A 57,671-nucleotide genomic window follows, 5' to 3' on the forward strand; every position below is an offset into this window, starting at 1 on the left:
TATCGCGCCAGATCTCGCCGCGCCAGGACAGCAGGCCGTTCGGCTTGCCTTCGGTAAAGGGCGAGGCGGCAAACAGCGCCATGGCGATGGCTTGCAGCCTGGTGGAAACCCGCATCTTGGTGCGCATGTCGACTTCTGATGAAAAGTCGAGATTGACCTGGATCGTCGAGCTTCGATACATCATGTCCAGACCCTTCGAGCCGACCTTCGGCATGTAGCGGGTCATGATGTCGTAGCGGGATTTCGGCATGCGCGGCGTCTGCTCCAGGGTCCAGAGTGGGCTGCCGCCCATGCCCAGAAAGCGGATCCCCATCGGCTCGGCGACTTCCCGCAGGATTTCGAGATGCTGGAGGGTTTCGCCCGCCGTTTCATGCAGGGTCTCCAGGGCCGCACCTGATAGTTCGAACTGGCCGCCCGGCTCGATGGAAATTGCGCCCTGGCCACTGCCACCGGCCAGGCCAATGATGTTTCCGCCATCGATGATCGGTTCCCAGCCAAGCCGGGCCTGCATGCCGTTCAGCAGCGCCGAAATGCTGGCTTCGCCGAAATAGGGAACGGGAGAGAGATCGGCGGTGAAAAAACCGAATTTTTCATGCTCCGTGCCGATGCGAAATGTTTCTTTCGGCTTGCACCCCTCGGCCATATAGGCCGCCATGTCCTCAATCGAGGTCAGGGGAGTGTCATCGGTTGTATCGCGAGCCATGAAGCCGACCTTGTTCTGCTACAGGTTTTATTTTCGCATCGGGCCGAAAACCGGTTTCCACTTTTCGGTCCGATGCGTTACCGAGGGTTGATAGGGCTGAACCCGGCGGCTGCGCAAGCGAATTTTGCGATTTGAACGTTCAACAATATTGAACGAGATATGCCGGGTTGTTTCAAGTTCATTTCCAATCGCCGATGCTGGCCTGAACCACGGCCAGAGCCGCAACGGCTGCGGTATCGGCGCGCAGAATGCGCGGCCCCAGCGGAATGGCCGTGACAAAGCCGAGACTGCGCAAAAGACTGCGTTCCTCATCGGAAAATCCACCTTCCGGCCCGACCAGCAATGCCAGTTGCCGTTCCTCGATTGCCGCCAGCGCTGGCATCGGATTGTCGGTGGCGCTGTCCTCGTCACAGAAAATGATCCGATGGGTGGCAGGCCAGGTTTCCAGCAGGTCCTTGAGCTTGACCAGCGGTGCAACCTTTGGAACGGAAAGGATGCCGCATTGCTCGGCTGCCTCGATCACATTGGCCTGCAAGCGCTCAATGCTGCCGATCCTGCCCTGAACATGCTGGGTCATCACTGGCTGGAGGGCACCGGCGCCCATTTCCACCGCCTTCTGGACGAGATAGTCCATCCGCCCGACTTTCAGCGGCGCAAACAGAAATGTCAGGTCGCTCGGGCGGGGCTGAGGGCGGGTTTGGCTCTGCGGGATCAGCGCGATCCGTTTGCGGGTGGGAAAGGCAAGGCTGGCCTTCCATTCGCCATCGCGGCCATTGAAGACAAGCACTTCGGCACCTTCGGTGAGGCGCAGGACATTGGCGAGATAGTTATACTGTTCCGGTGTCGTCGCCACTGGATTTGCCGCTTCCAGCCCGGCGTCGACATAGAGTCTCTGCATCTTGTAATTTGCTCGCATGCCTTATGACCGTCTCACATTATCGAAAGAGCGCGAACATAACCCGGTAAATCAGCGCTGCAAGCCCTGCGGAGACCGGAAGCGTTACCAACCAGGCGCCCATGATGGTGAGGATGTGAGAGCGGCGGACCAGGCGACGCCGGTTCACCTCATCAGCATTGGACGGTTTGGGGGCTTTACGCTGCCATTCCGCCGACTTCATCAGCATGTACTCCAGCCGCCGTTTTGAATGGCGATTATACCATTCCCGGAAAAAGCCGAGGCCAAACACCGCACCGATGGCAATATGGGTGGAGCTGACCGGCAGCCCCAGTTTGGAAGCGGTGATGACAGTGATGGCGGATGAAAGCGAGACGCAATAGGCTCGCATCGGGTTGAGTTTGGTGATCTTGGTGCCGACAAGGCGGATCAGCCTTGGGCCAAACAGCAGAAGTCCGGTTGAAATGCCGAGCGCGCCTATCGTGACCACCCAAAGCGGTGCGGTCATTCGCGTGTGCAGATCATTCGACATGACGGTATGAACAATCGCCGCCAGCGGGCCGATGGCGTTGGAAACGTCGTTGGCGCCATGCGCGAAGGACAGCAAAGCGGCGGCACCGATCAGCGGCATCCGAAACAGTTTGCGCAAGGATTGATTGCGATTTTCCAGCCCTACGGCCTGCTGGCTCACGATAGGCCGGGCCACAAGCCAGGCAATGGTGCCGATCACCAGGCCGAACAGAACGGCTCGATCCGAGATGATCGTAAAGCCCATGCCAGTGGTTTTCAGGCTGAGATAGCAACTGAAGCAACCCGCCATCAATCCAATCAGAATCGGCACCCAACGGCGCGCCTGGGCAATCTTGTCGGGGCGGTAAACGATGAGGTCGTAGATCAGAAACAGGATGGCGGCCGCGATCAATCCGCCCAACACCGGTGAAATCACCCAGCCGAGCGTGATGGTGGCGATGGTCTGCCAATTGACAGCGGCCGTTCCCATGGCTGATGCGGCAGCCCCCATCACACTGCCGACGATGGAATGGGTCGTCGAGACCGGGGCATTGGCCCAGGTGGCGAGATTGATCCAGAGGGCTGCCGCCAACAGAGCAGCCATCATGATCCAGATAAAGGTTTGCGGATTGCCAACCAGAGATGGTGCCAGGATGCCAGAGGAAATCGTATCGGTGACTTCGCTTCCGGCAATCATCGCCCCGGCAATTTCGAAAAACGCCGCCATCACCAGCGCGCCGGTCATCGTCATGGCCCGGGCACCCACCGCAGCCCCGACATTGTTGGTCACGTCATTGGCGCCGATATTCAGCGCCATGTAGCCAGCAAGCGCTGCTGCGGCGATGATGATGGCGGAGCCCGTCCGGTCTGCTGCAAAGCCGAGCGCGAAAACCGCCGCAAAGATCAAAAAGATCAATGCCATGCCGTAAGGAGCCGCACCACGCGCCACGTGCTGGGCAGCGCGTTCGAGCAGGGTCAGCCGGTCGAGATCCTTGTCCAGCATTGGTCGGGCGTATTTTGGAATCTTGCTCATGCTTGGCTTGCGGGTTCTATCGTAGGAGTGGGCCACATGGGTAAAAACCGATGTCGCGCCCATGGGAGGGGGCCTTGGGAGAGGCCCGTGAGGAGGAAGGACTGATATGCGGCGCACTCTGGTTCGTTTGGCCGCACGGTGCTGTAGCGCATAATTGCCTGGGTCGGAATTGATTTAAAATGGATCAGAGAAAAAGTCGAACCCGGATTTCCTGATGGCGTATTCAATATCAGGCACTCGCCAGCAGCTCTCTCTTCTCTATCGACAATAGCGCGAAATGCTTATGGGACCCGATACAAAGAAAATAGCCTGTCATCATGACCGTAAGACGTCATTTTATCGGCAAATCAGCCCGCATTTGCGGCATTGCGCTGGCGCGACAGGGAAAGAAGATGAAAAAGCCGTTTTAATTGTGGCTCCTGCACCCGGCTAGCCGCAACGTCGCAGCTCACCCATTCCAATATGCGGGTGCCTTTTTCTGGATAATCGTCAACAAACTCGCGCACTTCCAGCAGGTAAACCTTCACCTCACACGGGATTTTCAGCCCGTCCGGCATGCCTTTCATGTAAAAATAAGAACCGAGACTGGTTTTGGCGATCTTTCCCTTGACGCCTGCTTCCTCGTAAGCCTCACGCTGGGCCACGAGATGCGACTTTTTCGAGCCCATTGGCCAGCCTTTAGGAATGACCCAGCGCCCGGTATCGCGGCTGGTAATCAACAAAACTTCCAGAAGACCCGTTTTGGTTTCGCGGTAGCAAAGCGCGGCAAATTGCTGCTTCGGCGGGCGCCGAAACATCAATTCCAAATCCGACACGATGCGTTTTAAAATAGCCAATGCGTAAATCCGTATTTTTGATTATCTTAATATAATTGATTCCCGCAAAGGTTGGTAGCGGTTTCGTTGAGCGAGAAAAACATTCGGCAGGTAAACCGAGTCTTCCATAATAGAACTCATGAATGCCTTCATGCAATTGTCATGAGGAACTGTCTGTCATGCGTCCATCGCATTGCGGCGTTCTTATTGTGGCACGTTCGAGCCGAGTGAACCCTTGTCCACCTGTCGAAAACCAAAGCGATTCGGTGATTACGCGTCAGTGTCGCGAATGATGACGATTCGCATGGCCGCGAAATTTTGTCTTTGACCGTCTTGTTTGTTGCGTGATGTCGGCCTTTTCTTCGATTACACCGAAAATAATTCCTAAATATGACCTTATTTGCCTTTTCGCCATGAGGCGCTTCTTTTGCGGTTCATCCTGGGTCCTTATGGTGCGCGCGTTTTGAGAGAGAAGACGATGGCAAAGAAAGCTGCTGCGAAATTCGATCGTGCCGGACTGGCTTCGCTTGGCGCGGAAAAATTGGCGGAGATCCTGCTGGATGAGGCCAGCGCCAATAAAGCCTTGAAACTGCGCCTGCAAGCAGCTCTTGCGGGGACAGCGGGGTCCACCAAAGTGCTGGCCCGGATCGACAAGCGTCTGGATCAGATTGAGCGCTCTGCTTCCGGCATTACCGCCAACCGTGCGCGCGAATTGTCGACCGAGCTGGGGGGTATGATGCGGACCATCGGCGGCGAGCTTGGCGATGATCCGGTTGCCGCAGCCGAGCGGATGGTGCGGATGATGTCAGTGATGCTGGGGATGACGCATCGCCTCTACGACCGCAGCGCCAAGCTGGAAAAACTGTCGGAAGACATTATTGCTGCTGCGGTTTCGATGATTGCGGCTTTGCCGGAAGCGGGGCAGACCATGTTGGTCCCGGCCCTGGAAAAGGTGCGGGCCGCTGACAAGCACCGCGAGCTGGGCGATGTCTTTTCACAAATGATGGCAGTGCTTGGCACAGCCGCCGCCGATACCTGGAAGCAATTGCTGGAAGCCGCGCTCAAGAACCACCGTGCGCCACAACACATCCTGCAACTTCTCCAGGATCTTGCCGTGAAGCGGCAGGATTTCGATGAGGTGATCCGGTTGGAAGAGGCGAAGCCGGAACTCTATCAGGATAGCCTTGTCCTGGCGCATCTGCTGTTTGACGCCCAGCGTTTCGAGCAGGCACTCGAGTGGGTGCGCAGAAAGCCAAAGGGCATGCGTGTCATCCGTATCGGCGGGATGACGGCAGCGGCTGGCCCGGACTATGGTGTGCAGGAGCGCAAGCTGCTGGAGGCCGATATTCTCGAACGCCTCAAACGGCGAGGGGATGCCCAGGCTTTACGCTGGCAGGAGTTCTGCGAGACATTCGAGCCAGACGTGCTGCGAACCTATATTGCCAAGCTGGACGATTTCGCCGAATTCGAGGAGATGGACAAGGCGCTGGATCTGGTGATGACCAGCAAGGATGCCTATAAATCCCTGTGGTTTCTGATCGGCTGGCCAAAGCTTGATCTCGCCGCGCGCCTGGTGATTGACCATGCCCAGGACTGGGACGGTCGCCAATATGAACTGCTGTCCACAGCAGCGGAGAAGCTCTCTGAGGAACAGCCGGAAGCGGCAACAGTGCTCTACCGGGTGCTGGCCAGTGACATTCTCAAGCGCAGTGCGTCACAAGCCTATCACCATGCCGCATCCTACATTACAGCGCTGGCCGATCTGGCACCGCGAATGTCGGCCACCAACGGCCAACACGATCATGTCAGGTTCATGCAGAGCCTGAGACTAAAGCACGCCAAGAAATATTCGTTCTGGATGCTGCTGCCCGAAGACCTTCGTTGACAAGGTTTTGAAAGGGCGGCTGGCAGTGGTGTGGGTTTCAGGGAAGCAAACGGCGGATGGAGAGGATGGCCATCTCCGCACGGTTTTCATTTGAGGAATTGGCCGACGCAGATAAGGTGCTGCATCTGAGCGGCGCTTCGGGAGGACTGGATGGCCGATACCATTGAATTTCTAAAGCCCGATGCTGGCATTCTTGATCGGCGTGACCGGATCGTGGCCGAACTGTCGGAACTCCTGCCCAAGGAGCGGCTGATCCATCGGCCAAGAGAGCTGGTGCCTTTCGAGACCGATGGGTTTCTGGCCTATCGCCGCCAGCCGCTCTGTGTCGCTCTGCCTGAAACGACGGCGCAGGTGGCGGCCGTGATGCAATATTGCCATCGCCATAAGCTGCCAGTCGTGCCGCGCGGCGCGGGAACCTCGCTTTCTGGCGGCGCGATCCCCCAGGAGGATGCGGTGGTGATCGGCCTGTCGGCCATGACCCGAATTCTCGACATTGATTTCATGAACCGCACCGCCACCGTGCAGGCTGGTGTGACCAATCTGGCGATCTCGGAAGCAGTTGGGCCGCAGGGGTTTTTCTACGCGCCCGATCCTAGTTCGCAGCTGGCCTGTACGATTGGCGGCAATATCGGCATGAATTCCGGTGGTGCGCACTGTCTGAAATATGGCGTGACCACCAACAATCTTCTCGGCGTAAAGATGGTGCTGGTCGATGGCACGGTGATTGAACTGGGCGGCAAGGCACTCGATAGCAGCGGTTACGATCTGCTTGGCCTGATCTGTGGTTCGGAGGGGCAACTGGGCATTGTCACTGAGGCGACCGTGCGGCTGTTGGCCAAGCCGGAAGGTGCACGTCCGGTCCTGTTCGGCTTCGATAGCGCCGAGGCCGCCGGTACCTGCGTTGCCGATATCATTGGGGCTGGCATCGTGCCGGTGGCGATGGAATTCATGGACAAGCCCGCCATCGAAATTTGCGAGGCCTTCGCCCATGCCGGTTATCCCATGGATGTCGAGGCACTGCTGATTATCGAGGTCGAGGGATCGGACGCCGAGATGGAGGCGACGCTGGCCGATATCTGCGAAATCGCCCGCCGCCATGGGGTGAAAACCATCCGCGAAAGCCAATCGGCAACGGAAGCAGCCCTGATCTGGAAAGGTCGCAAATCCGCCTTCGGGGCGACGGGCCGGATTGCCGATTATATCTGTATGGATGGCACGGTGCCGCTCAGCCAATTGGCCTATGTTTTGAAAAAGACCTCGGAGATCATTGACCGTTACGGCCTGCGGGTTGCCAATGTCTTTCATGCCGGTGACGGCAATATGCATCCTCTGATCCTCTACAATATCAACGATCCCGAAGATGCCGCCAAGGCGGAGGCGGCAGGCAATGAAATCCTCAAGCTTTGCGTCGATGCCGGTGGCTGCCTGACCGGCGAGCATGGTGTCGGCATCGAAAAGCGCGACCTGATGCGCCATCAGTTTTCCAAGGCTGATCTTGACCAGCAAATGGCGGTCCGAGCGGCTTTCGATCCCGATTGGCTGCTCAACCCCAGCAAGGTCTTTCCACTGGAGGGCCGGGCGTGAGCGCGTTTTTGGCACCGCAAACGGAAGATGAGGCTGCGGCAATCATCGCCGAGAGCGCTACGACGGGCAGGGCGCTTGCCATCAAGGGTGGCGGTACGCGCGCAGGCTTCGGCAATCGCCTTGAGACCGATGCGATACTGTCATCCAGCGGGCTTTTCGGGATTGTTGCCTATAATCCGGCAGAAATGGTGCTGACGGCGAAAGCCGGGACGCCGATGGCTGAGATCGAGGCGGCGGTGACTGAGAAAGGCCAGTCGCTGGCCTTTGAACCGCCGGATCATCGCGGTTTGATGGGGACGACAGGGGAGCCGACGATTGGCGGCGCCTTCAGCGTCAATGCTTCCGGTCCTCGGCGCTTTGTGGCAGGCGCGGCGCGCGATCACCTGCTGGGTGTTCGCTTCGTCAATGGCAAAGGCGAGGCGATCAAAGCAGGCGGGCGGGTGATGAAGAATGTCACCGGGCTCGATCTGGCGAAGCTTCTGGCCGGTTCACACGGCACGCTTGGGTTTCTGACGGAAGTCACCTTCAAGGTTCTGCCGCGTCCGCGCCTGACACAAACCGTTGTGGTGTCAGGTCTTGACGACGCGGCTGCCGCCCATGCCATGGCCGTCGCGCTTGCCATGCCGGTCGAGGTGACAGGCGCTGCCCATCTCCCGGAACTTGTTCGACCCCGCCTGATCGGCGGAAATCTACCGGATGGGCCAGCCACGGTATTGCGGCTGGAAGGCCTGCCTGCCTCGGTGCGCGAGCGGACGGAAAAGCTTTTAGCGGTGATGGAACGGCTTGGACCCGTCACGCTGCTGGATGAGCCGCAAAGTCTTGTTGTTTGGCGGGAAATCCGCGATGTACGCCCCTTCGCGGCCATGTTGGACAAGCCTGTCTGGAAAGTATCCGTCGCACCGACCGCAGGCCATCACCTGGTCGCTGGCCTACGCCTGCATGCGGCTATCGATGCCTTTTACGACTGGCAGGGCGGTCTGGTCTGGATGCAGATGGAGGCGGATACCGATGCAGACCTTGTGCGTGCCGGCATCAAAGCCCTGGGCGGCGGCCATGCGACTTTGATACGCGCCAGCGATACACAAAGGGTGTCGGTTGCTGCTTTTGAGCCGGAAGAGGCAGCCGTTGCATTGTTGTCGCAGCGGTTGCGGGGAAAATTCGACCCGTCGGGGATATTTGATCCGGGATTCACGGGCGCAAGGTTGGCCAGTTAGCGAGCAGGAAGCGGTAGATAATGCAGACGAATTTCACGCTGGCCCAACTTGCCGATCCAAAAACCGCTGAAGCCGAGAGAATCCTGCGCCGTTGCGTGCATTGCGGCTTCTGCACCGCGACCTGTCCCACCTATGTCACGCTTGGCAATGAGTTGGACAGTCCGCGCGGGCGCATCTATCTGATCAAGGATATGCTGGAAAACGGGCGGGCGGCGGATGAGGAAATCGTCACGCATATCGACCGATGTCTGTCCTGTCTGGCCTGTACGACGACCTGTCCCTCCGGTGTCGATTATATGCATCTGGTCGACCATGCGCGCAACCATATCGAAAATACCTATAAGAGGCCGCTTGCCGACCGGTTGATCCGTAAGCTGCTGGCGGCGGTGCTGCCTTATCCGGGGCGCATGCGGGTGGCGCTGGCCTTTGCCCGGCTCGGACGCCCCTTTGCGCCACTGATGGAGCGTGTTGCCGCCTTGAAGCCTATGGCGGCGATGTTGCGACTGGCGCCTCAGGATGTGCCTTATCCATCGCCTGTGTCGCGTCCGGGTTTGCATTCGGCGCGGGGCAATCGCAAAGGCCGGGTGGCGCTTCTGACCGGCTGTGCCCAATCGGTGCTTGATCCCGGTATCAATGACGCGACCGTTGCGCTCCTGACCCGGCTGGGTATCGAGGTCGTCGTTCCCAAGGGGGAGGGCTGCTGCGGGGCGCTGGTGCATCACATGGGGCGTGAGACGGATGCGCTTGCCGCGGCCCGGCGTAATATTGATGCCTGGATGGCTGAGATCGGCTCGGGTGAGACAAGCGGCCTGGATGCCATCGTTATCACCACATCCGGTTGCGGCACGACCATCAAGGATTACGGCCATATGCTGCGCCATGACCCGGTCTATAGCGCCAAGGCCGCACGGGTTTCTGCGTTGGCCAAGGACGTGAGCGAGTACCTCGCCAGTCTGGATCTGCCGCAGCAGGCGGATAAGGGCGTGACCGTTGCCTATCATTCCGCCTGTTCGCTGCAACACGGCCAGAAGATAACGGCCCTGCCGAAATTACTGTTGAAAACGGCAGGGTTTACGGTGCGTGATCCGGCGGAAGGGCATTTATGCTGCGGCTCGGCTGGAACCTATAATATTCTCCAGCCGGACATTTCGCAGCAATTGAAAGCCCGCAAGCTGCGCAACATCCAGGCGGTCAATCCGGATGTCGTCGCTGCTGGTAATATTGGTTGTATGACCCAGATCGGTTCGGGAACCGACATCCCTGTCGTCCACACTGTCGAATTGCTCAACTGGGCGTTTGGCGGAGAAAAACCCCAGAAATTAAAGGATTTATAATCGCAGTATGCAAGGATCGGTTTTTTAGCAACCCTGTTGCTGGGTCCTGTCTGGAGGGCGGGCGATGATAAACCGATTTGTATTGATCCTGAATGAAGCCGTGGTGATTTTGGCGTGCCTGACACCAGGGGCAGAGGCCATGGATCGTTATTATTGCGCGGTGGATGATGGCCAACTGAAATTGTCGATAGAGGCCGCTTTCAAGGAAGAGCCAGGCTGGCCGCTGGGAAATCTTCGTGGTGTCATGGTGTTCAAGCCGGGGCAGGGCGTGTCGGGCGAGGATAGGACAGTGACCGGCGCGGTTCGGCTTGCCATGGCTGACATGGTGCAATCCAGACGTGACGATCGGAGCTTTCAGCTTCGCACCTCCTCCACCTCAGGCGATGGTGGGGAAATGATGAGTGTCGACATAGTGTTGAAGGCCAGCATGCAGGGAGAGGATATCAACCGTTTTGCCGGCAGCTATGCCGTGACCGTGCGCCCGCAAGGCAACACCCATCCCGCTGCCGCAGTGGAGCGGGATGGTGCGTTGAATTGCAAACGTTTCTGATCAGGTCAGCTCGATCAAGATGAGCCTCACACTGGGCGCGGCGGAATATTCAGACCCTTTTGGCTGGCGGGACGGGCTTCACCGCGAGCGGCCCAATCCATGACGGCGGGATAATTGGAGAGACCAATCACCTCGGCGGCTTCATAACCAGCGGTAATGCACCGCACCCACGGCCAGGTGGCGATATCGGCAATGCTGTACTCGTCACCGGCAAGCCAGGGACGATGCGCAAGCTCTGCTTCGAGTACGGACAGCAAGCGACGGGTTTCGTCGCGGTAACGCTCCGTCGGGTAGGAATTGTTGGCGACCTTATCGGCGGCATATTTGTGGAAATGGCCGAACTGGCCAAACATCGGCCCGACGCCGCCCATCTGGAAGAACAGCCATTGCAGGACGCTGTAGCGGCTGGGGCCGTCCTTCGGCAAAAGCCGTCCGGTCTTTTCGGCCAGATAGACCAGAATTGCACCCGATTCGAACACGCCAAGCGGTTTTCCATCAGGTCCATGCGGGTCGAGGATAGCCGGGATGCGGCCATTCGGATTGAGCGAGACGAATTCTGGCGACTTCTGCGAATTGTCGGAAAACGTCACCAGATGCGCCTCATAGGGCAGATCCAGCTCTTCCAGCGCAATCGATACCTTGACGCCATTTGGCGTCGGCAGCGAATAGAGCTGAATGATCTCTGGATTTTGGGCAGGCCAGCGCTGGGTGATCGGGAAGGAAGAAAGGTCAGTCATGACAATATCCTAATGAATGCCAGGGTGTCGAAGATGGTGTTTGTTCTCAAATTGTGAACGATACGTCAATTATTGTCCACCTATCTGAAACAGTAGAGATGTGGGAAAACGGCTTCACAGTTTTCTAACCAATTTGCGTCCCGCAGTCATCACACTGGAGCCTCCCATGTCAAATACCAATAACGCGATCCTTCTGCTCGCCAGAATTCTTCTCTCCTTCATCTTCATTCTGTCTGGCTTTGGCAAACTGACCGATCCGGCTTCCACGGCCGGCATGATCACGGGCGCTGGACTGCCTGCTGCGACGGCTCTGGCCTATCTGGCTGGTGCGTTTGAGTTGATCACCGGTCTTTCAGTTCTCGTTGGCTTTCAGACGAAGATCGTCGGCTGGGCCTTGGCGTTGTTTTGCATCTTCACCGGCGCTGTCTTCCATAGCGGCACGGTTGCCGTTCCCGGCTGGCCGGATGCAGCACTCGGCTGGATCAACACGCTGAACGGCATCATGATGATGAAGAACTTCACCCTTGCTGGCGCTTATATCCTGCTGGCAACGGTTGGAGCAGGCGCCTACTCGCTCGACGCCCGTCGCGGTGGTAAGCTGGCTCTTGCCTGATATGCAGGTGGCTATTCAATATAGCCGATAAAAGTTTCCTGTATCGAGCGGCTCTTTAAAGCCGGGATAAATACAAAGGCCCGCCGGAGCGATCCGACGGGCTTTTTGCTTTGAACGGCATGCTGTTATGGATCACGGTCATCGGCTGGTAATTTGTCAGGGAAAGGAACCCCTGTTTTCCCTGACAAACTCTAAACAGCCTTAGCCACCGTGAGGGCCGGAGCAAACCTTAGTGAACGGATTGCAGACCCCTGCGTTTGCTAGGGTGAGTGTTTCACCAGTGCCCAAGAACAACGATACAATAAGAAGTGCTTTCATATGGTATTTCATCATTACCCCCAGATATGATAAAATGAACAATCACGGAAAAATTAGAAAAGTTATTGCATGTTAAATACATGGAAATAACGCTCATTTATATTTTGTTGTAAAATATAAATTCATTTATCATCATTTTTCCGTGTACATCATTTAGGTTTTTATTTTTGCGGGAGTCAATTATTTATTATGATTGAAATATCATTATTTGATATTTTTTCCATAAATACATACTGAAAATGTCGTAAAATAGATATTTTAAATCAATTTAGTCGTCAATTTGCGCCATAAAATAATTTCATATAAAAACGATGATGCGATATTTCAAAATTAAATAATTATCAAAAATTATATTCTTTATTTTTTATATATTCAGGTTGAATAAACATGTATTTAATTATATTTAGTGAAATATAAATTTTTCCGAAAAAAAGCCCAGCGTCTATTCAGACCCTGAGCTTTTACGTCATTATTGAATTTGGGAAATGTTGGAAGCAGTCGACTACATTATGTTTGCTCTGATAATTCAGAGTGCGCTTCTGACAGCGTCGATGATTTTGCCAATCTGAGCATTGCCTTCATGCTCGGGCTTGCGGGCGCGAACCAGGCACGCTTGTGAGCGCAGGATGATGCCATCACTCAACACTTTCAGGTGGTTTGCCCGCAGGGTTGAGCCGGTGGAGGTGATGTCAACGATTATGTCGGCCTGGCCAGCGGCGGGTGCGCCTTCGGTGGCACCCAGGCTTTCGACGATCCGGTAAAGCTGGATACCATGCTGGCGGGAGAAGAACTGCTGGGTCAGGCGCCAGTATTTCGTGGCTATCGCCAATCTTCGGCCATGGCGGGCGCGAAATTCCTGCGCCACATCCCCCAGATCAGCCATGCTGTCCACGTCCAGCCAGATGTCAGGCACGGCGACCACCACATCGGCGTGGCCAAAACCAAGCCGTGCGGCGATTTCGACGCGCTTGTCGGCATCCGCCAGCTCTTCACGGATCAAATCTTCACCGGTGACGCCGAAATCGACGGTGCCATTGCCGATTTCGCGGGAAATTTCCGAGGCGGAAAGATAGGCAATCTCGATATCCTCGCCTTCGACCCGGCCGCGATAGGAGCGGTCATTGCCGACAGCGGTAATGGTCAGCCCTGCACGGGCAAAAATCGCCGAGGCGTCTTCCTTCATCCGGCCCTTGGAGGGCAATCCGATGGTAATGGTCATCAGCGCGCCCTCGCCAGTTCGATGCGGTCCAGCCACAGCGAGAAGCCGACGGCGGGAATGGTGTGTTTCGCACCGAGCAGGGTCAGCAGCCGGTCGAACCGTCCGCCACCGGCCAAAACGGCGGTTTCGCCGGAGAGCGCCACTTCAAACACCAGCCCGGTATAATAATCCAGTGGTCGGCCAAAGGCGGCGCGATAGGTGATCCGGGAGAGATCCACGCCAAGGTCGGCCAGTGCGGCGATCCTTGCCTCAAATCCGTCAAGAGCCGCACCCAGCGACAGACCTGCGGCATCAGCAAAGCCCGCCAAGGCTGCGGTGGCTTCGCTCAGCGGCAATTCCAGCGACAGGAACTCGCGCAGCAGCAACAGGGCCGCGCCATCCAGCCGGGTTTCCGCCAGCGCCAGCTTTTCCTTCAGCCGAGCGGCAATTTCGCGCGGGCTGCGGCTGGCATTTGTTGAATAGCCGGTGTCTTCCATGGTCCGGTCGAGATGGGCGATCAGCCCGGCTTCGTCGCCCGACGATAGCAGCGCTTCCACAGCGGGATCGAGACCATGCGCCGTTTGCGGGCTGGCCAGGGTTTTCAACAATTGATCGAGATGGGTGCTGTCGCCAAACGCCTGGATCAGCCGTCTTTGCCAACCGGAGGGTAGACCCAGTGTCTTGACCACCGCCTCAAACACCGCCTGATCGCCGAGCATCACGGTCAGAGGCCGTCCGGGCAGCAGCTTGTGCAGAATGCCGATGGCATCATTAATGGCGCGGGCATCGGCGCGGGCCGTGGCTGGCTCGCCAAGATCTTCAATACCGGCCTGATAGAATTCATTGCCGCCTTCGCGACGCTGACGAAACACTTCACCCAGATAGGCGTAGCGTTTTGGCGTGCCGGTGGCGTTTTCGATATGGCTGAGACAGACGGGAATGGTGAATTCCGGTCGCAGACACAGGCTTTCGCCAGTCTCGCTTTCGGTAAGGAAAATTCGGCGGCGCAGATCCTCGCCCGCCATATCCAGAAACGGCTCGGCTGGCTGGATAACCGGGGTATCGACCCTTGCTGCGCCACGCGCGGCAAAGTCATCAAGGAGAGCACCGGCGAAATCCGGCATGTTTATCAGAGGCATTGACTATCCCGGTCAGTTACGCATGCATTCGGGATAATCCGAACACCACCCTTTGACTGCTATGTCAATGATGGGTCTGACTATGCTGCCATTTTTTATAGGCCAGCAGGCCCCCGGCCAGAACCAGCAGGCCAAGCGGCATGACAGTGTAGATCTGCTCAAAACTTGTCACTGTTTCATCTCCAGAATAGAGAACCTACCAGTTTGGCAGGGAAAAGTGGACCCCGGTTTTCCCGAAAAGACAAACGATAACAAAAGAATCGATCGTCTCTGAGGTTCGGAAAGCATAGTACACGCCGCAAACGTTTTTCGGCTTCGCCGCCCCCTCATCCGGCTGCCGCCACCTTCTCCCCGATGGGGAGAAGAAACCTGCGGCATCCTTGTGCCTTCTCCGCGCAGCAAAAGCGGTTTCCCGCAGCCTCACGATGAGGCTCAGTGCTGTCGTGTTGACCTCTTCTCCCCAGCGGGGAGAAGTCCCCGGCAGGGGGATGAGGGGGGCGAAGCCAATTCATCAAGTGACGTCGTGTTGCCAGAAAAATCCAGAAGACGAAGCCAAGCAGCGGTAATTTATGATCACCATTGGGCGAGAGACTGCTGGCGGCTATCGGCGCGGCCACGCCGACCGTAAGGCAGACGGTTGACAGCCGGTCGAACCACGAGGCTTCGAGCTTTTTCATCTCGTTCCATTGCGAAACTGGAATGGGGGCGCTGTCTTGCAAAGCTGTCTCCGTGGCCTGCGCTGCCGCTTCAGATTACCGGAGCTAGAGCGGGGCGTCACCCCGCAAACGCCTTGGTTATCGTCAATCCTCAGGCAAATGACGGCCCTCTGAGAGGGTCCAGTTTATTGACAAACTCCGATCTCGGCATTTCGTCACCCTCGGGCTTGTCCCGAGGGTCTGCTGTCTCCGAATAAGTCTTTGACGTTGATGGATTAAATTATCGTGCTTAGATGCTCGGCACAAGGCCGAGCATGACGTTGAGGATACATGCAAGGGCTTTGTCAGCAGTCTGGGCCTATCCGAGGGTCTGGTGTTGTCTCAAGAATTGCCGCACGCGCTCAAGGGCGTCAGCCGGATCGGACCGGCGGTGGTATTCTTCGAGAATGATCTGTTCGATCTGCTGACGGATGGTCCGGCGCCCCAATTCTTCGCTATCGGGCAGGGTGCGGTTCTGTGGCAGCAGGGCGTGGCGGGCTTCCTCTAGTCGGGTTTGAAGGTTGGTTGCCGCGTCAAGAATGGTGACGTCGATGATCTCCGCCGAGTCTTCCGGGCGCTGTGGCGGTTGGTAAATTGCGGCTTGGGGTGGTGTTCCCGGTCTCTCCCGCCTGTAGCGCAGCAGCAGGGCCAACACGCTGATCGCAAAAACCGGCGGTGTCACGATGACCAGCGCCTTGATCCAGTCGGATGAGGATTGCCACGTATCGAAAAGATCGGCCCAGAGGTTGTAATCGGCCATTGTCCATTGCCTCCCACGCTTGAAAACCAAGCGATCGCCAGAGAACGGTCTCTGGCGATCGGGGAGGTAGAAAAGCCGCACAGAAACGACCGCCCTGGCCTTTAAGCCGAAGCTCTGGACATACGCCAAGGCCTCCCCGACCATAGAAGGATGGAGAGTGGACCATATAGACATAGCCCACCGCCTCAGCCACAAACCTATGGCTGAGGGGTGTCTTTATAACGACCGACACGGGCCGTTCTGCGCGGAGTTTCTACGCTCCGGGATCGGTGCGTTACAACCGATCCTGAACTGGTTCTAGCGTATAAAGAGTGGACGGGGAAGGGGGCCAAATACCCGGAGGAGAGAGAGATTTAGTTGCAAATGTTAAATTAAACAGGTGATATGCTCTACAGCGCTGCGCGCCATATAAGAGTATACGACGCACCTTGATGAATTGGCTTCGCCCCCTCATCCCCCTGCCGGGGACTTCTCCCCGCAGGGGAGAAGAGGTCAACACGACAGCACTGAGCCTCATCCTGAGGCTGCGGGCAAAGGCGTTTATCAGCTTTTGCCGCGCGTATAAGGCACAAGAGGATGCCGCAGGTCTCTTCTCCCCATCGGGGAGAAGTCCCCGGCAGGGGGATGAGGGGGCGGCAAAGCCGAGAGACGTTTACATCGTGTCCTGTGATATGGCGCACGAAGGGTTCGTTGTATCAATTGCCATGCCTCGTTTATCGCGGACTGTTCAATTGACATATCGATGAACGCACCCGATATACGGGTGGGAAGCAAGACGATGCAGATCCAGTTTTACCGATTGTTATCTGTCGGGTTGTAAGCTGTTTGCAATCGACAAATGCCCGTCGATATTGTATGCGTCGGGAACATTTATTGCACGGTCATGTTGATTTGATATGTGCAAAGTTATGGAGGCTAAAATGGCCGTCTCATATACCGCGAATTTCCAGTTAGCACTTAGCACCGATGTGAATGATCTTAAGGCTTCGACGGCCATTCAAGACCGCGATGATTATGGCAACATTGGCTCTGAGGAATTCGAGCGCCGTATCAAGGCCGAAAATGATAAGCGCTACGGCGATGTTATTCGCAATGCTGCATGGGAACCAACCGGCGAGGCCGGCTGGTAAGTGCCTGAATTTGCATTTGATGACTATTATGATGTTGCGGCGGTCGGAATTCCGACCGCTTTTTCTATAGTCTGGTGCCGTTTCCCCTATCAAGAACAGCCAGACAAGCCAGGGCAGGATCTGCGACCCTGCCTGGTCAGGCGATCCTTTAAAGCTGAAATCGAATGCGATGGCAAAAAGGTTCTGGCTGGCCTGATCGAGACGGTATACGGCACGAAGCAAATCGACAAATTCCCTCCGCCCAGAGGGTTCCACATTCACAGAGAAGAAGACAAGCAAGAACTCGGACTGATTTACGATACGGTCTTCCAGCTTGATAATGTTCTTCGGTTGGCTTGGACTCGGTCCTTTTTCGGACCGGACAAATCCGGAAAATTGCATGGAAAACGCTTAAACAAGCGGCTGCAAGATGAGCTCAAGGCCCAGTGGCTGGAGTTCGTCAAACGTTGATGCTGTGAAAGTGTGGAGTTTGATGGCTGCATTGTGTGTTTTTTCGGCAGAGTAAAATTTAGAGCATCGGTCCGATGCTCTAACATAGTACACGACGCAAGCGTATTGATATGCCGTTTACCCCCTCATCCCCCTGCCGGGACCTTCTCCCCGCTGGGGAGAAGAGATGCGAGGCAGCGTTTTGTTCTTTCAACGTTAATTTGAGCTTCAGTGCAATCAGCTTGGTCTCTTCTCCCCAGCGGGGAGAAGGTGGCGGCAGCCGGATGAGGGGGTGGCGAAGCCCTGAAATCTTTGCGTCGTGTACTCTGATGCTCTAAAGTGTCGTGTTTGTGGTTCAGTCTGAACTGAAAGACGCAATGCGTAATTCCTTAAACCCTCTTCGATTTGAGGAATTAAGTATCACTTCGCCCGCGCCCGATCGTCCGCCTGGGCGGCCAGAATTTCCTTCACCTTGGCAACCAGCTCTGCTTCCGGCACAACGATCTGCGCCACCCGGGCTTCGCGCCATTCGGTATTGTCGGTGATTTCGCCCGACAGACGCTTGCCTTCGATCAGGTCCTTGATTTGCACCACGCCCTGTTCGCGCTCATCGCCGCCCTGAATGATGGCGATGGGGGAGCCGCGACGGTCGGCATATTTCAGCTGATTGCCGAATTTCTTCCAGTTGCCCTGATACATCTCAGCACGAATGCCTTCATTGCGAAGCGCCTGGGTAAAGCGCTGATAGCGCCCCATGCTCTCCACATCGCCATCCATAACCGTGATCAGAACCGGCGCGATCACCTCGTCAGCACCCAGCTTGCGCAGGTTTTTCAAGGCCGTCATCAGGCGGGAGACGCCAATGGAAAAGCCGGTGGCCGGAACGGGCTGGCCCATGAAGCGCGACACGAGCCCATCATACCGCCCACCTCCGCCAACTGAGCCGAAGACGACCTTTTCGCCTTTTTCATTGGTAACGTCGAAGGTCAGTTCGGCTTCGTAGACGGGGCCGGTGTAGTATTCGAGGCCGCGGACGACGGATGGGTCGATGCGGATACGTGTTTCGTCATAACCGGCATCTTGGAATATTCTTAACATAGAAAGCAACTCTACGACCCCCTCCATGCCCTTTTGCTGACCCTTGCAAGCAATGTTCGCATTTAAAAGGGCCATTAAACTAGGATTTTCAGATGGTGCGCCAAAAAATTTTGCCAACCCAATTTCATTATGACTTCTTAATACGTCGTCCCAATTTTGAATTATTACATCAGGGTTTCCTTCGAAGAAACCAACAGTGCCATCTTCCTTCAAATAGCTGCAACGGTATGAATTTCCTGGCGCAAAAATTGATAGCAGAGAATCTGCTTGCTGTTCGGTTAAGCCTACGCCTTTGGTAAAGTCACCGCTCTCGTCTTTTCTTCCATTTGTAAGGAGAAGCTTTACGCCGCCAGTCCCAAATTTATCGAACTTGTCTAGTGACCTGAGTGTCTCTAATCTTTTGAAGTCTGGGACCTCTGCTGCATCAAGAACGCCATCCAAAAGCTTGCGATTATTCACCCGGATCACGTAATCGCCGCGCTGGATGCCCAGTGCTTCCAGCGTATCGGCCATCATCATGCACATTTCGGCATCAGCCTGCACGCCCGGCGCGCCGACGCTGTCGGCATCGAACTGCATGAACTGGCGGAAGCGGCCCGGACCGGGCTTTTCATTGCGGAACACATAGCCAGCGCGGTAGGTGCGGTAGGGCAGCTGGATTTCGTTAAAGTTTTCAGCGACATGCCGGGCGAGAGGCGCGGTCAGGTCGTAGCGCAGGCTCATCCACTGCTCGTCATCGTCCTGAAGCGAGAACACGCCTTCGTTGGGGCGGTCGCTGTCGGGCAGGAATTTGCCGAGTGCATCGGTATATTCAAACAGCGGCGTTTCCACGGGATCGAAGCCGTAGCGCTCATAGACTTCGCGGATTTTCGCGGTCATCTCGTTGACGGCGCGGATATCATGGGCTTCCCGATCCACAAAACCACGCGGCAGGCGGGCTCTCAGTTTCTGGGGCTTTTTGGTCTTTTCGCTCATGATCGGCACCGAATGCTAGGGGAGTGTGTGTTGCGGCTGTCTTAGTGGATGACGCCTTGAGCGGCAAGGCCGAAGGCTGGTTTCGGCCCGACGCCGATGCTATAGGCCGGGAATGATCCTCGAAGCGCTGAATTACGCGGCAACATGGTGGGTGACGTCGAAAGCGCATCGGCCTTATATCCGCTATTCCATCAATCTCTGGTCGCGCGCCCGCCGCTGCGCCAGCGATTGGGCCGAGCATGAGGGTAATTGCAAGCGGGCGATCCTGCATGCGGCGCAGCCGATCATGCCGCGTCGCACGGTTGTCGTGCTTGGCTCCGGCCTGCTGCGCGATGTGCCTATTGTCGAGATGTCGCGGGCCTTCGATACGGTCGTGCTGGTGGATCTGGTGCATGTCGCCAGCGTCCGGGCCTGGGTGGTGATGAAGGGGCTGAAAAACGTCCGTTTTATAGAGCGCGATCTCTCCGGTTACGATGCGCTGAAACAGGGAGAGGTGCCGGAACCGCTGGATTTCCTGCGCCGCGTTCCCTGGCTTGATCTGGTGGTCTCGGCCAATCTTCTTTCCCAGATCGGCATGGGCGCGAAAAAGCGGCTGGCCGGGGAGGCGGTGGGGGCAATGCCTCACGATAGCGTGGCCCAGCTGATCCGCGCCCATCTTGACGGGTTGGCGCAATTGCCCGCCCGCACCTGTTTGCTCACGGATATTTCCTTTTCCGTCATCGACCGCAATGGCGTTTTACGCGAGGAAACCGATCTTCTGGCGGGCGTTGCGCCGCCTGAAGCAGAGCAGGTTTGGGATTGGCCCGTCGTGCCGTTGGGGGAAGAGAGCAAGGACTACCGGATTCTCCATAAGGTCATATATGCTTCCTCAGGTTGATTCGAATTATTGCTGACATGAGCCATTTGGGGGTTGCATGAATTTTCTGTTTCTCGATACGGGTGGCATCGATTACGATCCGGAAACGCCTCTGCAAAAGCCACTCGGCGGCACGCAATCTGCCATTGCCTTTCTTTCCGAGGAATTGGTCAAGGCTGGCGCCACGGTGACCCTGATGAACAATCCAAGCCACGAGCGGGTGGTAAAGGGCGTTCGGCTGGTTGAAAGCAGCACCATCGGACGTGAGGGCTTCGGCCAGTTCGATATCGTCGTCGTGGTTTCGGTGGCGTTGGGCATTAAATTTCGTCAGGTCGTGCCGGAGAACATTCCCATGGTGCTTTATTGCCATCATGCTGCAAACCAGGGTGCCGTTGCGAGCTTACGAAATGTCGATGAGCAAGCCGTTTGGGACGCCTTTGTCATGGTCAGTAATTGGCAGGTGAATGAGTATGCTACCGCCTTCGGTATTGACACGAGGCGGGCCACGGTGATTGGAAACGCCGTCTCTCCGGCTTTTCTGGAACATCCCTTGCAGCCGGCATGGTTTGAGACTGGCGCTCCGCCCGTCTTGACCTACAGCAGCACGCCCTTTCGTGGATTGGAGGTTCTGTTGCTAGCGTTTCCATCCATTCGTGCCCGGGTGCCAGGAGCGGAGCTGAAAGTCTTCTCAGGCATGAAGATTTATGCGCCTGAAAAACAGCACGACCCCCATGTCTATCTCTATGAGGTGGCGCGCAATCTGAGGGGGGTGAGCTATTATGAATCGGTTTCGCAAAAAGAGCTGGCTGAAGTCATGAGAGATGTCGCGGCTCTCGCATATCCATCAACATTCAAGGAAACCTTTTGCATCACCGCGGTCGAAGCCTTGGCAAGTGGGGCGGATGTGCTGACAACACGGCTTGGTGCACTGCCGGAAGTGTTGGAAGGGATTGGCCAGTTTATGGATATGGCACCATCCTACCATGAACTCGCGCACACCTATATCGAGTTTGCCAGCGAGGCGCTGCTTGCGATGAAGCGAGATCCGGCTGCGGCTGCGGCGCGGCGTCAGGAGCGGACGGAGCATGTCAGGACGCACTTCACCTGGGCGCGCCGGGCGCAGCAATGGCTGGATCTGGCAGGCCAAATCAAAGGCCGAAAAGGCTGAGTGAAAACGCTTGCCTCGTGAGGTTATCGGCATACACTACCATCATGGCTCTCGTTCTTCGCCTCATGCTGGTTGTTGCCGCTCTGGCTTATGCTGCCATGCCCGTCAGCGGCATGGCTGCCACTGGCGGTATGGTTTCGCCGATGACGATGCACGGTGCCGAAACACACCAAGGCCATGATTCGATGCCGACTGCATCGCCATTTCACGCAGCAAGTCCATCTGAGCATGTCCACAAGATGGATCGTAACTGTCCCGACCAGCACCAGGCAATGGGGTGTGGCCATTGCGCGGCCTGCGTGAGCCTGCTTGCGGATTTTTCCACTCTTTTGGGCAAGCCAATGGTGGGGGATGCGCCGTTGCCGTCATCTGCTCCTCGGCTGCTGTCGCTTGCCCCTCTGCCCTTGGTGCCGCCGCCTCGTTTCTGATGGATGAAAGAGCCTATGGAATCCGGGAAAGGCCGGATTTCGACTGACTTGTCATCATCAGAAAGGGACCGTCATGGTCAAAACCCTTATTCTCGCCGCAAGCCTGTTGCTTGCCAGCACTGCCGCTTATGCTGAGGACACTATGAAAGGCATGGACCATTCCATGCCGTCGAATACGACGTCGAAAGCGCCATCCAGCAAGGCTTTTACCGCCGCCAATGCCAGGATGCACAAGGCCATGGTCATGCCGATGACCGGCAATGCCGATGTGGATTTCGTGCGCGGAATGATTGCCCACCATCAGGGCGCTATCGACATGGCCAAGGTGGAGTTGCAATATGGCAAGGACGAAAAGATCCGCACGCTGGCCGAAGAGATCATCAAGGCGCAGCAGGGCGAAATTGCCATGATGCAGCAATGGCTTGAGATGCACGGTCAATAAACCGCTGCGGCTGTCTCGGGCAACTGATGCGCTTGAGGCAGCCATGCGGCTTGCCAAGCTGGAGGAAGAGATGACACGGGCGCTGACCACCATTGGCCTCGATGCCGACGATACGTTGTGGCAGAACGAGCAATTCTACCGGCTGACGGAAGAGCATTTCCGGTCGCTACTGGCCGATTACGCCGAGCCGTCGATGATTTCGGATCGGCTATTGGAGGCGGAAAAGCGTAATCTGGCCCATTACGGTTTCGGCATCAAAGGTTTTACCCTGTCGATGATTGAGACCGCGCTGGAAATTACCGAGGGAAGGGCGCCCGGCGCGGTGATCGGCGAGATCCTGGCGATTGGCCGCGATCTTCTCAGCCATCCGGTAGAAACACTGCCCGGCGTGCGCGATGTGCTGGAAGCCTTGGCGGGGCGATATTTCCTGGTGATGATTACCAAGGGCGACCTGTTCGACCAGGAGCGCAAGCTGGCGCAATCGGGGCTTGGCGACTTTTTCGACGCGGTTGAAATCGTCTCCGATAAAAACGCCACCACCTATCGGCGGCTTTTTTCAAAGCACGGCGATGAGCCGGAACGCGCGATGATGGTCGGCAATTCACTGAAATCCGACATCGTCCCAGCGCTGGCGGTCGGGGCCTGGGGTGTGTTCGTGCCCCATGAACTGACCTGGGTTTTTGAGCATGTGGAAAAGCCTGCCGATGCACCCCGCTTTCGAGAATTACCTGAGATCAGCGCCTTGCCGGAACTTGTTGCCTCAATTGGCTGAGGGTTGGCTCGGTCTTACAAATCCGGCCTTCAACTGCTCCACACTCTCCCGGCAGACGCAGCCTTCCAGGTGATCATTAACCAGTCCCATCGCCTGCATGAAGGCATATACGGTGGTAGGGCCGACAAAACTCCAGCCGCGCTTTTTCAATTCCTTCGACAACCGGATTGAGGTGGGCGAGGTGGGATTGGCGCGCAGCGTCGCATAATCCATTTTTGTCGGGCGTTCTTCGGGACCAGGCTCAAAACGCCAGAAATAAGCGGCGAGGGAGCCGAACTCTGCCTGCAATTCCAAGGCCCGCCGGGCATTGTTGATGGTGGAAACGATCTTGCCGCGATGGCGTACGATGCCGGTATCGGCGAGGCAGCGGGCTATGTCCGCATCATCGAACTGTGCCACTTTTGCAAAGTCGAAACCGGCAAAGGCGGCGCGAAAATTCTCTCGCTTGCGCAGGATGGTCAGCCAGGACAGGCCGGATTGAAAGCCTTCCAGGCAGATTTTCTCAAACAGGCGGTGGTCGTCGGTAACAGGGCGGCCCCATTCCTCGTCATGATAGTGGCGGTAATCGGTAAGCCCCCCATGCCACGAACAGCGCCATACGCCGGCGTCATCTGCAATCAATCCCGCACTATCCATTCCCGCTCCCCTTGTTCGATTTTTTGTTTACTCTTTGTTCACTGTTTTTTCAAACGAAATACTAACCCTGACGAAAGCTTTCGTGCTTGACGGCAATTTGAATGAAGGCGCGTTTACCATTTCCACAAGCGGCGGTGGCAGGTTGATCCCAACGGACTGTGGGTCCTGATCGCTTTAAAAAATGGGTTTAGCCGATGCTGTCACCGCGTTTTCTCCTGAAAGCCTGTTTTGCCTTGTCAGTGATGCTCACCTTACCGGCCATAGCCGGGCAAGCTTTGGCGCAGGATCGCTATCAAATTCGGCCACCGGTTGTCGTCAGCCCGGACCTCGCAGCGCCATGGCTATTGCAATTGGGTGTGCGGGCTGAGCCACCAGCCGTTAATCCGAGCAGGCCTTCTGCCGTCCAGCCCGTTTACTATCGCCCGGTGAGCAAGCCGGTTCCGCAACAATACCGCCAACCTGCCGCTTCCGCCGCACCGCTGCGGCCTGCGCTTCAACAAGCGTCGGCCATGCCCGCGCCCAGACAGATGTCGGCGACGCCCGCACAATTCCTGCCGCAGGTTGTCGCTTACCAGACCAGAGAAAAGCCGGGCACGCTGGTGATCGATACGAATAATCGCTTTCTCTATCTGGTGATGGACGGAGGAATGGCCCGCCGCTATGGCGTCGGCGTCGGCAAGCCCGGTTTTGAATGGGCGGGCGAGCACAAGGTGACCCGCAAGACAGAGTGGCCGGAATGGATTCCGCCGCAGGAAATGATCGCGCGCGAAGCTGCCAAGGGCCATTATCTGCCGGCCCGTATGCAGGGTGGGCCGGAAAATCCATTGGGCGCACGGGCGCTTTATCTTGGCTCGACCCTCTACCGTATTCACGGGACCAACGCGCCATGGACAATCGGCTATGGCGTGTCTTCCGGCTGCATCCGGATGCGTAACCAGGATGTAACGGATCTCTATGGCCGCGTACCCGTGGGTACGAAAGTCATCGTGATGTGACCAGAGGTAGGCTGCTGATTTCAAGTCACACTCTTGTCACTTTTTTGACAAAATCGACCGGAGACGGCTTGCAACATTGCTAAGCTTGGATAGTTTTACTCGAACTGTTTGGAGAGGGAAATTGCCTATGCGGATGAGGGGAACGGGTGTGGCGATGGCCGCATTGATGATGGCAGCACTGGCCTTGCCAGCGTCAGGCTCGGCAGCAGCACCGAGAGCGGACGATCCGGCCAACTCGACGGCCAGCAGCGTTGTAACGCCGCAGATGATGAAGCGGGAGGTTCCCGATAAATTCAAGCGGCGGCTGGTGCGGCTCAAAACCGATGAGGCGCCAGGTACTGTTATCATCGATACCAACAATAAGTTCCTCTATCTCGTCGAGGGCAATAACCGGGCGATCCGCTACGGCGTCGGCGTCGGGCGTGAGGGTTTCGGTTGGTCGGGTGTCGTCAATATCGGTCGCAAGGTGGAATGGCCAAGCTGGCGTCCGCCGGAAGAAATGCGTGTGCGTGAAGCGCGTCGCGGTCATATCCTCCCCGTCGTGCAGGAAGGAGGACCGGATAATCCGCTCGGTGCGCGCGCCATGTATCTCTACAAGGGCAATCGCGATACGATTTTCCGCATTCATGGCACCAATCAGCCATGGTCCATCGGGCTGAACCTGTCCTCGGGTTGCATCCGTATGAACAACAAGGATGTCGAGGATCTCTATGCCCGCGCCGAAATCGGTAGCAAGGTTATCGTGGTCGGTCCCGGCAATAAGCAGGGCGAAGTGAGTTTCGATGACCGTGGTATCGACCTACTGCGGACGATCTTCGGCGGCTGATGCCGGGTTTTCGCTGTCGAGAAATTTCGAATATCTCACATGCATCAAAGGCTTGAGATATTCGAAAGCGAAATTAGAAGAGTCGTGTTCAATGGCTCTTCTTATAATATGCTATTTCACGACGACTCGCTTGGTGCAGCCGGGTTAAGCCGATCCCTCGCCTTGCAAAACCAAACGAGAATTCGGCCATCTACTTACCTTGCTATAAAACTGCAATTACAGTGAGATGCCAGCGCGGCGAGCGGCACCGACCGCGGCGGTGCGGGTAGTGACCTTGAGCTTTGCGAAAATATTGCGCAGATGAAATTTGATGGTGTTGTCGCTCAAGGCCAGTTTACGACCGATTTCCTTATTGCTGAAGCCCTGGCTGAGCAGCGCCATGACAGCAAGTTCTCTGTCTGTCAGCGCGGATGACGAGAGACCGTGAAGCGGCATGTCTTCGCTGGTCTCCGGCGCCACCTTTCCTTCCGGTAGCAGGGCTTGTAGCCGTTGACGCAGAACTGCCGACATCGGACTTTCCTCGGCAATTGCCCTGAGATCGCCCAGGAAATCGTCGCCTTCAATCCAGATCATGGCCCGAAAATCTTCCATCGGAAAGGTCAACAGCAGATCTTCCAAGCGGGCCGCAACGATCTCGCGTTTTTCCTCGGCAATCAACAGACGCATGTCGAGAAGCGCCAGTTCCACGCTGCGAAGATCGTGGATTTTCGTTAGTTGCTGGCTAATCAGGATGGAAAGCGCTTGTCTGGCGCGCTCGAGATCGCCGCGAACCAAATGGATGCGTGCCCAAAGCAGAGCCGGCGTCAATCCACGCAAATGGATCGCCAGATTATTATCCGGCACCGAGGTGATGTCTTCCATGCCGAAGCCATGGGCCTTTGCGTAGCGAATCGCCTGCTCAACATCACCGCTTTCCAACAGGAGCAACACCCGGGCGCCGTCGATCAGCCGGATCAACCGATGAAAACCACGCCGCTTGGCCGCCGACCGTGTCCGGTCCGCCAGCGCATGGGCCGCGGTCATGTCGCCCTCTAGTCGGAAGATCATCTGCTGGGCGGTAAACCCAGCGGCCAGAAGATCGAACCAGGCATCATGGCGCTCCAGATGCGGCAAGGCCCAGCGCAGACAAGGCCCGGCGGCCTCCAGATCGCCACGCATGACCAGCAATTCTGCCTTGAGCACCTGTCCCAAGGCGTCGAGATCGGTGCCCTTGCCAATGCAGGCCTGCACTTCATCGATCAACTGCTGATAATACTCCTCAGCGCCGGAGCAATCGCCACTGAAAAAAGCAGCTTGGCCGATATGGGTGTAAAGATGTACCGCGCCGAAATCAGCACCGCCGTCACGGAACGTCTGAACCGCAAGATGGCCGTAATGCAAGGCCCGATCCATGTCGCTGCGGTCGAGGAAATTATAAGACAGCATATTCAACACCATGGCGCGGTGTACGAGTTCGGTGCTGGCAATGTCTGTCAGATCGTTTTCCAATGCGGCCAAGTCTTCGGCGCAGGCAGGGCGGTCGAAATACAGCCCCAGCAGCACACGGACCACTCGCAGATCACTGGTAAACGTATCCGGAGCAGCCGTGTCGGCCCTCTCCGCAATGCCGAGATAATGGTTGGCGGCATCAAGATGCCCGGCTTTGGCACTGACCACCGACAGGCCAAGCGTGGTCAGTGGAAAACAGGTGAGATCAATGGCCGAAACATTGGCCATAATGGAGTTGAACACGCTGGCACCCCCTCGGCTGGTCGTATAGACCCGCCGCCAGCCGCCGCTGGTCTCGACGATTTCCGCGGCCAGATTGGCATTGCCACTCATCAGCGCATGGCGCACGGCAGCATCGAAATCACCTGTTGTTTGGAACCAGCGCGCTGCCCGTTCCAGAACATCCTGGACTTGATAGCCACGTCGAGCGGCCTCTTCCTTCAGGAAGGCATTGAAAACCGGATGGTAGCGGATCCAGCCGCCACCGCCAGCCAGGAGGGCGACCGGCAGGGCATGATCTCCCAACTTGCCAAGCAAGTCGGCGCTATGGGCATCGGCGAAGACGGCCTCGACGAGATCGCGATTGACGGTAGGGAAAGGCGCAGTCTTTAAAAGCAGTTCCTGCACATCTTCAGGCAGATTGGCAAACACCTGCTCCGACAAATAGCTACCCATTTCGGCATTGCCGCCGTCGAAGGTGGTGAACAGCGTGCCGCCATCGACATTTTCGGCAATCAGCAACCGGATCATCTGCAAGGCAACCGCCCAGCCTTCCGTCCTTTTATTGAGCCCAGCGACTTGCTCCCGGCTCAAGCTGGCAGTCTGTCCGGCAAAAAACTCCTCAGCTTCCTGGTCGGAAAACCCCAGTTCGGCAATATTGACCTGGCGGAATTCGCCTTTCAACCGCAGTGCGGATACCGGAAAACGCGGTGGCGTGCGCGAAATCAGCACCAGCTTCAGGTGGTTCAGAGTCTGGTCGCCCAACAGGCGCGCGACGATTGCCTCGGTCGCATCGGTCTGGGCGAAGTGATAGTCATCCAGAAACAGGATGACCGGCTCGGTGATCTTGCGCAACCGCGTGGATAACAAGGCCAGAAGCGAGGCGACGGTCATGCTGGAATCAACACCTGTGCCTTCTTCCAGACGCAGGGCGTTGACGGCTTCCAGCAGCAACAGGAGGAACTGTGTCTGGTCGCTATATTCCTGATCCAGCGCAAGCCAGGAGAGGCTGTAGCCTTCGGCGCGCAGGGTATCGAACCATTGCGCAGCCAGGGATGTCTTGCCATAGCCAGCCGGCGCAATGATGGTGGTCACCCGTTTCAATCCGCCAGCGGAAAGATGCGACAGGATTGCCCTGCGCTTGATCGCGCTCTGGGTACTGATCGGGGGCTGAAATCGCAGAGTGAAGTTCATGAAGAAAACGTGCTATGTCGCATCCGCTTTTGCAAGCCTGTTCTGATGTAATCGAAAGATTACAAACATATCAACCGGTAAAAAATTATATTAACCAAGCAAAACCCATGTAATTTTTAGGGTATTATTGCAAAAGCTAAATTATAACGCAGCCTCATCTTTCGCAAGGCTGATGCCGGTATGAACCAGACCCGGCGTCAGGCAAAAGCGTCCTTCGATCACTGTTCCCGCCGGAAATTCCACATGGAGGCGTGACAGCAATTCGGCGGTAAACAGACCATCCCGATCCGGATCGATCCGGATCAGCGCGTCTTCGAACCAGAACATTTTTTCAACCAATGGATAAAGACATTTGAACAGGCTCTCCTTGGCAGAGAACACCAGGGTGGTATGAAGTTCCGGCAAAAGAGAGCTGCTGGCCCCAAACCTGTCTTCCGGACCGCAGATCCGCTCTCGGACATTGCCCATAACCTGCGCTGTCATGACCTGTTCTGTGTCCATGCCAAGGCTGCGAAATCGAGCCGCATCGGCAACGGCTGCCGCAGCAAATCCGTGCGTATGGGTGATCGAGCCGACCAGCCCTGGGGGCCAGACTGGTTCGCCACGCGGTCCCGCTGTAACGGGTGCGGCAGGCTGGCCGGTTTGCGCCGCAATCGCCTCCATGGCGCAGAACCGTCCGCCCACATATTCCGCCTTACGCTTGGCGACCGCTTTTCCCATGCTTTCCGGCAGGGGCACGCCAAGTTCCATTGCCGCTTCCGGCGTAAAATCCTCATGACGGAAGCAAACAGCGCGATGCGAGATCAAGGCCTCGAAAAGTGGAGGCACAGGGCATGAGGAGTATATTTCCACCTGATTGTTGGCCTGCTGGCTCATGAAAAACCCTTGAATATGTCTTGAATTGAAAGAAATGCAGATCAACCCACCGGCAAGCCTCGCTTACAGCGGTTGTTGTAACAAATACTCTTCGGCCTCTTCGCGTGACATGGCAAGCACGCGTTGCAGCAGATCGAAGCCAAAGCCATTGCGTGCCATGCCCGACATTTCCTTCATTCTCTGCCGTTCATCGCCGTCGCTGCGGCGAAAGGGGCCATAGCCGCGCTTTCTGGCAAATCGAATGGCGGCGGGCAGGTCGTCCATATCCTCTAGCGCTGCCCTCACCACGTCCTTCTCGATACCCTTGCGCGCCAGGGTCTGGGCGATAGCACGTCTGGATTTGCCGCTGCGCGCCGCCGATTGCGACTTGATCTGCGCATAGGCATCATCGTCCAGCGCCAGCATCTGGCGGCCAAAGCGCACGGCTTCGGCCGCCAGCGCCTCCACCGTCTCCGGCTCGATGCCCTCATATTTCTGTCGTGCCTTGCGGGAGACGGCGTCGCGCAATTCCCGCTCGCTCATCATCCGTCGGCCAAGGCGATATGCGGCAGAGTTGCGCGCCCAGGCCATCATCCGCGGTTTCGGCTGCAAAGGGTCTGGTTGCGCCTCGCTGTCGAACAGGGTTTGCGTTTCGCCTGTCATCTCGCTCGTCGTTCCAATGCTGGCCATGCCTCTATTGTTCGTCTGATGATGGACGCTATATCACTTTGTTATGGAAGACGACAGGACCGCCCAGCGAGGTGGGCCTCTAGAATTTGGCAGGGTCATATTGAACCAGACAGATTCTTATTCCTGTTGTTTTCGTTTGTCTTTTCGAGAAAATCCCGTTGCATTTTCCCCTGAGGCAAACTCTAAACCAATGTGAATTTTGAAATGAAAGACATCATGACACATCAACAGAACCTCCAAATTCAGCTTGCATCCCGTCCAACTGGCGCTCCAGCCGCCGATAATTTTCGGCTGGAGACAGGGTCTGTGGGCGAGCCCGCCGACGGCGAGGTTCTGCTGCAAATCCTCTATCTGTCTCTCGATCCCTATATGCGCGGACGCATGAGCGCTGCGAAATCCTATGCCAAGCCGGTTGAGATTGGCGCTGTGATGGAGGGCGGTACAGTTGCCCGCGTGATCCGCTCAAGACACAATGATTTTCAAGAGGGCGACATCGTTCTCTCCCATTCCGGCTGGCAAAGTTATGCGATAGCCAAGGGAGAGACGCTACGCAAGATCGATCCGTCGGCAGCCCCCGTTAGTACCGCGCTCGGCGTGCTGGGCATGCCGGGATTTACCGCCTATGCGGGATTGCTGACCATTGGCAAGCCAAAGCCCGGCGAAACGGTCGTGGTGGCCGCGGCCAGCGGCGCGGTTGGCTCTGCGGTCGGTCAGATTGCCCGCCTCAAAGGTGCGCGCGCGGTCGGCATTGCCGGCGGGGCTGACAAATGCGCTTTTATCAAAAACGAACTCGGTTTCGATGCGGTGGTCGATCACCGCTCTCCTGACTTTGCCCAGGAGCTGGCCCAGGCCTGCCCTGATGGCATAGACGTTTATTTCGAAAATGTCGGTGGTGATGTCTGGAAAGCGGTCTTCCCGCTGCTCAATAGCTTTGCGCGTGTGCCGGTCTGCGGGCTGATTGCCCAGTATAACCAGTCCGTGGAGGATGCGCCCGGCCGGGACCGTCTGCCGATGACCATGCGCGATATTCTGACCAAGAGCCTGACCGTGCGGGGCTTTATCCAACGCGAATTTGTTGATCAGTTTCCGCAATTCCAGCGGGAGGCGGCAGGCTGGATTGCCGATGGATCGCTGCGCTACCGGGAAGACATTGTCGATGGGTTGGAAAACGCCCCTCAAGCCTTTATCGGTCTGTTGGAGGGCAAGAATTTCGGCAAATTGCTGGTGCGCGTTTCACAGTAAAGTATTACACGGTCATCTTCCGGCGGCAAAATCCGCAAGCTTGTCGCCGGAGAGCCGGTAGCGGATCCATTCGGTCTGCGGCTCTGCACCGACAGCATCATAGACCCGGATGGCTGGCTCGTTCCAATCCAAAACGCTCCATTCGAACCGGCCACAGCCGGTATCGACGGCAAGTTTTGCCAGATAGCGCAGCATGGCCCGCCCAGCACCGCCGCCGCGATGGGCCGGATCGATGTAGAGATCTTCGAGATAAAGCCCCTTGCGGGCCTGCCAGGTTGAGTAATTATAGAACCAGATCGCGTGACCAACAGGGTTCCCCTGCTTTTCCAAGACTACGGCAAAGGCAATGGCTCCGTCACCAAACAACGATTGATGCAGGCTTTCTGCTGTAGCCTTTACTTCATGCTCGGCTTTTTCGAAAATCGCCAGATCGGTGATGAAGCGAAGGATAACCGGAACGTCATCGGGGCGCGCTTCGCGGATGGAGAAATCCATATAGAAACCTCAAAAGAAAAGCAGGCCATTTCGGGCCTGCCTGATATGTCGCTGAAAACACAAAGTTTTGGGGCCGCCAGAACTTATTGGAAAGGCATCCACCAGGATTTGTTGGAATTGGACATTTCCGCTTCCTTCTGGCGACGTTTTTCCTTCTTGGCTTCTGGTTCGCCCAGATCGTCCAACTTGGCCTGATCAACTTCGCGGTATGAAGCTGGCGGATCGGACAGAACCCGGCGCTGGTCGATATAGGCGCCCTTCTGAAGCTTGCGGGCGTCGCGGAAGGCCTGCCATTTCTGGGTCTCGGTCATCGTGCCATTGGTGCCGTTGCCATCGAGAAGCGGCGAACGATAACTCTGGTTGCCACGGTTGGCATCGGCTTCGGCCACAAGCCTTGTGCGGGTGTCCTCGGGGCTTTCGACCCAATCGGGATTATCCTTGCTGGCCAGGGATTGCTGCGGCTGCACCAGCTGTGCGGTTTCCCCCTTGGGCGGCAGAACGAGGTCTGGGCGCGGATTATATGCCGTGTTTGTCGTCGGCTTCTTGCTGCCGATAGAGGCGGCCGAGCCAACATCGTCCACCAATTGTTCCATAGACGTCTTATCTGTGCCATAGGTCGGGCCGCTGGTGCAGCTGCTCAAGGCAGAGCAGGCAGCAAACATGCCAACAAGAACCATCCGTGCCTTAACCATCAATACCTTCCAGCCTTTTTCATGTCCCGGACCCAAAGTTCCGTCAGTCGTGGCAAGCATCCTACCATCCAGCCTCATGCTGAACCGACGGATATCCGCACCGCTGTCGCGTGTATGGCTTCAGATCGGAACCTCCCGCGCGCCTTATACAGCAAGCTCAGGAGAACATCAAATCGACCATACCAGCACCATCCTGAATAATTATCAGGCGGCATCTTCCCGCCTGATAGAAAATTCCGGCCAATTTCAGGCAGCTTCTACCGGATGATCCTAAAAAGCGCAAATCATCCGGTAAATATTCATCTGTCAACCAAGTGTCAGTTCACGCAAGGCCGCCGCATCCCGTGCCGAAACATCGGGATAATCAGGGTCGGAGCCGACATCGTCGGTGATCCGCCAGGAGCGGGCGCATTTGCGGCCCTGCGCCAATTTCGGCTCGACGGAGACCGCCCCTACATCTGACAACCGGAAGGCATCGGACGGACCCTCGCCCTGAACCACCGAAATGGCCGAGGTGATGCAGATTTCGGCGAAATCCTGACCCTCAAGGGCTGCCAGCAGATCGGCATCGGCAATATGCACGACGGGAGCTGCTTCCAGCGAGGAGCCGATGCGCTTGTCCTTGCGCTCCACTTCCAGCGCGCCGGTCACGACGCTGCGCACCTTGCGGATCTTTGCCCATTTGCCGTCCAGCACTTGGTTCAGCCACTGCGCCGGGATTGACGGGAACTGTTCCAGATGCACGGAAACAGCATCCGGGTTGCGCGACAGCCAGGCTTCCTCTGTGGTGAAGGGCAGCATTGGCGCCAGCCACAGCACCATGCAATCGAACAGCTTGCGGATCACGAACAGGGACGCACGGCGGCGCGGCGATGATGGCGCGTCGCAATAGAGCGCATCCTTGCGGATATCGAAATAGAAGGCCGACAGCTCGACATTGGCAAAATCGGTCAGCGCACGGGTGATCTTCTTGAACTCGAAAGCGTCATAGCTGTCGCGCACAAGCACATCCAGCTCGGCTAGCCGATGCAGCATCAGCTTTTCCAGCTCCGGCAAGGCCTCATAGGCAATATCTTCGCCATGGTCATGGGCAAGCGTGCCGAGCATCCAGCGGACCGTATTGCGGATCTTGCGATAGGCATCGACATTGGTCTGGATGATGGCTTTGCCCAGACGCTGGTCTTCCCAATAATCGGTGTTCATCACCCAAAGGCGCAGGATATCGGCACCGGATTGGGCCATAACATCCTGAGGCGAAATGGTATTGCCGATGGATTTCGACATCTTGCGACCATCTTCCGCCATGGTGAAACCATGGGTGATGACGGCATTATAGGGCGCACGGCCACGGGTAGCGCAGGATTCCAACAGGGATGAGTGGAACCAGCCGCGATGCTGATCCGAGCCTTCGAGATAGACATCGGCAGGCCATTTCAAGTCCGGGCGGTCTTCCAGCGTAAACGTGTGGGTGCAGCCCGAATCGAACCACACATCGAGAATGTCACGAACCTGCGTCCAGCGCTCTTGGTTTGGCACGCCTTCAAGGAAGCGCTCCTTGGCACCGTCAGCAAACCATGCATCCGCACCTTCCACCTCAAAGGCTTGGAGGATGCGCTTCTCGACGCTTCCGTCTTTGTCTGGAAAAATATTACCCTGCTCATCGGCAAACACGCAGATCGGAACGCCCCATGCGCGCTGACGCGACAGCACCCAATCGGGACGGCCTTCGATCATCGCACGCAGACGGTTCTGGCCAGCGGCGGGCACGAAACGGGTGTCATCGATGGCGCCAAGCGCGCGCGCGCGCAGCGTGGTGCCATCGCCCAATTCCTTGTCCATATAGACAAACCATTGCGGCGTGTTGCGGAAGATCACCGGCTTCTTGGAGCGCCATGAATGCGGATAATCATGCTTGATCCGGCCACGGGCAAACAGGTTGTTGGCAGCGATCAGGGCCTTGATGACGCGCTCGTTGGCATCGCCCTTCTTGCCATTGTCATCCATCACGCGGGCAGCGCCGCCTTCAGCCGATGGGCCAAAGCCGGGGGCATCTTCGGTGTAGAAGCCAGCGTCATCGACGGTGAAAGGAATTTTGGTGGAGATGTCACTGGCTTCCAAGGCGCGGGCAGCCGACATCCATGCGTCAAAGTCTTCACGACCATGGCTTGGCGCTGTATGGACGAAGCCAGTACCCGCATCATCGGTGACGTGATCGCCGTCGATGAGTGGGACTTTGAAGTCGTAGCCGAGATCGGCGAGTGGATGGGCGCAGGTGATCGACGCGAGTTCGTCTGCTGTAACAGGACGAACTAGATTGAATGTCAGCTTCGCTTTCTTGGCGGCTTCCTCTGCAAGCTTCGCTGCAAAGATCAGCTTTTCACCCGGCTGTGGGCCAAAATCATTGGCAGCCTCGGTGACTTCATACAGGCCATATTCGATCTTAGACGAAAACGAGATCGCACGGTTTCCGGGGATGGTCCAGGGCGTGGTGGTCCAGATGACGACGGATGATTTATTAAGCTGCCATTCGGCTTCCGTCCTGCCTTTACCAATGCGACCGTCTTCGTCTCTACCCACGATTGGTGATTTAACGTTAACCGGAAACTTCACCCAGATCGCATCACTTTCAACCTCGTGATACTCCACCTCGGCCTCGGCCAAGGCGGTGCGTTCCACCACCGACCACATGATCGGCTTGGAGCCACGATAGAGCTGGCCACTCTTGGCGATTTTCAGCAATTCGCCAGCGATGCGGGCTTCCGCGTGGAAATTCATCGTGGTGTAGGGATTTTCAAAATCGCCTTCGATGCCGAGGCGTTTGAACTCTTCCGATTGCACCTTGATCCAACCAGCGGCAAAATCACGGCATTCCTGACGGAATTCGTTGATCGGAACTTCGTTCTTGTCCTTGCCCTTTTCGCGGTATTTTTCCTCGATCTTCCACTCGATCGGAAGGCCGTGGCAATCCCATCCGGGGACGTAATTGCTATCAAACCCGCGCATCTGGAATGAGCGGGTGATCACGTCTTTGAGGATCTTGTTCAGCGCGTGGCCGATGTGGATATTGCCGTTGGCGTAGGGAGGGCCATCGTGCAGCACGAATTTTTCGCGGCCAGCGGCGGAGGCGCGGAGCTTCTTGTAAAGCCCCATCTGCTGCCAGCGGGCAACAATTTCCGGCTCTTTTTGCGGCAGGCCTGCGCGCATTGGAAACTCCGTCTGCGGCAGGGCCAGCGTGGCGGAATAGTCTTTTTTATCAGTCGTCTCGGTCATGATCTAGCCATAGATGAGAGGCGGCAAACTTGCGCCTGAAAGAAGAGAAAGTCGGTGACGGGGCGTGGCAGAGCACACGCCGAAAACCCGGACCCTCCGGCTGCTCCTAGAGCGCGCGGAAGGCCGGGCCAATAATTCGCCCGATACTACGGAAAGCTATGGTCAACCCGACTGTTCTCATGATGGCGTTTGTTTAAGCGGTTTCACACCGAAAGAGAAGAGGGAAAGAGACAAGGGAAAACAACAAAGCCTTGCGACCTCTATGATGTTTTTAAGGGGCAGCCTCCCTTTCGTCGTCATGCTCGGCCTTGTGCCGAGTATCTAACCACATCGGCCACACACGATTGTCAACTTACGTCAGCGCAACATCATGCCACGGCAGACCCTCGGGACAAGCCCGAGGGTGACGGCCGCGAGGATGACGGCACCGTCAAACGAAGCACCACCAGCGAGTCGGTAGAAGCCGCCGCGCTGGTGGACAATCTCACGCCCGCGCCGTTACCTTGGCTGGGGTGATCAGGTTGACCACCACCGCCACAACAATATTGGCCACGAGTGCCAGAATGCCGGTATAGACGGTGAAATGCGTGTCCCCGAAGCTCAGCGTATGCAGCGGCTTCAAGCCATTCAGCCAGACCAGCCAGGTGCCGCCGACAAAGCCGACTACCCAGCCCGCCAGCAGGCCGGGAACCCGGAACCAGTTGGAAAACAGGCCGAAGATCAACGCTGGCAAGGTCTGCAAGATCCAGACGCCACCCAAAAGCTGAAGATCCAGCGCAAACTGGGTCGGCAGGAAGACAATCACCAGCAGCGCCCCGACCTTGACCACCAGGGAGGTGATTTTTGCTACCTGCGCTTCACCTGCATGCGACACATCCGGGTTGACATAGGCCTTCCAGAAATTGCGGGTGAATAGATTGGCGGCACCAATGCTCATCACCGCGGCTGGCACCAGAGCACCAATGGCGATGGCAGCAAAGGCAAAGCCCGCAAACCAGCTTGGAAACAGCGTCTGGAACAGCATCGGCACAATGTCATTCGGGGTGGCCGGTTTCAGGCCTGCGGCATGGCCCATATAGCCCAGCAGCGCCAAAAGCCCCAAGAGCAGCGTATAGGCGGGCAGCAGCATGGCGTTCTTGCGGATGGTATTGGCACCGTTCGAGGCAAAAATGCCCGTCAACGTGTGCGGATACATGAAAGCCGCCAGCGCCGAACCGAAGGCCAGCGTCGCATAGGCCACATATTGATTACCACCCAGCAACAGCCCGCCGGAACCCTTGGCCTGGAAGGCCGCATCGGCACTGGCAAACACGTTGGCATAACCGCCAAGCTTCATCGGGATCGCGGCGACGGCAACAATCACCACGATATAGATCATGATGTCCTTGACGAAAGCGATCAGCGCCGGAGCTCGCAAGCCTGCGGAATAGGTGTAGAGCGCCAGAATGATGAAGGACACCATCAGCGGCACTTCGCCATGCAGGCCAAGCGCCTTCAGCACGGCGGCCATGCCGACCAACTGAAGGGCGATATAGGGCATTGTGGCAATCACCCCTGTCAGCGCTACCACCAGCTCCAAAGCACGAGAGCCATATTGGCCATGCACCACATCGCCTGCGGTCACATAGCCATGCTCCTTGGCACGCCGCCACAAAACCGGCATGACCAGAAACACGAAGGGATAGACAATGATCGTGTAGGGTAGCGCGAAGAAGCCATAGGCACCCACCGCATAGACCAGCGCCGGAACGGCAATGACCGTATAAGCGGTATAGAAATCGCCACCCACCAGAAACCAGGTGATCCATGTGCCGAATTTGCGCCCGCCCAGACCCCATTCATCGATATGGGCCATGGTCTCCGGCTTGCGCCAGCGCGAGGCGACAAAACCCATGACGGTGACAAGCGCGAAGAAGAAGATGAAGACGGCAAGCGCCGTGGGATCGATCTCAGTCATCATGGGGCATGCTCCTGTAGGCGATGTAAATCAGGAGCGATGTCAGGGGTACCCACATCAACTGATACCAATAGAAAAATGGAAAACCGAACAGCGACGGCTCACGAATATTATAAAATGGAACCCATAACAGGCCAATATACGGAATAACCAGCAGCCAGCAGGCGGCTGTCCAAATACGTTTTTGCATGAAATCCTCTCCCGCAAAAGCAGAGGCGCAACCGCATTGCGCGCCTCAACGCCTTGCCAATCATTTCCGATTCGCAGCCGGGCTGCAACCTGAAACAGAAAGCCTTGCGGTCGAAAGACAGGGAGCGGTCCGTCAGGCGGCTGGAGCGCGGATGTGGTCGCTGGTGAAGCGCCCCAGTTCCACAGTCACCGAGGCGGGCGCACGGCAAATCTCGTTCATGTGGTGATCGCATTCGCTGGCGGCAAAGCGCAAGGCGGCGTCCTCCGTTGCAAAGAGACCTCCAACCTGGCCCGCCCTATCATGCACGACCCACCAGCCATGATGATCCCGTCCGATGGTAAAGCGCGGCCCAGTCTTTTTGAAGGGTGAAATATTATCCGACATAGTGCCCATGGTGAGCATCTCCTTTGACTGAAGAGATTATACAAGGAGTCATTGAAAATGACTCTTTGTATTCCTTTTGAAAATATCTCAAGCCTCTGACGCATTTGAGATATTTTCAATTTTTCAAGTCGAGGATGCGTCTGCATCTTCGAAGCTTGATATTAAGAGGCCTTGGCAGATGTTTTTACAGAATGATTGCCAAGGAGGGTGATGGCGGTGCGTATCAGCGCCTGCGCCTCGTCGCCAACAGGCGTCAAGGGCAAACGCAATTCCGGGGTCAAGCACCGGATGAGACTGAGCGCTTGTTTGGCGGCCGCGACCGGATGTTCCAGATCAAGTGCCGCAAAGAGCGGCAACAGCCTTTCCTGAAGCACGCATGCCGCCGCGATATTTCCGTAGCGAAAGGCATTGTGCATGGAGGCGATCTGGCGCGGTGCGATATTGGCGGACAACGAAAAGCCGCCATGCCCACCGGCTAGCGTGAAGGCAAGTGCGCTGCGATCATGGCCCGAATACCAATGTATACGGGCGCGGCAGGCGGCGGACACCTGCGCCAGACGGGTAACATCGCCGGTGCAATCCACCAGCCCGACAACCGAGGGTACGCATGCCACGGCTTCCGCCAGATCCGGTGTAATATTGACAGCGCTTCGTGCCGGGCAATTGACGATGACCAGCGGAAGGTCAACCGCCTCAGCCACGGTTTTGATATGGGCAAGCAAGCCCTTCTGTGACGGCTTGCTATAAAACGGGGCAACCAGAAGAGCCGCATCTGCCCCAAGCGCCTTTGCATGCAACGTCAACTCCAGGCTGCTGCGCGTACAATTGGTGCCCGTGCCAACAAGAACCGGAACAGCGCCTTTTGCTGCGGCGACAGCGGTTCGGATGACGGCAACGCGCTCGTCATGCGTCAAGCTGTAGGCTTCGCTATTTTCCCCGCAGACCACCAAGCCGGTCATTCCGGACTGGATCTGATATTCGATCAGGCCGGCAAGGCCCGCGTGATCGACCTCGCCATTGCTAAACGGGGTAATGAGATCTGCATAAGCGCCATCGGGCAGAAGGCGAGGCATGAACATGAACGGCTCCAAAGGTTCAAGCAGACGCGCGGGACCGCGCCACGACGATCAGCACCGACAGAATGGCCGCCGCCCGGTCACAATGCGTTGCGGACAGCATTTGATCAGGCTCTCCCTCTCTGAGAACAGCGATACGGCATGACCAGCGTCCTAAGGCACATTGCAGATTGCGAATTTCAATTTCGGGATTGGCATTGGCTGCCAGCATCAACACGGCATCAAATATCGCGCCGGCGGCTGTCAGCGCGCAGAGCCTGGAATAAAGGCGAGGATTGCTGCGGCACGCCGCAAGCATCGGAATCGCGCGCACCGCATCCCATATGTGGTTTTCACGCAAATGGGATGCATCGGATACACGCTGCGACAACACGTCCAGCGGATCGGTGATTTTGTGGCAATAGCTTTCGGCCACGTCCTTGGCAGGCATCGTCTTGACTTTCCACTGCGGGGGAATTGCGGCGCATCATTTCCAGCGCGCTATGATCAGGCGATCAGCGCCACGGACAGCATGAGCATGCTGAACAACCCGAAGGCCCAGACGATGCGGTTTATCCGTGCGCGGTTTTTGCGATCATGCCGGACTCTACGGGAGACGCGGGCTCGGGGCATGCAATAGGCACCCGGCTCGATCGAGGACACACTGAAAAAACAAGGGTCATTGACGATCATGTTCATGCACTCTGTTGGTGACACGAACGATATAGGCGCGCCGATATAAGTTCTCGATTGGGAATCTGGTCGCGCTGTATAAATAATTCATAAAGACAGACCGGCTCGTCAGCCGACGTCAAAAGGTGATTTTACGGTCCAGTTCACCCAGAGGCTTAACGCCCGCCAGCAATGCCCTTGCCTCCTCCGCATCGATGTTGATCTGGGCGACCAGCGGATCGAGACCCTCGAATTTCCACTCGTCACGCAGATGTCCGAAGAAGGACACGCCGCAAATTTCTCCATAAAGATCGCCAGAGAAATCGAAAACGAAGGTCTCCAGCAGCGCCGCACCATTTTCTGTCACCGTCGGGCGATAACCGAAACTGGCGACGCCATCATGCAGCGAACCATCGGCCCGGCGCAGGCGCACGGCATAAATGCCGGGACGCAGGGTGGTTTCCGGCGAGAGCGCCATATTGGCCGTTGGGAACCCCAGGGTGCGGCCCAGTTGTTGGCCCTTGATCACCTCGGCTTCCACGGTAAAGCGATAGCCAAGCAGGCCTGCCACCTCGCTGATCGCGCCCTTGGCCAGCAGGCCCCGGATGCGGGTGGAAGAAACAACCTCGGCATTTTCATCGCGGAAGGCATCGAGAAGGGTAACGCCGAAACCGTATTGCGCGCCCATCCCCATCAGGAAGGCCGGGCCGCCTTCGCGCCCTTTGCCGAAATGAAAATCGAAGCCGGTCACCACTTGGGCAGCCCCCAGCCAGTCCACCAGCACGGTCTTGACGAAATCCTCGGCGGAACGCTGCGAAAACTCCCGGTCGAATGGATATTCGATCACCGACTGAAACCCCATCGCCTCCAGAAGGCGGGCCTTGAGCGGCGCCGGGGTCAGGCGAAACACTGGGTCTTGCGGGGTGAACACCGCACGGGGATGCGGCTCAAAAGTCAGAACCAGTGCGGGAACGCCGCGTTGCCGCGCCAGTTCCAGCGCGCGTTCTAGCACGCTTTGGTGGCCACGATGCACGCCATCGAAATTACCGATGGCAACAACGCCGCCCTTCAGGCTGTCGGGCAGCGGGGTCTTCTTTTCATTGCGGTGAAAAACGGTCATGGCACTTTCCCGTCAGGCCAAGCGGGGCATCCACCACTTTGGCGTCGCGGCCTCTCGCTCCAGGTAAGCGTTCAGCATCGTCTCGTCTGTCTTGCCGTTATTGGTATATTCGGCAGCATGGATACCGCCGCTCACATAGAGGAGGTCAAGGCCGAAGCTGAGCGCGCCCCTCACATCGGTTGGCATACCGTCGCCGATGGCGATGATGCGGCTGCGGTCAATCTCAGTGCCGCGTATTTCCTGCGCTTTCGCCAAAGCTGCTTCATAAATCGGGCTGTGCGGCTTACCGGCATAGCGGGTTTCACCGCCCATTTCAGCGTATATCGCTGCCAGAGCGCCGGCGCAGGGGACGAGCTTGTGACCACGTTCCACAATCAGGTCGGGATTGGCGACGATCATCGGAAGTCCGCGCTGGTTCAAGCCTTCAAGCATCCCGCGATAGTCTTCCGGCTGCTCCTCTTCGTCATTGAACAATCCGGTGCAAATAATGGCGTCGGCCTCGTCTGCCGGAACCAGTTCAACATCGAGCCCATGAAACAGCGACAAATCCTGGCTCTGGCCGATCAGAAAAGCGCGGCGCGGGGCCTTTTCAATCAGCTTTCGCGTCACATCACCGGAAGAAACGATAGCGTCATAGGCCGTTTCCGGCACGCCAATTTGATCAAGCATTGTCTTGACGCGGTCAGATGGCCGTGAGGCATTGGTAATGAGCACGACGGAAACGCCATCGGCCCGGGCTTGCGACAGGGCTTGTGCCGCCGCCGGGAAGGCATCGATACCATTATGCAAAACGCCCCAGACATCCGACAGGATGACATTATAACCCTGGGTGATTTCATTGAGCGTATCGATAGGTTTTGCCATGGAATCCATTGCCTGCTGAAAGAACTGGCCTGACATGGCAAAGCTGCGCCGCAATTGCAAGAGATTTGCCGGAACATCAGGGTTTTCAGCTCCGTTCCGACGCTGATCACACGGCGTCAAGGTTCCACAGCAATCCAGCCACAGCAGCCAGACCCAGCACAATTACCATGCTGATCTTCAACCGCATCAGCAGAAGCGCCGAGGCTGCAAACAGAAACAGCGACGGGATATCGAGCGAAGCAAGATGCGGCCACCAAAGGCCTGGAGCCCGCTCGCCCGGCCATAAGCTGCTGAACGGAATTCGATCCACTTTCACAAACAGCACATGCAACCCGAACCAGACGGCGAGATTAGCGATCACCCCGACCACGGCAGCGGTAATGGCCGAAAGCGCTCCATCCGCCAACCTATTGCCGCGCAAACGCTCGATCAACGGCGCACCGGCGAAGATGAACACGAAGCTTGGCACAAAGGTCGCCCAGGCCGTCAGCAATGCCCCGGCCATGCCTGAGATCAACGGCATTACACTATCGGCATCACGAAACGCCGCCAGGAAACCGACGAAGGAGAGGACCAGAACTAGGGGTCCCGGTGTGGTTTCGGCCAGCGCCAGCCCATCGACCATCTCGCCGGGGCGTAGCCATTGATAATGCTCCACTGCCACCTGCGCCACATAGGCCAGCACGGCATAGGCGCCACCGAATGTGACCAGCGCCATGCGGGCGAAAAACAGGAAAATCTCGGTGAGCCTCCCGCCGTCATCAAACAGCGCCAGCACGGCCAGCGGCGCCAGCCAGAGGCCAATCCAACCCAGAAACGATAGGGCGATATGCCTCCAGTTTAGCGGTAGTTCTCCTATGGCAGGCTGTGGTTTCGAGACGGGCTGCCCAGAGGCGCGGATCAGCCCGGCCAGAGCCGCCAGCAGGACGACAACAGGAAAAGGCAAGGCCAGACAAAACAGTGCCAGAAAGGCGAAGGCGGCGACAAGCCGGTGAAAGGTCGATTTCAGCGCTCGCCCGCCGATCCGGAGCAGCGCTTGCAGGACAATCGCCAGCACCGCAGCCTTTAACCCGAAAAACAGGCCCGCAACCCAGGCAATATCGTGATAGACCGCATAGGCCGCCGAAAGCCCGATCATCACAGCAAGACCTGGCAGCACAAACAGCAGACCGGCAATCAGCCCGCCCCGAATACCGGCATTCAGCCAGCCGATATAGGTCGCCAGTTGCTGGGCCTCTGGCCCAGGCAGCAGCATGCAATAATTCAACGCATGCATAAAACGCGCTTCGGAGAGCCATCGTTTTTCATCAACGACAATCCTATGCATCAAGGCGATCTGGGCAGTGGGGCCCCCGAATCCAAGAAGACCGATAGACCAGAATGCCGCGCAGAGCGCACCAAGCGGCACAACCGGAACATGGTCTTGCCTTTTTGCCATGTCAGAGCGTTCCGTCATGCGCGCGTCGTCCCATTCAGGCATATATTTTTTGAGCGGCATCCTTGACTCAGTCCGGAACCGTCCTTATCTCAGGCTCGCTAGCACTCGAACTGACTGAGTGCTAACAATATCCATGCGGGGCCGTTTCGGCCCGCGAATGTCATTTGATCGAGGGATTAGACAATGGCAAGCACCAATTTCCGTCCGCTGCACGACCGCGTAGTTGTTAAGCGCGTTGAGTCCGAAGAAAAGACCAAGGGCGGCATTATCATTCCTGACACCGCCAAGGAAAAGCCAGCTGAAGGCGAAATCATCGCTGTTGGCCCAGGCACACGCGATGACAAGGGCGCTCTGGTTGCTCTGGACGTTAAAGTTGGCGACCGCGTTCTGTTCGGCAAGTGGTCTGGCACCGAAGTCAAGCTCGACGGCGTTGACCTGCTGATCATGAAGGAAGCCGACATCATGGGCGTTATCGGCTGATTGAGCCGCATTCCCCTTCTTCCTTTTAACCAATTCACCAATGGGTTAGATACCCGGGAGTTTGAAAATGGCTGCTAAAGAAATCAAGTTTGGCCGCACTGCGCGCGAAAAGATGCTGCACGGCGTTGATATCCTTGCTGACGCTGTAAAGGTAACACTCGGCCCTAAGGGTCGTAACGTTATCATCGACAAGTCCTTCGGCGCTCCGCGCATCACCAAGGACGGTGTATCTGTTGCCAAGGAAATCGAACTGGAAGACAAGTTCGAAAACATGGGCGCCCAGATGGTTCGGGAAGTTGCTTCCAAGACCAACGACATCGCAGGCGACGGCACCACGACGGCTACCGTTCTGGCTCAGGCTATCGTGCGCGAAGGCAACAAGGCTGTTGCTGCCGGCATGAACCCAATGGACCTGAAGCGCGGCATCGATCTGGCTGTTGCTGAAGTTGTCAAGGACCTTCAGGCCAAGGCCAAGAAGATCTCCACTTCTGAAGAAGTTGCTCAGGTTGGTACGATCTCTGCAAACGGTGACACGCAGGTTGGTAAAGACATTGCTGAAGCCATGCAGAAGGTTGGCAACGAAGGTGTTATCACCGTCGAAGAAGCCAAGACCGCTGAAACCGAACTTGAAGTCGTTGAAGGCATGCAGTTCGACCGCGGCTACCTGTCGCCTTACTTCGTCACCAACCCTGAAAAGATGGTTGCTGACCTGGAAGACGCCTACGTTCTGCTGCACGAAAAGAAGCTCTCCAACCTGCAGGCTATGCTGCCTGTTCTGGAAGCTGTTGTGCAGACCGGCAAGCCACTCGTCATCATTGCTGAAGACGTTGAAGGCGAAGCTCTTGCAACGCTGGTTGTCAACAAGCTGCGTGGCGGCCTGAAGATTGCTGCTGTCAAGGCTCCTGGCTTCGGCGATCGCCGCAAGGCTATGCTGGAAGACATTGCTATCCTCACCGGTGGTACTGTTATTTCCGAAGATCTCGGCATCAAGCTCGAAACTGTCACCCTCGACATGCTCGGCCGCGCCAAGAAGATCTCCATCACCAAGGAAAACACCACCATCGTTGATGGCGCTGGTCAGAAGTCCGACATCGAAGGCCGCGTTGCCCAGATCAAGGCTCAGATCGAAGAAACTTCTTCCGATTACGACCGCGAAAAGCTTCAGGAACGTCTGGCCAAGCTCGCTGGCGGCGTTGCCGTGATCCGCGTTGGCGGCTCGACGGAAATCGAAGTTAAGGAACGCAAGGACCGCATCGACGACGCTCTGAACGCAACACGCGCTGCTGTTCAGGAAGGCATCGTTCCTGGCGGCGGTACAGCTCTGCTGCGCTCTTCCACCAAGATCACCGTGAAGGGTGTCAACGACGACCAGGAAGCTGGCATCAACATCGTTCGCCGCGCTTTGCAGTCTCTGGTTCGCCAGATTGCAACAAACGCAGGCGACGAAGCTTCCATCATCGTTGGCAAGATCCTCGACAAGGACAACGACAACTACGGCTACAATGCCCAGACCGGCGAGTTTGGTGACATGATTGCCATGGGTATCGTTGACCCGGTTAAGGTTGTTCGCACAGCCCTGCAGAACGCAGCTTCGGTTGCTTCGCTGCTGATCACCACGGAAGCCATGATTGCTGAACTGCCGAAGAAGGATTCGGCTGGCGGCGGCATGCCTGACATGGGCGGCATGGGCGGCATGGGTGGTATGATGTAATAAGGCGAAAGCCTTATTACTCGACATCTTGATAGAGTTCAGACTCTCTGAAGGGCGGCTTTAAAGCCGCCCTTTTGCTGTTTAAAAGGACCCTGTGCCCCGCATTTGCGCCAAAAATTTCCAGTGATTGTTGCTCAGCCTGTCATTGGATGCGCAAGCAATCCAGATACGATTTGAAGGCCTCGTCAACTGAAGCCAAGATTAGCTCTCCTGTCGTTTCGACTAGGGATACTGTCAATGTTATTGGATTTATTATTCCTCTTCGTCATTCCCATAAAATAGAAAATCCATTTCATTCAAAATAACGTTTAAATTTAACTTTTTTTTATCAATTTTCCTGAGTATATGAATTACATTCATTATTTATAACGCATCCCGCGCTGAAGATTGCGGCAATGTTTTGAATGTGCGGCATGGCTGCACGGAAAAACGCGAGCTTCAGGAGAGAAGAATAAGCGTGAGAGCCGTGAAAGTTTGACGTGGCCGTTCGTTCTTGGTTGCAAAAACGCATCCTGCTTTTGCGGCATTACTCTCGAAAAGTAGTCCAGATCGAGATTTGGATCATGCCGGTTGAACAATACGTCTGATGGGGAATGTCTTGTTTAAAATTGCAGGATTGATGCAAACGGTAGACACCGAAGAAATTGCCGGTAACAACGGCATCGGCAGTTGGACCTTGCCTTACGGCCTTATCGAGCAATGGTCGGGCGACCTTAACAATGGCGTGGTCAAAATTGGCGCAAAAACCGCTACATTTCATGGATTGAGCAGCCAGGAATGTGGCCTTCTGACGATCACGCGCTGCTATGACTATAAGGATAGGATGTCTATTCTCGAAATATTCGAAAAGGCAGCCAGCACAGTGTCCTCTTTTTACTATTCCACCGTAATCGTCAAAAGCCTTTCGACCAAACAACCGGTCTTTTGCATGGGAAAGTCCTGTGCGCTCGGCAGCCATAATGGCTCGATTGCTGGCGTGTTCATTTTCCCGACTGTGTCCTGAAGCAGGGTTGTAATATCAAGGGTCATTGAAAATGGCAGTTGGTATTGCCTTTGCGAATATCTCAAGCGTCTGAAGTGTTTGAGATATCTAATTCGTTTAATTCTAATATTTTTGATCATTATCGACGCTTGTCGTGTCAGTGTGGCGCGGGCGAATGTAGGTCGCGTGTGGCCTGAATTGGCACCCTACCCGAACGGGTGGGGTTGGGTCTTGCAACCCTACTCTTCTGGCAGGCTGGTCGCGCCTGAGTTGTGAGCCTAAACTCTCCTTCATGAGTTTCAGTAGGGAGACGTTAGTGGCATGATGGCGGGCAGGCACCCATTCGATCCGGTGACCCAGGAAATCATCGAGGGCAAGTTGATTGCCACCGTCGATGAAATGGGCATCGTTATGGCCCGCACCAGCATGAGCCCGGTGATCTACGAAGTGCTGGATTTTGCCTGCGGTGTCTTGACGGCAAAGGGTGAGTTGATCGCCCAGATGAACGGCATCACTCTGTTTACCGGCACGTTCGGCCGTCAGGTCAAGTCGCTGATCGACCGTTTCGGGGCGGATATGGCCGATGGCGATATTTTGTTGACCAACGATCCCTATGCCGGCGGGACGCATGCTTGCGATTTTGCGATCGTCAAGCCGATTTTCGTCGATGACGTGCTGCTCGCCTTTGCCATTAATGTCGCTCATTATCTCGATGTTGGCGGATCGGTTCCGGGCAGTCTTTCGCCTGCTGCAACCTCGGTTTATCAGGAAGGTCTGCGGTTGCCGGGCGTCAAAATCGTTCGCAACGACATGCTTTCCTCTGACATTCTGCACATCATCTCGGAAAATGTCCGCATGCCCGAGATCGCGCTTGGCGATTTGACGGCACAGATCGCCACAGTGCGGGTTGCGGCCCGGCGCATGAAAGAATTCACTGCCAAATACGGCGCTCCCACCTTGATCGCCGCATTCGACCATATCCTCAATGTCAGCGAACGGCAGAGCCGTCAGGCAATTGCCGCACTTCCCGACGGCATTTACCGGGCCAGCGACATTATCGATGGCGATGGCGTCACAGTCGATCCGATTGCCGTGCAAGTGGCGGTGACCATTGCTGGCGATCAAATCACCGCTGATTTCACCGGTTGTCCTCCCGCCGTGGCGGGACCGATCAATTGCTCACGAGGCGCGCTGGAATCGGCAGTCAGGACGATCCTGAAGGCGCTTGTGGCACCGCAGTCGCCATCAAACGAGGGCTGGTTCCGGCCTTTGACTGTGATCGCGCCACAAGGAACCGTGTTTACCGCCGAAAAACCCTCACCGACCGGATGGTATTACGAGGGCTCGGTCCATGCTTCGGAACTGGTCTGGAAGGCGCTGGCGGCGCTGGTGCCGGAGCGGTTTTCCGCCGGTTCCTATTCCAGCCTTTGTGTCGCCTATATCTCAGGAAATGACCGTAGTGGCCGACCGTTCATTCACATCGAGCCGCAGCATGGCGGCTGGGGTGCGAGTATCAACAGGGACGGCGCCAATGCGCTGATTTCGCTGACGGATGGCGATACCTACAATTATTCCGTCGAAGTGATCGAAGCGCGTTTTCCTTTGCTGGTGCGGCGGTATGGCCTGAATATCGAAGGTGGCGTCGGGGCTGGGCGGATGCGCGGCGGTTTCGGGATCATCAGGGAATATGAGATCCTCGGCGACAAGGCCTCTGCCTATTGCAGCTTTGGCCGCACCCGCACCCTGCCATGGGGCATGGACGGCGGCCATGATGGTACGGCCAATAGCCTTCAGGTTCTGGCCGCATCGGGCGAAAACGCCTGCTATGGCCGCTCTGCCGATATTGCGCTGAGGACGGGCGATGTCGTGCGCATCGTCACCGGTGGCGGTGGTGGATGGGGCGATCCCGGCGATCGCGATCCGGCTTTGATTGAAACAGATTTGAAGAATGGTTTTGTCAGCGCGGAGGCAGCGACCAGCCTCTATGGTTACCGTGGGAGGATTGAAGAATGATCCGATTGGCAACAGATGTAGGTGGAACCTTTACCGATCTCGTCGGCTATGATGAGGGCAGCGGCGAGATTTTTACCGCGAAAAGCCTGACGACGTCAGATAACCAGTCCGGCGGCGTGCTCGATGCGATCGATGTCAGCGAGCGCAAGGATGGTTTGCGGGTCCGCGACATCACCTTCTTTGCCCATGGCGGCACCACGGTGATAAACGCGATTACCGAGCGCAAGGGGGCAAAGACCGCACTTATCACCACCTCCGGGTTCCGAGATGTGCTGGAAATCGGTCGTGGCAATCGGCCGGACCTTTACAATCTGCATTTCCATAGTCCCGAACCTTTCGTGCCTCGTCATCTTCGCTTCGAGGTGCGTGAGCGGGTCGATGCGTCCGGCAAGGTGCTCCTGCCAATCGAATTGAACGATTTGCGCGAAATCATCCGCGTTTGCACACTCGAAGATGTGGATGCGGTCGCCATCCTGTTTCTGCACAGCTATGCCAATCCCGAGCATGAGAAGGTCTGCGCCGATATTCTGGCCGATGCCCTGCCATTTGCCTCGATCTGCGCCAGTCACGAGGTTTCTCGGCAATGGCGGGAATATGAGCGCACCAATACGACCGTGCTGAATGCCTATGTTCAGCCGGCCATCCAGCAATATTTCGAAATGATGGAATTCGCGCTCGCCCGGCGCAATCTGACGTGTCCTTACTATGCCATGCAATCCAATGGTGGCATTTCCTCCTTCGATCAGGCTGTGCAACAGCCGCTGACGCTGGTGGAATCTGGTCCGGCGGGCGGGGTTGCCGGGGCGGCACGCATCGGGGTGGAGCTTGGCGAGAGCGAAATCCTGTCGCTGGATGTCGGCGGTACGACAGCAAAATGCTCGCTGATCCATGATGGGCGTCCGACGCTGAATACCGAATACCGGTTGGAACACACCCGCATCCAGCCTGGCTATCCCGTGCAGGTGCCGGTCGTTGATATCGTCGAAATCGGTTCAGGCGGTGGCTCTATCGCCTGGATCGATGCGCGCGGCAGCTTGCGCGTTGGCCCCGAAAGCGCCGGTTCGGCCCCTGGACCTGCCTGTTACGGGCGCGGCGGCACAAAGCCGACGCTAACAGATGCATTGCTGACGCTCGGCATTTTTGATCCCGCTACCTTTGCCGATGGCACGCTGCATCTGGACAAGGAGAAGGCGGCAAGCGCCATTGCAACCGTGGCCGGGCCAATGAATATGTCGATTGAGGATGCTGCGGGTGCGATCATGGACATTGCCCATGCCAGCATGATCAATGCCCTGAAACTGGTGACGGTTCAGCGCGGCCATGATCCACGTGATGCCAGTCTGGTGATCAGTGGCGGCGCCGGTCCGGCGCTGGCCAGCCATCTCGGGCGCGAATTGCGTGTGAAGGCGACGGTCGTGCCGCCGCATCCCGGGATTTTTTCCGCCTGGGGCATGCTGGCAGCCGAACCCCGTGCCGACTTCCGCGAAACCTGGTTTCACCTGTTGGCCGACCAGGCACTGGAGGAGGCCGCTACCCGGTTCACATTGCTGGAGCGGCAAGCCATCGCCTATTTTTCGGCGGGCGCTGAGGCGCAGGTGGCATTCAATCACCAGATTGAAGCGCGCTATAAAGGTCAGGAACATGGTGTTTTTGCGAGGTTCGAGGCGGGCGACACCATTGAAACTTTCAGCCAAAGGTTTCATGATGTTCATGAACGCGCCTATGCTTTTCGCCTGCCCGCAGCCGAGATCGAACTGACGACGCTGCATCTCGAAGCCGTTTTGAAAGGGCAGGTCATTTCCCTGCCAAAACTGAAAAGGCAAGACATGACGATTGACGCGGCCAGGGTCGGCGAAAGGAAGGTTTATTTCGGTGGATCCATGGGTTGGCAGACCTGTGCCGTTTACGAGCGGGCCCGGCTTCCTGTCGGTCAGCCTGTATTCGGCCCACTGCTGATCGAAGAGGCGACGGCGACGACACTTGTGCTTGAGGGCCAGTCAGCCAGCCTGACCGAAACTGGTATTCTTGTCATTCACGAAACGGACATGCAGGCCGCATAGGATGGCCATATCCATCAGCATAGACGCTGTGACGCGCAGTCATGGTCCGATCCGGGCGGTCGATGACCTGTCGCTGGAGATCAAGGCAGGGGAGTTCTTCACCCTGCTTGGGTCTTCCGGCAGCGGAAAGAGCTCGCTGTTGAAGCTGATTGGCGGATTTGACCAGCCGAATGCGGGACGGATTCTGTTTGATGGCAAGGATATGGCGGCGGTGCCTGCCAATCGCCGCCCGGTCAATACCGTGTTCCAGGGGCTGGGTCTGTTTCCGCATATGTCGGTGGCGCGTAATATTGGTTACGGATTGAAGCTGCGCGGTCTTTCCGGCACAGCACTCGATGCGAAGGTTGGGGAGGCACTGGATCTGGTGGAACTGTCCGGATTTGGCGAGCGTGATGTCAATTTGCTGTCCGGCGGCCAGCGGCAACGCGTGGCTCTGGCGCGTGCTCTGGTGATGGAGCCTGGAATATTGCTGCTGGACGAACCTTTGACGGGCCTGGATGAACGGCTTCGCCAGCAGATGCGCAATGAATTCGGTCGCCTCCACAAGCGTACCGGTGCCACCTTCATTCTTGTCACCCATAATCAGGATGAGGCGCTCAGCCTTTCCGACCGGATGGCCATCATGCATCAGGGCAGGATCGAACAGCTTGGCCGGCCCGACCAATTTTTTCATGCGCCCGCCAATGCCTTTGTCGCTCGGTTCATCGGCATGGATAATCTTCTGCGGCCTGAGCGGCTGGAAGGATCTGGAGAGGACACTGTGGCAATCATCGCTGGTCAGTCGGTGCCGGTCACGGTCCCGGATGGCAATGTTAGCGCCAACCTGGTGGTGATCCGCTCCGACCGGCTGGTCATCGAGCCCGAGGTCCGAACGACAGCTGGCGGGGCACCCCGTCAATTGGCGCTGCGTGTGGTTTCGACCACTTTTCGCGGATTGCATCGGGATGTCACTCTGGCGTTTGGAGACGGGCAGACCTTGACGGCGATCTGTGATGCAGATGCGCCGTCTTTGACCGTCGGGCAGGATGTGGGCCTGTCGATAAAGCCGGGTGCCGCTCTTTTGACATCCGACAAGGGATTGCCGCATGCGGTGTAAAGCCGCCGTCTGTGGCATGAGACGTGCATAAAATGGGGTCTCATCAGTGAGAACAAGGGAACAACAATGACAACGACTTTGAAAAATGGATTTTCGGTCAACCGAAGCAATATGCAACGGCGCGACCTCTTGAAATTTGCCGGTGCTGGCGGGTTGGCGCTGGCGGCCGGTCATCTGGGGCTTGGCCGTTCGGCCTTTGCCGCAGAGGCGAAGTCTGTGGCTTTCTGGGGCACGGCGACGCTTGATATCGGTGAAAAATGGGTGGAATTTGCCACCCAAAATGGTGTAAAGCCTGAATTTACCGACAATGGCAACGACCTTGGTCCTGTCATTGCCCGTCTGGCCGCCGGCAATGCCAATGATTTGTTCGACATTGGCGGTTTTCAGGGCGGTGCTGAAAAGGAATTGGCCCGTCAAGGCGCGATTATCCCGTGGGATGTCAGCAAGATCGCCAATTACGACAGCATCTGGCAATGGGCGCGCGACATTCCCTACCTCAAGCACGAGGGCAAGCAATACGGTATTCCGACCGTTGTGAATGCCGACTCGATCATCTATCGCTCCGATAAGCTTGGCAAGGTTGATAGTTATGGCGTGATCTTCGACCCGAAGATGAAGGGCAAGGTCGCCATGGAGGATGCCTGGATCAACAGCGCGGTCTTCGCTGCGATCTACCTCAAGGAAAGCGAAAACAAGCCGATCAAGGACCCGGGCAATCTCAGCGAATCCGAACTTGGTCTGGTGATGGAATTCCTGATCAAGCACAAGAAGGACGGACAGTTCCGCACCTTCTGGAATGGCTGGGAACAGGGTGTCCAACTGGTTGCCAATGAAGAAGTTGACGCGATGACCGGCTGGGAGCCGATTGTCTATGAAGGCCGCAAGCGCGGACTGAAAGTCGATTATGCCGCCCCCGTCGAGGGCTATGAAGGCTGGGCCAACAATACGGTTCTGCTCAAGGGTGCTGGTGAACGCGGTGTGAGCGATGCCGCGCATCAATTCGTCAATGGCCTTTTGGGCGGTCTCTATGGCTGCGAGCTTGGCAAGGCGCGGGGCTATCTCGTCCCAACCGACAACAACGTCGTCTATGCCAAGGCACATCCTGACGAATATAAGCCGGAAGAGGTGCAGGCGCGGGCTGACCACGTCAAAGCCAAGTTCGCCGGCAAGGTCTTCTGGCAGAATACCCGGCCGGACAATTTCCAACTCTATGAAGAATGGTGGCAGAAACTCCGCAATGCTTAACAGTCTATCCAATAATCGCCGCAACAGACTGTAAGACCGCATCTGTGGTTTTGGGGCATAAATACTAGAGTCTGTCAGGTTCATATTGAACCAGACAGACTCTAGATTCGCTTGTTTTCGTTTGTCTTTTCGGGAAAACCGGTTTCCACTTTTCCCTGACAAACTCTAAAGCCAGCCTATCGCCGTGTTTCGCCCGGCGACAGGTCTCTGATGATTTGAATGCGCCATGCGTTTTGTAAAACTCATAAAAAATGTCGCTGTGCTCTAAATTTGCAGCATAATCACCCATGGAGCGTGCATGAAATCTACCGGACGATTGCCTGTCCTGCTGATGGCGCCGCCTTTGCTGGCACTGCTGGCGCTTGGGCTGGCGCCGTTGCTGGTGGTGCTGGTGTGGAGCTTCTGGTCCTGGGACCCCTTGACTTATTGGATCAAGCCGGATCTCAGCCTGGCAGGCTACGCCGCCATTCTCCAGGCCGGACGCTGGACGGTGATTGTCTCCACGCTTGCCAAGGCCTTCCTGACGGCGGTGATCTGTCTGGTTTTCGCTTATCCCGCCGCCTATGCGGTGCATTTTCTGGCTGGCCGCAGGCTGTCGGTAGTGCTCCTGGCTCTGATGACGATTCCGTTCTTCACCTCCTACCTGATCCGCTCGTTTTCCTGGCGGTTGGTGCTGGGGCGGACCGGAGTGATCAACGGTTGGCTGCAACATTTCGGTCTGACCAGCGCACCGGTCGACTGGCTGCTGTTCAGCGACTTCGCTGTCATTGTCGGGCTGGTCGCCTCTTATCTGCCGTTTGCCACCTTTCCCTTGCTGCTCGCCATGCGCCGGGTGGATGGGACCGTACTTGCCGCCGCGCAGGATCTCGGCGCCGGCTTCTGGCGCATACTCGTCACCATTCTCCTGCCGCTCACCCGGTCCGGTCTGTTTGCTGGCTTCCTGTTCGTGTTCGTCATGGTCGCTGGGTCTTCTACTGAAGTGCAAATGCTTGGCGGGGCAGGGGCCTCCATCGTGACCGTGATGATCAATGATGTGATGCGGGTGGCAAATTACCCACTGGCCTTTGCAATCTCCACCATCGTCCTGATCGTGGTGTTCGGCATGGTGCTAGTTGGAAACCGGCTGTTCGGCCTGGCGGCTCTGTTTGGGGATCGTTCGGCATGATGAGCGCGGAAGGTCGGGCAAACCAGATATTGATTTGGACCATGACGATTTTCGGCCTTGTCGCGATCTATGCGCCGCCACTTTATCTGCTGGGGGTTTCCTTCAATCCGTCGCTCCAGCCCGGCCTGCCAAACCTGTCGGATCTGACGGTGAAATGGTATGCCGCCCTTCCAGCGGAACCAGCGCTGATGGCGGCCCTTTGGCAATCAGCCAGCGTTGCCCTGTTGACGGCAACAGGCGCCACGCTGCTATCGCTTATGGCGGCGCTGGCCTATTTCGAGCTGCGAAGAACCCGCGACATATGGTTTCTTGCCGTGATTCTGCCGATGTTCGTGCCGGGTGTCATCCAGGGGCTGGCGCTGTCCACGGTGTTCAGCCGCAGCGGCATCAAGGCCTCGATCTGGACACTGACAGCCGGACACCTGCTCTGGGCCATGCCCTTCGCGTTTATCGTCATTCTCACCGGTTTTTCCGCCGTGCGGCCCGTCTTCCTGATGGCGGCAGCGGATCTCGGCGCCAGCCGCTGGCGGCAGTTTCGTGACATTACCCTGCCGCTGATCCGCCCAGGCCTGATTAGCGCCTTCATCTTCTCGTTTCTTTTGTCGCTGAACGAGTTTACCCGCGCCTTCTATCTGGCTGGGCGGCAGAATACGCTTCCGGTCGTGTTGTTCGGCAAGATGAATGGCGGCGCGTCTCCGACGATCTACGCGATGTCCGGCGCGATTTTCATCATCTCGGTGTTTTGCGTGGCTGTCATTGCCGCTTTTGCAGGCTCAAAAACCAAAGCCGGATAGTCGTCCTCAGGGCTTATATTGGTCGATCCAACGGGCCGCAGGCTCGATGCCGCCAAGCGGAAACAGATGCAGCTTGCTGATGTTGCTCTGCGGATTTTCGGCCTTGTAGGCGATCAACTGCCCAACCATGTCCGTCGGCTCATAAGGCATTAGCAGTTTGCGCAGGTCGAGCGCGCGTTTTTGCAGCACTTTCAAAGACGGCCCGACCCCGCAGGAGATTGCATATTTGATCAATGTCTGGAGCTTTGCAGGTCCGGCAATGCCGACATGGATCGGCAATCCGATCCCGAGGGCGTCGATTCGCTCGGCCCAGTCGATGATCACTTTGGCATCGAAGGCAAATTGGGTGACAATGGCCATCTGCGCATCCGTCCGGCTGGAGAAGTCGAACTTCCAGCGCAGGGCCGCATCGATTTGTGTGGTGGAGCCATCGGCATCGATATCGCGGTTGCCTTCGGGGTGGCCGGCAATATGCAGATGCGTAAAGCCGAGCCTGTCGAACAAGCCGGTTTCAATCAGCTCCATCGAACTGGAAAGCGTGCCGCGTGGCTTTGCGATGCCGCCGGCCAGCAGAAGTGCCTGGCGCACATCGGCTTCATCCCGGTATTGCTTTAACAGGTCTTCCAGTTGCGTGACATCGGCGATACTGCGAGCTGGAATATGCGGCATGACCGGAAAGCCTTGCCCATGAAGGCGCCTGGCGGTCGCGACCATGTCCTCGAAAGGTGTGCCATCGACATGGGCGATATAGATTCGGGTCCCCGCTGGCAGCAGCGCCTGAAAACTGGCGATTTTCGCTGCCGTCCGCGGAGTGACCTCAATGGACCATGCGTCCAGAAGATTGCCCTGATCGGCAGGATATTCGCGATGATCCGTCAGAACCGCTTTGTCCATCATGGTCTTTCTCCGCAATGCTCCCGCCAGTGTTTAGCATCTCCATGGCGAAAATCCGCTCTAATTTGCGACAAGCTCAAGTCACTGATGCATTTGAGATATTCGTAATATCTTCATCCGGGTGGATATGAGCTCTTTTCGGCTGGAAAAATAATGGGATGTCATCAGGTTGAAGCATTTTTCCGGGAAAAGGCCGGAGCGACTTGCCTTCAAGGGCCAGATTTCTTAAACGACCCCTTCGAATTCATGGAAAGGCGTAGCCATCGTGCTTCAGACCCCGTTTTATCTCATCGACAAGAGCAAGCTCCTTTCCAATATGGAAAAGATCGCGCTTCTGCGCGAGACCTCCGGTGCCAAGGCGCTGCTGGCGTTAAAATGTTTTGCCACCTGGTCGGTGTTCGACCTGATGCGCGACTATATGGATGGCACCACCTCGTCCTCGCTTTACGAAGTCCGGCTCGGCCGCGAGAAATTCGGCGGCGAGACCCATGCCTATAGCGTTGCCTATGGCGACAATGAAATTGATGAGGTGATTTCACACGCCGACAAGATCATCTTCAATTCGGTCGGCCAGTTGGAGCGCTATGGCGACAAGGCCTCCGGCATTACCCGCGGCTTGAGGCTGAACCCCCAGGTCAGCTCGTCCAGCTTTGACCTAGCCGATCCGGCCCGGCCGTTTTCGCGGCTTGGGGAATGGGATGCGGCCAAGGTGGAAAAGGTCATGGATCGGATCAGCGGCTTCATGATCCATAACAATTGCGAAAACAAGGATTTCGCGCTGTTTGACAGCATGCTCTCGGACATCGAGGCGAAATTCGGCTCGCTGCTGCATCGTGCCGAATGGGTCAGCCTCGGTGGCGGTATTCACTTTACCGGAGAAGATTATCCGCTGGCGCAGTTCGCCGAGCGGTTGAAGCGGTTTTCAGGCGAATACGGCGTTCAGGTCTATCTGGAGCCAGGTGAGGCCTCGATCACCAAATCAACGACGCTGGAAGTCTCGGTTCTGGATACGCTGTATAATGGCAAGAACCTCGCCATTGTCGATAGTTCCATCGAGGCGCATATGCTCGATCTGCTGATCTACCGCGAAACCGCCAAACTGGAGCCGAATGCAGGTGACCACAGCTATATGATTTGCGGCAAATCGTGCCTGGCAGGCGATGTATTTGGCGAGTTTCGTTTCCCTGAAGCCTTGAAGGTCGGCGACCGGATTTCCATCCAGGATGCCGCAGGCTATACGATGGTCAAGAAGAACTGGTTTAACGGCGTGAAAATGCCGTCCATCGCCATCCGTGAACTGGATGGCAGCATCAGGACTGTCCGCGAGTTTTCCTACGCGGACTTTGAACAAAGCCTCTCTTGAGGCTTCTGACGATTGGACAAAAGGAGTTAGTCCGCATCATGAAGAAGAACGTGCTCATTATCGGCGCTGGCGGTGTCGCCCAGGTCGTTGCGCATAAATGCGCCCAGAATAACGACGTGCTGGGCGATATCCATATCGCCTCGCGCACCAAGGGCAAATGCGACGCCATCATCGCCTCCGTGCATGAAAAGAACGCCATGAAGCAGCCGGGCGTGCTGGAAGGCCATGCGCTTGACGCCCTGGATATCGACGCCACCAAGGCGCTGATTGAAAAGACCGGCTCGCAGATCGTCATCAATGTCGGC

53 protein-coding genes (2 of these 53 running past the window's edge) are annotated in these 57,671 nt (G+C 56.7%); 27 read left to right on the forward strand and 26 right to left on the reverse strand.

Annotation, left to right across the window (positions count from 1 at the left end; all coding sequences use genetic code 11):
• The 4 genes from AVI_RS20670 to AVI_RS20685 all read right to left on the reverse strand — a co-directional run.
• Positions 1 to 703, reverse strand: partial view of a glutamate--cysteine ligase gene (locus tag AVI_RS20670; protein WP_012654088.1) — the 5' portion only. It extends 671 nt beyond the left edge of the window; the window shows 703 of its 1,374 coding nt (coding positions 1-703); it begins with the start codon at positions 701 to 703; its stop codon lies beyond the left edge, outside the window.
• A 178-nt stretch (positions 704 to 881) separates the two neighbouring features.
• Positions 882 to 1,619 carry a 16S rRNA (uracil(1498)-N(3))-methyltransferase gene (locus AVI_RS20675; protein WP_012654089.1) on the reverse strand — a complete coding sequence of 246 codons (738 nt, stop codon included), beginning with the start codon at positions 1,617 to 1,619 and terminating at the stop codon, positions 882 to 884.
• Positions 1,620 to 1,638: 19 nt separating this feature from the next.
• A complete protein-coding gene (locus AVI_RS20680; protein WP_012654090.1) occupies positions 1,639 to 3,141 on the reverse strand; it encodes an inorganic phosphate transporter in 1,503 nt (500 codons plus the stop codon).
• Between the two features lie 347 nt (positions 3,142 to 3,488).
• Complete coding sequence (locus AVI_RS20685; RefSeq protein WP_012654091.1) at positions 3,489 to 3,977, reverse strand: NUDIX hydrolase; 489 nt, start codon at positions 3,975 to 3,977, stop codon at positions 3,489 to 3,491.
• A gap of 457 nt (positions 3,978 to 4,434) precedes the next feature.
• Between AVI_RS20685 and AVI_RS20690 the strand changes: the two genes are divergently transcribed.
• The 5 genes from AVI_RS20690 (at position 4,435) to AVI_RS20710 (ending at position 10,523) form a co-directional block, all read left to right on the forward strand.
• Positions 4,435 to 5,841 (forward strand): DUF6880 family protein, encoded by a 1,407-nt coding sequence (locus AVI_RS20690; RefSeq protein WP_012654092.1) that lies wholly within the window; start codon positions 4,435 to 4,437, stop codon positions 5,839 to 5,841.
• A gap of 150 nt (positions 5,842 to 5,991) precedes the next feature.
• The gene (locus AVI_RS20695) at positions 5,992 to 7,425 is read left to right on the forward strand and encodes an FAD-linked oxidase C-terminal domain-containing protein (RefSeq protein ID WP_012654093.1); all 1,434 of its coding nucleotides are present in this window, start codon (positions 5,992 to 5,994) and stop codon (positions 7,423 to 7,425) included.
• Entirely contained in the window at positions 7,422 to 8,639 is a 1,218-nt protein-coding gene (locus AVI_RS20700; protein WP_012654094.1) for an FAD-binding protein, read from the forward strand. The genes AVI_RS20695 and AVI_RS20700 overlap by 4 nt, the downstream gene beginning before the upstream one ends.
• A 20-nt stretch (positions 8,640 to 8,659) precedes the next feature.
• Entirely contained in the window at positions 8,660 to 9,973 is a 1,314-nt protein-coding gene (gene glcF / locus AVI_RS20705; RefSeq protein WP_041698584.1) for a glycolate oxidase subunit GlcF, read from the forward strand.
• Positions 9,974 to 10,037: 64 nt separating this feature from the next.
• On the forward strand, positions 10,038 to 10,523 hold the full coding sequence (locus tag AVI_RS20710; RefSeq protein ID WP_041698586.1) for a hypothetical protein: 486 nt from the start codon (positions 10,038 to 10,040) through the stop codon (positions 10,521 to 10,523).
• Positions 10,524 to 10,549: 26 nt separating this feature from the next.
• On the opposite strand, the gene AVI_RS20715 is transcribed toward AVI_RS20710, so the two are convergent.
• On the reverse strand, positions 10,550 to 11,260 hold the full coding sequence (locus AVI_RS20715; protein ID WP_012654097.1) for a glutathione binding-like protein: 711 nt from the start codon (positions 11,258 to 11,260) through the stop codon (positions 10,550 to 10,552).
• Between the two features lie 166 nt (positions 11,261 to 11,426).
• On the opposite strand from AVI_RS20715, the gene AVI_RS20720 reads away from it, so the two are divergent.
• Entirely contained in the window at positions 11,427 to 11,873 is a 447-nt protein-coding gene (locus AVI_RS20720; RefSeq protein ID WP_012654098.1) for a DoxX family protein, read from the forward strand.
• Positions 11,874 to 12,717: 844 nt separating this feature from the next.
• Here the strand turns inward: AVI_RS20720 and hisG are convergent.
• From hisG to AVI_RS20740, 3 genes are all read right to left on the reverse strand, one after another.
• Positions 12,718 to 13,410 carry an ATP phosphoribosyltransferase gene (hisG, locus tag AVI_RS20725; RefSeq protein WP_012654099.1) on the reverse strand — a complete coding sequence of 231 codons (693 nt, stop codon included), beginning with the start codon at positions 13,408 to 13,410 and terminating at the stop codon, positions 12,718 to 12,720.
• Complete coding sequence (locus AVI_RS20730) at positions 13,410 to 14,528, reverse strand: ATP phosphoribosyltransferase regulatory subunit (RefSeq protein WP_012654100.1); 1,119 nt, start codon at positions 14,526 to 14,528, stop codon at positions 13,410 to 13,412. The genes hisG and AVI_RS20730 overlap by 1 nt, the downstream gene beginning before the upstream one ends.
• A gap of 1,014 nt (positions 14,529 to 15,542) precedes the next feature.
• Positions 15,543 to 15,983, reverse strand: coding sequence for a hypothetical protein (locus tag AVI_RS20740; RefSeq protein WP_012654102.1), 441 nt, complete (start codon positions 15,981 to 15,983; stop codon positions 15,543 to 15,545).
• Between the two features lie 920 nt (positions 15,984 to 16,903).
• Between AVI_RS20740 and AVI_RS20745 the strand changes: the two genes are divergently transcribed.
• Both AVI_RS20745 and AVI_RS20750 read left to right on the forward strand, forming a co-directional pair.
• Positions 16,904 to 17,113, forward strand: coding sequence for a hypothetical protein (locus AVI_RS20745; protein ID WP_041698588.1), 210 nt, complete (start codon positions 16,904 to 16,906; stop codon positions 17,111 to 17,113).
• A complete protein-coding gene (locus AVI_RS20750) occupies positions 17,114 to 17,563 on the forward strand; it encodes a hypothetical protein (RefSeq protein WP_012654103.1) in 450 nt (149 codons plus the stop codon).
• 399 nt (positions 17,564 to 17,962) lie between these two features.
• Here the strand turns inward: AVI_RS20750 and hisS are convergent, their stop codons facing one another.
• Entirely contained in the window at positions 17,963 to 19,615 is a 1,653-nt protein-coding gene (gene hisS / locus AVI_RS20755; protein WP_012654104.1) for a histidine--tRNA ligase, read from the reverse strand.
• A 112-nt stretch (positions 19,616 to 19,727) separates the two neighbouring features.
• Between hisS and AVI_RS20760 the strand changes: the two genes are divergently transcribed.
• The 5 genes from AVI_RS20760 to AVI_RS20780 all read left to right on the forward strand — a co-directional run bounded on the left by AVI_RS20760 (position 19,728) and on the right by AVI_RS20780 (position 23,281).
• A complete protein-coding gene (locus tag AVI_RS20760) occupies positions 19,728 to 20,492 on the forward strand; it encodes a hypothetical protein (RefSeq protein WP_012654105.1) in 765 nt (254 codons plus the stop codon).
• A 37-nt stretch (positions 20,493 to 20,529) separates the two neighbouring features.
• Positions 20,530 to 21,639, forward strand: coding sequence for a glycosyltransferase family 4 protein (locus tag AVI_RS20765; RefSeq protein WP_012654106.1), 1,110 nt, complete (start codon positions 20,530 to 20,532; stop codon positions 21,637 to 21,639).
• A gap of 44 nt (positions 21,640 to 21,683) precedes the next feature.
• The gene (locus AVI_RS20770; RefSeq protein WP_041698590.1) at positions 21,684 to 22,067 is read left to right on the forward strand and encodes a hypothetical protein; all 384 of its coding nucleotides are present in this window, start codon (positions 21,684 to 21,686) and stop codon (positions 22,065 to 22,067) included.
• A 73-nt stretch (positions 22,068 to 22,140) separates the two neighbouring features.
• The gene (gene copM, locus AVI_RS20775) at positions 22,141 to 22,509 is read left to right on the forward strand and encodes a CopM family metallochaperone (protein ID WP_012654107.1); all 369 of its coding nucleotides are present in this window, start codon (positions 22,141 to 22,143) and stop codon (positions 22,507 to 22,509) included.
• A gap of 70 nt (positions 22,510 to 22,579) precedes the next feature.
• Complete coding sequence (locus tag AVI_RS20780; RefSeq protein ID WP_012654108.1) at positions 22,580 to 23,281, forward strand: HAD family hydrolase; 702 nt, start codon at positions 22,580 to 22,582, stop codon at positions 23,279 to 23,281.
• Here the strand turns inward: AVI_RS20780 and AVI_RS20785 are convergent.
• The gene (locus AVI_RS20785) at positions 23,270 to 23,917 is read right to left on the reverse strand and encodes a DNA-3-methyladenine glycosylase I (RefSeq protein WP_012654109.1); all 648 of its coding nucleotides are present in this window, start codon (positions 23,915 to 23,917) and stop codon (positions 23,270 to 23,272) included. The genes AVI_RS20780 and AVI_RS20785 overlap by 12 nt on opposite strands.
• A gap of 242 nt (positions 23,918 to 24,159) precedes the next feature.
• Here AVI_RS20785 and AVI_RS20790 point away from each other — a divergent pair, with 242 nt between their 5' ends.
• Entirely contained in the window at positions 24,160 to 24,912 is a 753-nt protein-coding gene (locus tag AVI_RS20790) for a L,D-transpeptidase (RefSeq protein ID WP_234617667.1), read from the forward strand.
• 127 nt (positions 24,913 to 25,039) lie between these two features.
• On the forward strand, positions 25,040 to 25,738 hold the full coding sequence (locus AVI_RS20795; RefSeq protein ID WP_041698593.1) for a L,D-transpeptidase: 699 nt from the start codon (positions 25,040 to 25,042) through the stop codon (positions 25,736 to 25,738).
• Between the two features lie 216 nt (positions 25,739 to 25,954).
• Here AVI_RS20795 and AVI_RS20800 read toward each other — a convergent pair whose 3' ends face one another.
• The 3 genes from AVI_RS20800 to recX form a co-directional block, all read right to left on the reverse strand.
• Entirely contained in the window at positions 25,955 to 28,639 is a 2,685-nt protein-coding gene (locus tag AVI_RS20800) for a winged helix-turn-helix domain-containing protein (RefSeq protein ID WP_012654112.1), read from the reverse strand.
• 141 nt (positions 28,640 to 28,780) lie between these two features.
• The gene (locus AVI_RS20805; protein ID WP_012654113.1) at positions 28,781 to 29,515 is read right to left on the reverse strand and encodes a 4'-phosphopantetheinyl transferase family protein; all 735 of its coding nucleotides are present in this window, start codon (positions 29,513 to 29,515) and stop codon (positions 28,781 to 28,783) included.
• A gap of 63 nt (positions 29,516 to 29,578) precedes the next feature.
• Positions 29,579 to 30,157, reverse strand: a complete 579-nt coding sequence (gene recX, locus AVI_RS20810) for a recombination regulator RecX (protein WP_049777406.1) — start codon at positions 30,155 to 30,157, stop codon at positions 29,579 to 29,581.
• Positions 30,158 to 30,400: 243 nt separating this feature from the next.
• On the opposite strand from recX, the gene AVI_RS20815 reads away from it, so the two are divergent.
• Entirely contained in the window at positions 30,401 to 31,426 is a 1,026-nt protein-coding gene (locus AVI_RS20815) for an NADP-dependent oxidoreductase (RefSeq protein ID WP_012654115.1), read from the forward strand.
• Between the two features lie 12 nt (positions 31,427 to 31,438).
• Here AVI_RS20815 and AVI_RS20820 read toward each other — a convergent pair whose 3' ends face one another.
• The 12 genes from AVI_RS20820 to chrA all read right to left on the reverse strand — a co-directional run bounded on the left by AVI_RS20820 (position 31,439) and on the right by chrA (position 43,563).
• A complete protein-coding gene (locus tag AVI_RS20820) occupies positions 31,439 to 31,921 on the reverse strand; it encodes a GNAT family N-acetyltransferase (RefSeq protein ID WP_012654116.1) in 483 nt (160 codons plus the stop codon).
• 83 nt (positions 31,922 to 32,004) lie between these two features.
• Complete coding sequence (locus tag AVI_RS20825; RefSeq protein WP_041698595.1) at positions 32,005 to 32,613, reverse strand: hypothetical protein; 609 nt, start codon at positions 32,611 to 32,613, stop codon at positions 32,005 to 32,007.
• A gap of 306 nt (positions 32,614 to 32,919) precedes the next feature.
• Entirely contained in the window at positions 32,920 to 35,883 is a 2,964-nt protein-coding gene (gene ileS, locus AVI_RS20830) for an isoleucine--tRNA ligase (RefSeq protein ID WP_012654118.1), read from the reverse strand.
• Positions 35,884 to 36,367: 484 nt separating this feature from the next.
• Complete coding sequence (gene mctP, locus AVI_RS20835) at positions 36,368 to 37,843, reverse strand: monocarboxylate uptake permease MctP (RefSeq protein ID WP_012654119.1); 1,476 nt, start codon at positions 37,841 to 37,843, stop codon at positions 36,368 to 36,370.
• The gene (locus AVI_RS20840; RefSeq protein WP_012654120.1) at positions 37,833 to 38,030 is read right to left on the reverse strand and encodes a DUF3311 domain-containing protein; all 198 of its coding nucleotides are present in this window, start codon (positions 38,028 to 38,030) and stop codon (positions 37,833 to 37,835) included. Before AVI_RS20840 ends, mctP begins: the two co-directional genes overlap by 11 nt.
• A gap of 132 nt (positions 38,031 to 38,162) precedes the next feature.
• Positions 38,163 to 38,423 carry a hypothetical protein gene (locus tag AVI_RS20845; RefSeq protein ID WP_234617629.1) on the reverse strand — a complete coding sequence of 87 codons (261 nt, stop codon included), beginning with the start codon at positions 38,421 to 38,423 and terminating at the stop codon, positions 38,163 to 38,165.
• Positions 38,424 to 38,575: 152 nt separating this feature from the next.
• Positions 38,576 to 39,493, reverse strand: a complete 918-nt coding sequence (gene dapA / locus AVI_RS20850) for a 4-hydroxy-tetrahydrodipicolinate synthase (protein ID WP_049777358.1) — start codon at positions 39,491 to 39,493, stop codon at positions 38,576 to 38,578.
• 16 nt (positions 39,494 to 39,509) lie between these two features.
• Positions 39,510 to 39,920 (reverse strand): hypothetical protein, encoded by a 411-nt coding sequence (locus AVI_RS20855; protein ID WP_012654123.1) that lies wholly within the window; start codon positions 39,918 to 39,920, stop codon positions 39,510 to 39,512.
• A gap of 56 nt (positions 39,921 to 39,976) precedes the next feature.
• Positions 39,977 to 40,168: a hypothetical protein gene (locus AVI_RS20860; protein WP_041698597.1), complete on the reverse strand. Its 192-nt coding sequence runs from the start codon at positions 40,166 to 40,168 to the stop codon at positions 39,977 to 39,979.
• Positions 40,169 to 40,280: 112 nt separating this feature from the next.
• Positions 40,281 to 41,261, reverse strand: coding sequence for a bifunctional riboflavin kinase/FAD synthetase (locus AVI_RS20865; RefSeq protein WP_012654124.1), 981 nt, complete (start codon positions 41,259 to 41,261; stop codon positions 40,281 to 40,283).
• A gap of 12 nt (positions 41,262 to 41,273) precedes the next feature.
• Entirely contained in the window at positions 41,274 to 42,125 is an 852-nt protein-coding gene (locus tag AVI_RS20870; RefSeq protein WP_012654125.1) for a TIGR01459 family HAD-type hydrolase, read from the reverse strand.
• Between the two features lie 106 nt (positions 42,126 to 42,231).
• Positions 42,232 to 43,563, reverse strand: coding sequence for a chromate efflux transporter (gene chrA, locus AVI_RS20875; RefSeq protein ID WP_234895299.1), 1,332 nt, complete (start codon positions 43,561 to 43,563; stop codon positions 42,232 to 42,234).
• 183 nt (positions 43,564 to 43,746) lie between these two features.
• Between chrA and groES the strand changes: the two genes are divergently transcribed.
• The 9 genes from groES (at position 43,747) to AVI_RS20920 (ending at position 55,109) form a co-directional block, all read left to right on the forward strand.
• Positions 43,747 to 44,043, forward strand: coding sequence for a co-chaperone GroES (groES, locus tag AVI_RS20880; RefSeq protein WP_012654127.1), 297 nt, complete (start codon positions 43,747 to 43,749; stop codon positions 44,041 to 44,043).
• A 67-nt stretch (positions 44,044 to 44,110) separates the two neighbouring features.
• Positions 44,111 to 45,754 (forward strand): chaperonin GroEL, encoded by a 1,644-nt coding sequence (gene groL / locus AVI_RS20885; protein WP_012654128.1) that lies wholly within the window; start codon positions 44,111 to 44,113, stop codon positions 45,752 to 45,754.
• 619 nt (positions 45,755 to 46,373) lie between these two features.
• Positions 46,374 to 46,757, forward strand: coding sequence for a hypothetical protein (locus AVI_RS20890; RefSeq protein ID WP_234617627.1), 384 nt, complete (start codon positions 46,374 to 46,376; stop codon positions 46,755 to 46,757).
• Positions 46,758 to 47,057: 300 nt separating this feature from the next.
• Positions 47,058 to 48,749, forward strand: a complete 1,692-nt coding sequence (locus AVI_RS20895; protein WP_012654130.1) for a hydantoinase B/oxoprolinase family protein — start codon at positions 47,058 to 47,060, stop codon at positions 48,747 to 48,749.
• Entirely contained in the window at positions 48,746 to 50,809 is a 2,064-nt protein-coding gene (locus AVI_RS20900; protein WP_012654131.1) for a hydantoinase/oxoprolinase family protein, read from the forward strand. Before AVI_RS20895 ends, AVI_RS20900 begins: the two co-directional genes overlap by 4 nt.
• Position 50,810: 1 nt before the next feature.
• Positions 50,811 to 51,905 carry an ABC transporter ATP-binding protein gene (locus AVI_RS20905; protein WP_012654132.1) on the forward strand — a complete coding sequence of 365 codons (1,095 nt, stop codon included), beginning with the start codon at positions 50,811 to 50,813 and terminating at the stop codon, positions 51,903 to 51,905.
• Between the two features lie 66 nt (positions 51,906 to 51,971).
• Positions 51,972 to 53,150: an ABC transporter substrate-binding protein gene (locus tag AVI_RS20910; RefSeq protein WP_012654133.1), complete on the forward strand. Its 1,179-nt coding sequence runs from the start codon at positions 51,972 to 51,974 to the stop codon at positions 53,148 to 53,150.
• 298 nt (positions 53,151 to 53,448) lie between these two features.
• Entirely contained in the window at positions 53,449 to 54,315 is an 867-nt protein-coding gene (locus AVI_RS20915; RefSeq protein WP_012654134.1) for an ABC transporter permease, read from the forward strand.
• Positions 54,312 to 55,109 (forward strand): ABC transporter permease, encoded by a 798-nt coding sequence (locus tag AVI_RS20920; protein WP_012654135.1) that lies wholly within the window; start codon positions 54,312 to 54,314, stop codon positions 55,107 to 55,109. The genes AVI_RS20915 and AVI_RS20920 overlap by 4 nt, the downstream gene beginning before the upstream one ends.
• Positions 55,110 to 55,115: 6 nt before the next feature.
• Here the strand turns inward: AVI_RS20920 and AVI_RS20925 are convergent, their stop codons facing one another.
• Positions 55,116 to 56,006, reverse strand: a complete 891-nt coding sequence (locus AVI_RS20925; RefSeq protein ID WP_012654136.1) for a methylenetetrahydrofolate reductase — start codon at positions 56,004 to 56,006, stop codon at positions 55,116 to 55,118.
• Positions 56,007 to 56,268: 262 nt separating this feature from the next.
• Between AVI_RS20925 and nspC the strand changes: the two genes are divergently transcribed.
• Positions 56,269 to 57,366 carry a carboxynorspermidine decarboxylase gene (gene nspC, locus AVI_RS20930; RefSeq protein ID WP_012654137.1) on the forward strand — a complete coding sequence of 366 codons (1,098 nt, stop codon included), beginning with the start codon at positions 56,269 to 56,271 and terminating at the stop codon, positions 57,364 to 57,366.
• A 38-nt stretch (positions 57,367 to 57,404) separates the two neighbouring features.
• A protein-coding gene (locus AVI_RS20935) for a saccharopine dehydrogenase family protein (RefSeq protein ID WP_012654138.1) crosses the window boundary here: on the forward strand, positions 57,405 to 57,671 show its 5' end (the start). 975 nt of this gene lie beyond the right edge of the window; only the first 267 of its 1,242 coding nucleotides appear in the window; its start codon is at positions 57,405 to 57,407; its stop codon lies off the right edge, out of view.

Source organism: Allorhizobium ampelinum S4, assembly GCF_000016285.1.
GTDB classification, from domain to species: Bacteria; Pseudomonadota; Alphaproteobacteria; order Rhizobiales; family Rhizobiaceae; genus Allorhizobium; species Allorhizobium ampelinum.

Excerpts from the sequence above, each read along its gene's own strand:
- AVI_RS20675 (WP_012654089.1), bottom strand. The coding sequence starts at position 1,619 with ATGCGAGCAAATTACAAGATGCAGAGACTCTATGTCGACGCCGGGCTG.
- AVI_RS20680 (WP_012654090.1), bottom strand. The coding sequence starts at position 3,141 with ATGAGCAAGATTCCAAAATACGCCCGACCAATGCTGGACAAGGATCTC.
- AVI_RS20690 (WP_012654092.1), top strand. The coding sequence starts at position 4,435 with ATGGCAAAGAAAGCTGCTGCGAAATTCGATCGTGCCGGACTGGCTTCG.
- AVI_RS20695 (WP_012654093.1), top strand. The coding sequence starts at position 5,992 with ATGGCCGATACCATTGAATTTCTAAAGCCCGATGCTGGCATTCTTGAT.
- glcF (WP_041698584.1), top strand. The coding sequence starts at position 8,660 with ATGCAGACGAATTTCACGCTGGCCCAACTTGCCGATCCAAAAACCGCT.
- AVI_RS20710 (WP_041698586.1), top strand. The coding sequence starts at position 10,038 with ATGATAAACCGATTTGTATTGATCCTGAATGAAGCCGTGGTGATTTTG.
- AVI_RS20715 (WP_012654097.1), bottom strand. The coding sequence starts at position 11,260 with ATGACTGACCTTTCTTCCTTCCCGATCACCCAGCGCTGGCCTGCCCAA.
- AVI_RS20720 (WP_012654098.1), top strand. The coding sequence starts at position 11,427 with ATGTCAAATACCAATAACGCGATCCTTCTGCTCGCCAGAATTCTTCTC.
- hisG (WP_012654099.1), bottom strand. The coding sequence starts at position 13,410 with ATGACCATTACCATCGGATTGCCCTCCAAGGGCCGGATGAAGGAAGAC.
- AVI_RS20730 (WP_012654100.1), bottom strand. The coding sequence starts at position 14,528 with ATGCCTCTGATAAACATGCCGGATTTCGCCGGTGCTCTCCTTGATGAC.
- AVI_RS20740 (WP_012654102.1), bottom strand. The coding sequence starts at position 15,983 with ATGGCCGATTACAACCTCTGGGCCGATCTTTTCGATACGTGGCAATCC.
- AVI_RS20745 (WP_041698588.1), top strand. The coding sequence starts at position 16,904 with ATGGCCGTCTCATATACCGCGAATTTCCAGTTAGCACTTAGCACCGAT.
- hisS (WP_012654104.1), bottom strand. The coding sequence starts at position 19,615 with ATGAGCGAAAAGACCAAAAAGCCCCAGAAACTGAGAGCCCGCCTGCCG.
- AVI_RS20760 (WP_012654105.1), top strand. The coding sequence starts at position 19,728 with ATGATCCTCGAAGCGCTGAATTACGCGGCAACATGGTGGGTGACGTCG.
- AVI_RS20765 (WP_012654106.1), top strand. The coding sequence starts at position 20,530 with ATGAATTTTCTGTTTCTCGATACGGGTGGCATCGATTACGATCCGGAA.
- AVI_RS20770 (WP_041698590.1), top strand. The coding sequence starts at position 21,684 with ATGGCTCTCGTTCTTCGCCTCATGCTGGTTGTTGCCGCTCTGGCTTAT.
- copM (WP_012654107.1), top strand. The coding sequence starts at position 22,141 with ATGGTCAAAACCCTTATTCTCGCCGCAAGCCTGTTGCTTGCCAGCACT.
- AVI_RS20780 (WP_012654108.1), top strand. The coding sequence starts at position 22,580 with ATGACACGGGCGCTGACCACCATTGGCCTCGATGCCGACGATACGTTG.
- AVI_RS20785 (WP_012654109.1), bottom strand. The coding sequence starts at position 23,917 with ATGGATAGTGCGGGATTGATTGCAGATGACGCCGGCGTATGGCGCTGT.
- AVI_RS20790 (WP_234617667.1), top strand. The coding sequence starts at position 24,160 with ATGCTCACCTTACCGGCCATAGCCGGGCAAGCTTTGGCGCAGGATCGC.
- AVI_RS20795 (WP_041698593.1), top strand. The coding sequence starts at position 25,040 with ATGCGGATGAGGGGAACGGGTGTGGCGATGGCCGCATTGATGATGGCA.
- AVI_RS20800 (WP_012654112.1), bottom strand. The coding sequence starts at position 28,639 with ATGAACTTCACTCTGCGATTTCAGCCCCCGATCAGTACCCAGAGCGCG.
- AVI_RS20805 (WP_012654113.1), bottom strand. The coding sequence starts at position 29,515 with ATGAGCCAGCAGGCCAACAATCAGGTGGAAATATACTCCTCATGCCCT.
- recX (WP_049777406.1), bottom strand. The coding sequence starts at position 30,157 with ATGACAGGCGAAACGCAAACCCTGTTCGACAGCGAGGCGCAACCAGAC.
- AVI_RS20815 (WP_012654115.1), top strand. The coding sequence starts at position 30,401 with ATGACACATCAACAGAACCTCCAAATTCAGCTTGCATCCCGTCCAACT.
- AVI_RS20820 (WP_012654116.1), bottom strand. The coding sequence starts at position 31,921 with ATGGATTTCTCCATCCGCGAAGCGCGCCCCGATGACGTTCCGGTTATC.
- AVI_RS20825 (WP_041698595.1), bottom strand. The coding sequence starts at position 32,613 with ATGGTTAAGGCACGGATGGTTCTTGTTGGCATGTTTGCTGCCTGCTCT.
- ileS (WP_012654118.1), bottom strand. The coding sequence starts at position 35,883 with ATGACCGAGACGACTGATAAAAAAGACTATTCCGCCACGCTGGCCCTG.
- mctP (WP_012654119.1), bottom strand. The coding sequence starts at position 37,843 with ATGATGACTGAGATCGATCCCACGGCGCTTGCCGTCTTCATCTTCTTC.
- AVI_RS20840 (WP_012654120.1), bottom strand. The coding sequence starts at position 38,030 with ATGCAAAAACGTATTTGGACAGCCGCCTGCTGGCTGCTGGTTATTCCG.
- AVI_RS20845 (WP_234617629.1), bottom strand. The coding sequence starts at position 38,423 with ATGGGCACTATGTCGGATAATATTTCACCCTTCAAAAAGACTGGGCCG.
- dapA (WP_049777358.1), bottom strand. The coding sequence starts at position 39,493 with ATGTTCATGCCTCGCCTTCTGCCCGATGGCGCTTATGCAGATCTCATT.
- AVI_RS20855 (WP_012654123.1), bottom strand. The coding sequence starts at position 39,920 with ATGCCTGCCAAGGACGTGGCCGAAAGCTATTGCCACAAAATCACCGAT.
- AVI_RS20860 (WP_041698597.1), bottom strand. The coding sequence starts at position 40,168 with ATGAACATGATCGTCAATGACCCTTGTTTTTTCAGTGTGTCCTCGATC.
- AVI_RS20865 (WP_012654124.1), bottom strand. The coding sequence starts at position 41,261 with ATGACCGTTTTTCACCGCAATGAAAAGAAGACCCCGCTGCCCGACAGC.
- AVI_RS20870 (WP_012654125.1), bottom strand. The coding sequence starts at position 42,125 with ATGGCAAAACCTATCGATACGCTCAATGAAATCACCCAGGGTTATAAT.
- chrA (WP_234895299.1), bottom strand. The coding sequence starts at position 43,563 with ATGGCAAAAAGGCAAGACCATGTTCCGGTTGTGCCGCTTGGTGCGCTC.
- groES (WP_012654127.1), top strand. The coding sequence starts at position 43,747 with ATGGCAAGCACCAATTTCCGTCCGCTGCACGACCGCGTAGTTGTTAAG.
- groL (WP_012654128.1), top strand. The coding sequence starts at position 44,111 with ATGGCTGCTAAAGAAATCAAGTTTGGCCGCACTGCGCGCGAAAAGATG.
- AVI_RS20890 (WP_234617627.1), top strand. The coding sequence starts at position 46,374 with ATGCAAACGGTAGACACCGAAGAAATTGCCGGTAACAACGGCATCGGC.
- AVI_RS20895 (WP_012654130.1), top strand. The coding sequence starts at position 47,058 with ATGATGGCGGGCAGGCACCCATTCGATCCGGTGACCCAGGAAATCATC.
- AVI_RS20900 (WP_012654131.1), top strand. The coding sequence starts at position 48,746 with ATGATCCGATTGGCAACAGATGTAGGTGGAACCTTTACCGATCTCGTC.
- AVI_RS20905 (WP_012654132.1), top strand. The coding sequence starts at position 50,811 with ATGGCCATATCCATCAGCATAGACGCTGTGACGCGCAGTCATGGTCCG.
- AVI_RS20910 (WP_012654133.1), top strand. The coding sequence starts at position 51,972 with ATGACAACGACTTTGAAAAATGGATTTTCGGTCAACCGAAGCAATATG.
- AVI_RS20915 (WP_012654134.1), top strand. The coding sequence starts at position 53,449 with ATGAAATCTACCGGACGATTGCCTGTCCTGCTGATGGCGCCGCCTTTG.
- AVI_RS20920 (WP_012654135.1), top strand. The coding sequence starts at position 54,312 with ATGATGAGCGCGGAAGGTCGGGCAAACCAGATATTGATTTGGACCATG.
- AVI_RS20925 (WP_012654136.1), bottom strand. The coding sequence starts at position 56,006 with ATGATGGACAAAGCGGTTCTGACGGATCATCGCGAATATCCTGCCGAT.